We start from the raw sequence: 54877 nt of genomic DNA on the forward strand, positions 1-54877 counted from the left end.
ATGTGATTCCTCCCTCCGTGCCGGGTTGCGGCCGGAGGAGACGTGGCGGCGTGCGCCACGTCGTTCGCATTACAATCGAAGTCCGAGTGAACATATAAGGCCGTCGTCTCGAGCGGCCACTGCGCCACGTTGTACAGTCACGAGGTGGGTCGAGCGACCGAGTGCCCTCGACCGGATACTTCGTCGACTACCGCCGATCCGGCGGATTCGAACTCGAGGCGTCGGGTTCTCGCCCGATAATCGACCGGACGAGTCCCACTCCGGCCAGCAGACACTCGCGAAGGACCGGTGCGCCGTCGACGAGCCACACCACCAGCGCCGCCCCGGCGAGTCCGAGCTGCGCCCACAGATACGTCGAGATATCGCCGGCGAGCATATCGCTCGAGTAGCGACCGAACAGGTCGAAGAATGACTCGAGAAACCCCGGTCCGGGAGAGTGGCCCTCGACCGTTGCGACCGGCCACAGCATGAGTTCCGGCTGCAGGACATCCTGGCGGAACACCGAGTCCACGACGTCGCCGAATGGATGCGACAGGTAGCCGAGTCCGAACGCGAGGCCGGCCCGCGGCCGTGCCGCCGCGTGCGCGATCGTGCCGACGAAAATCGCCAGCGGCACCGCGAAGAAAAGCGAGTGGCCGATGGCGTAGCCGTTTTCGAACACGCCGTACTCCCAGGCGAGTGGTTTGTCGATCAGGTCCGGGAGAACCGACGCGAGGACGACGACGAACGCCTCGAGACCGGTGGGCGAGTCACGAAAAGCAACGTGACAGCACAGTGAGTATGCGAGATAGCCGACGATCGCGTGTTCCCACGGCCACATGGCTGGATGGTCCGTTGTCCAACGAATAGTTATGGTTCGCTTGTCGTGGCGCTCGCGGCTGAGCCGGATCTAGAGGACTGTGACGGTCGATACAATACTCCATAAGCCCGTCTTACGAGACAACGAATGCGATTGACAACGTTGCTGTCACGTATTGACGAGACACCGGCCATCGGAACGGAGATCGATTCCGTTTGACGGCCCTCGTGAGACGGTACTGACCGATACGAGGCTATAGCGGCGTGTGGCTGGTCGTATAACTATATCCCCGTGGTTGCCATAGCACGACTGTGACCGACTACGCTATCGAAGCGCGCGACGTGGCGGTGACGTACGCGGACGGAACCGAGGCGGTCCGCGACGTCGATCTCCTCGTCGAACGCGGCGAGTTTGTCGGCTTTCTGGGACCGAACGGTGCGGGTAAGACGACGATGATCAAGACGCTGGTAACGCTCCTGCGACCGACCGACGGCTCCATCGTCGTCAACGGATTCGACGCCATCGAGGAGCCCCGACAGGTGCGGTCGACGGTCGGGTATATGGCTCAGGAGACGAGTATCGATCCCGAGTTAACCGCTCGAGAGAACCTTCGGTTCGCGTGTGACGCCTACGGCGTGCCGCGAGCGCAGCGTGACGACCGAATCGACGAGCTGCTCGAGCTCGTGGAGCTAACCGACGTCGCGAACAAAGTCGCGGACGACTTCTCCGGCGGGATGAAAAAGCGCCTCGACGCGGCGACGGCGCTCGTCCACCGGCCGCCGCTGGTGTTCCTCGACGAGCCGACGACCGGACTCGATCCGGCGGCGCGAAATCGACTCTGGGAGTACTTCCGGCGGATCAACGACGAGGGAACGACCGTCTTCCTGACGACCCAGTACCTCGAGGAGGCCGACCAGTTGTGCGAGCGGCTGTCGGTCATTCAGGACGGAACGGTCGTCGCGGAGGGGACGCCCGGAGAGCTGAAACGTCGCGTCGGCGGCGAGATACTCGCGGTCGAACTGGCCGACCCCGACGAGAACGAGGTCGCGGTAGCGGTCGCCCGCGATGAGGCGCTGTTCGCGGACGGGGCGACGATCGAGGCGACGGAGTCGGGGCTCGCGGTGACGGCTCGCGACGCGCGAACGCGCGGAACGGAGTTACTGGTCGCACTGCGAGACGCCGGAATCGATGTGGTCGGGTTCGACGTCCGCGCACCGACGCTCGACGACGTGTTCCTCGCGGTGACGGGTGAGGGAGCCGAGGACGACCCGTCACCGGGACGCGGGTCGGACGCGACCGATGCCGTACGATCCGGAACGATGGGGAACGGCGGCCGTGACTCGAGGGAGCCGGCGGTGAGCGACGAGGGTGAAAACGGGAACAGTATCGATCGAGACGAGGTGAACCGATGAGTACGCCCGATGTCGACCGTCACGGCGGGGGCTTCGCGAGCGACGTGTGGGTCACGTTCGTCCGGTGGACGATCAAGTCGGTTCGGAACCCGTTCGTGCTCGTCGTTTCGCTCGTCCAGCCGATCATCTTTCTCGTGCTCTTCACGCAGGTGTTCGGCGGCGTCGCGACGGCCGCCCTCGAGGGCGTCAGCTACGAAACGTATCTCGTGCCGGCGATCGTGATCCAGGTGGCGCTGGTGGCGGCCGCGACGTCTGGAATCGGGCTGGTCAACGACATCGAGACCGGGATGTTCGAGAAGGTACTGGTCAGTCCGATGAACCGGACCGCCGTCTTCCTGGGGAAGACGCTCGCCGAGGTCGTCCGCATCGTCGTACAGGTCGTAATCGTGCTCGGATTGGGCGTGTTGCTCGGTGCCGAAATCGCGACCGGAATCGCGGGCGCGGTCGCGATCGCGGCCATCTGCGTCGTGTTCTCGGTCTGGTTCACCGCGTTCTCGAACGTGCTGGCCGTGGTGACCCGCGACGAGGAGTCGACGATCATCGGGGCGAACCTGCTCCAGTTGCCCCTGCTGTTCGTCTCGAGTGCGTTTCTCCCGTTGCCGGCGCTTCCGGATTGGATTCGGACGGTCGCGACGTTCAACCCGATTACCTACGGCGTCGACGCCGCTCGCGCGGTGATGCTCGGCGAGGATACGATGACCGTGATCGACGTTACCCGCTTTGGCGGGATGTGGGACACGCTCGTGCCGGCACTCGCCGTTCTCGTCGGACTCGCGCTCGCGTTCGGATCGGTCGCCGTCTACGCGATCGGCCGCGCCGCCAGCGCCGACGTTCGCTGAGACGGTCTGCTGTAACGATGTACCGGTGCGACCGCAGGACGGTTCGCGGTCGAAACGGAACTGACTGACAGCAGTCCGTATGAGGCCCTCGGCTGTCGGAAATACGAGAATATCCGAGATCATTTAGCGACGGTAGTCGTACGGATCCTTATGGACCAGTCGGGATTCGTCAAACTCGCGGTCATCGGGTTCGGGATCGTCATCGCGAGCTTCTTCGTGCGCGGGATCAGCCGAATCGTGCTCGACGTGGAAACCGCGAATCTCCTGCAGGCACCGCTTGCGCTCGTCGGCTTCGGACTCCTCCTCTATCTGTTCGTCAGGGCGACCCTCGACTTCGTCGGAATCTGGGAGGTCGAGAACCCCGATTCGTGAGACGGCCGGCCGTCGCTGTGCCGCTGTCTATCGAAACGCCCTGATGCGATCGATCCGGTACCCGAGCCGGCCACCGGAAGGAAACCGTTTTTCGGCCGCCGTTCGAAGTGAAGGCATGACAATCGACGTTCAGGCGGTCGCGGATCTCGGGCCGGACGACCGCGCGGCCTTCTTCGAGCGCGACGCCGGCATCGAAGCGGTCAGGGGAGACGTTCGCGAGATCGTCGAGCGCGTCCACGCGGAGGGGGACGTCGCCGTCCGCGAGTTCACGAGCGAGTTCGACGGTATCGAAGTCGGCAATCTCGAGATCACGGACGAGTGCGAGCGGGCCGCCGACGAGATCGACGACGGAGTCCGGAACGCGATCGAGACGGCCGCGGCGAACGTCCGCGAGTTTCACGAAGCGCAACTGCCCGACGACTGGCAACGAGAGTTCAGCGAAGGTCGGACGCTGGGACGACGGTTTCGACCGATAGAGCGAGTCGGCGTCTACGTTCCCGGCGGCTCGGCGGCCTACCCCTCGAGTGCGGTCATGGGAATCGTCCCGGCGACAGTAGCCGGCGTCGGTCACGTCTCGGTGGTGACGCCACCGGCCGACGAACTGAACCCGGTGACGCTTGCGGCGATCCACATTGCGGGGGCGGACGCGGTCTACCGCGTCGGCGGCGCGCAGGCGATCGCGGGGCTGGCGTACGGGACGGAGTCGATCACTCGCGTTCAGAAGATCGTCGGCCCCGGCAACAAGTGGGTGACGGCGGCGAAGGCCGAAGTCCGGGGCGACGTGGAGATCGACTTCCTCGCGGGGCCGAGCGAAGTGGTCGTGGTAGCGGACGAGACCGGGGACCCGGAACTCGTCGCCGCGGAACTCGTCGCCCAGGCCGAACACGACGCCAACGCCTCGGTCGTGGCCGTCACCGACGACGAGGACACCGCCGACGCCGTGGCCGCAGCCGTCGACGACCAGACCAACGCGCGCGAGCGCGAGGACGTGATTCGGGAGGCGCTCGCGAACGACGCGAGCGGGATTCTCCACGCCCGGTCGATGAGCGAGGCGATCCTCTTTACCGAGGCGTACGCACCCGAGCACCTCTCGATCATCGCCGACGACGACGAGTCGATCCTCGAGCGGATCGAGAGCGCGGGGAGCGTCTTCCTCGGGCCGAACACGCCCGTCGCGGCCGGCGACTACGCCAGCGGCACGAACCACGTCCTGCCGACCAACGGCGGCGCGCGAGTCACCGGCGGCCTCTCCGTGGAGACGTTCCTCCGGTCGACGACGGTCCAGCGACTCTCCAGGGAGGGGCTCGCCGAACTGGGGGAGACGATCACGACGCTCGCGGACGCCGAGGGGCTCGAGGCCCACGCCGAGAGCGTTCGAACCCGACTCGACGAAGAGACGGATCGGTAGGGACCGGTGAAATACTGCCGATCGATGATGTTTCAATTCTCTGAACTGCAAGCTGGTTTTACGTGGCTGGAGAACGGACGGGGAAGTGAGATGGAACCGCGTGTCGATCCGACGGACAGGCGCGTCCTCGAGCGCAACTACGATTACGCACAGAAGAACGTGCGGCTCCTCTCGATGTGGTACGACTGCGAGCTCGAACGGATGCTCGAACTCCTGGCGGAACACGACATCGAGCTCTCGCGCAACGACAAACGACAGTTCGGCACCTACTATCGTTCGTTTCGGCGGCGCTCGAACTGGTGAGCGAACGCGAGACAGCACGGAACGCACCCGCTCGAGCGGAGACGTAACTCGATCCGGCTAGTCCCGGAGTGAATGGCGTCACAGTTAACATCGTTGCGCCGGAATGGAGAGGTATGAGCACGGACAGTATGGACGGCGGGGAGGCGGAGACGCGTCCGAAAATCGAAGTGACCGAGGACGCGGCCGAACAGGCCCTCTCCCTGCTCGAGGGGGAGGACCTCGACGTGACGGAAGCCGGACTTCGGCTGTTCGTCCAGCAGGGCGGCTGTGCCGGTCTTTCCTACGGGATGCGATTCGACGACGCACCGGACGACGACGACACGATTTACGAGCACCACCAGCTGCGCGTGTTCGTCGATCCGGCGAGCCTGAAGTACATCGAAGGCAGCGTCCTCGACTACGAGGACGGCCTGCAGGCCGAAGGGTTCCACGTGGACAATCCGAACGTCGTCAGCGAGTGCGGCTGTGGCGAATCGTTCCGCACGTAGTTGACCGTCCGGACAGCGGGTTCTGCCCCTCTCCCGTCCGCCGTTTTGACCAGTCGATCGAACGCCGACAGCGGCGGGAGTAGACAGTGGGGAACTCGAAGTAAAAAACGAGAGCTGCTCGAGACGGGACTCGAGGCGGGGCTTACTCCTCGAGTTCGAAGGCGACGGTGACTTCGGCCTGGTACTCCCGGTCGTCGGCGCTGGCGACCTCGACGCCCAGTTCGTCGATCTCGATCCACTGCACGTTCTGGAGTGTCGCTTCCGCGCGGTCGATCGCGTCGTCTGCTGCGGCGTCGAAGCTCTCCGGACTGGTGCCGATGAGCGTGATTTTTTTGAATACCATCGCCTCACCACCTACGAGCCATATCGACGTAAAACTGCTGTCGGCTTCGCGGAGAGAAGTCCGCCGATGACGGTAACGGCGACGGCGAGCGGGTCACTCGGCCCGCGACTCGAGACGCTCGCGGATCGCACCGGAGACGTCGGTGAGGTAGGCACCGCCCCACAGCGCGACGAGGATCGCGCCGATCGAGTTGAAGATGAAATCGAGCATCGTGTCCTCGAGGCCGTACTGCGTGAGCACGGCTTTGACGCCGAGTGCGTCGGCCGAGAGCGCGATCGCGAACTCCAGGATCTCCCAGAGAACGCCGAACGCAAGGACGAAGAGGAGAATGAACACCGCGACGAACCGGCGAGGAAAGTAAATGCCGTCCGCGTGTTCGTGGAGTGCGCGAACGGTGGCGTAGCCCACGCCCGCGACCAGCGACGCCGACAGGGCGTGGGTCATGTGGTCCCACCACCAGACCTGACTGTAGAGCGTCGTGGTGGCACCGGGCAGTCCGACGGTACCGAACGCGTGGAGGAAGACGGCGGTGGTGATCCACAAGGTGAGGCGCGGATCCATCGGAATCTCGTAGTCGCGCTCGAGCAGCGGCGGGAGCTGGGTCACGGCAAGCGCCACACCCGTATTGATCACGATCCCGCCGTTGCCCCGCTCGATCCCGACGAACAGCATACCGATCAGCCCGATCTCCATGAGATAGGTGAGCTGCCGCTGGCGATGCTTGGACGGGAACCAGTTCGTGAGATTACGCATCCTCCACCTCCGCGACCCCGCCGGCGGTATCGGGGAAGCGCCGCTCCGGTCGGACGACACGTCTGAAGTAGAGTTCGAAGACCACGCCCGCGCCGAGACCGGAAACGGCGGAGTAGACGAACTCCCACATCACCGCATCGTGGTCGGCGGTAAACGGGATTCCGAGCGTCTGCGACGCGCCCCACCTGAGCACCGCCCAGAGACCCGCGGCGGCCATCGTGGTGACGACGACGAAGACGACGGCGAAGCCGGGCGTCATTCGAACGGACGTAAAGGACTGGAGTTCGACGGCGAGGACCAGCGCGATGGCCGCGACGGAGAGGTACGCGGCGAAGTGACCCGTCAACCGATCCGCGTCGATAGCCATTCCGAGGACCGGCACTGCGGCGAGCAACAACACCTCCCAGGGGAGCATAACGTGAGACGATCGGAAGGAGACCGGCGGGAGCAGCGCCAGGGTCACGAGCGTCGCCGCGAACGTCGCCCACAGGAACCCGCCGGTCACAAGTTCGCTGACGCCGACGAGCGCGATCGCCGCGACCAACGCCCACGCGATCGCCGCGTTGGTTCGCCCGTCCGCGATCAATCCCTCGAGTGGAGTCTGAGACACACTAACTCGTATTAACCGTTCTCACAAAAACATATGTCGTGGTTCGTTGAGAGGAAGACCGTACGGGAGCCGACGCAGCCATCCGCTGCTAGACGAGCACGTAGACTGCAGCGTACGCGGCCAGTGCGAGCGCCACGGCCGCCAGTGACGTGAGCGCACCCTCGAGGACAGCGTCCGACGACGGGAGTCGGCGATAGGTCGCGCGCGGGAACGTCAGCGACGGGGTGTCTCGAACGACGCCACAGAGGAGGCCGACGCCGAGGATCGAGAAGACGAAGTGGTAGGACACCTCGAGGGTCGGCGGCGTCACCGCGAGCGCGGCGACGCCGTACGCCGCGCCCACCCCGGCCCGGCGGTCGACGAACCCGAGGAGCGACCGATCGGTGAGCCGGCAGATCGTCACGAGGGCGAGCGCGATCGCCGCGAGTTCGATCGCGAACGCGCCCAGTAAGTGGAGCGTCGGATCCGAATGCAAGACGACGCGCGACTCGAGCGCGGGGGAGCCAAACGGGAAGAGCAAATCCGGGGGTGAGCCGGTAACGAGGTCGCCCCACGGATGCGACCAGAGACCCCACAGCGCAGCGAGAGCGACCGTCGGCGGCGAAAGCGGCGACGCTCGCGCGGCCCAGCGAGCGACGAGGATGCCGCTCGCTGCGAACAGCCCCATCACGAGCGCGGCGAGCGGGCCGTCCCAGACGAGTGCGACGGCGACGAGAGCCACGAGGACTCCGGTCGCACCGGTCCGAATGGCTCGCGATCGAGCGGTGCGGCCGCGAACGGCGAGCAGACCGAACGCCGGCGCGGCGATCGCGCCGACGACCAGCGAGTGGGTGACCGAGCGGTGGACGACCCGACTCGCGTCCCAGAAGGCCGTCGCCGGCCCGAGCGCTCCGTCGGTCGTTTGCCACTCGAGGAGGCCGACGAGCGCGTACGCGACGTCGATATCCGGAATCGCGGCGAACGCGCCCGCGACGATTCCGACGAACAGGGCCGGCCGGCGATCCCAGCCTCGCCAGTCGGCGACCAGCGCCGCGACGGCGAACGCGAACAGGGCATGGCCGATGAACACAACGTGTCGAATACGGAATGCGTGGGCTTAAGCGACTCGCTCCAGTGCCAAGCGGTGGCAGTTATCACCCGAGTGATGGAGTGCCACCCGGGAAACGACGATCGAACTCGGGCCGTCACGGAACGGACGCTCGGCCCGTCGTCGGATCGAGCATCGATAGCTGCAGACGGCCACCGCGGGTCTGTCGTTCGCCGCTGTCGGTAAGTCTTTGCGGATGGCAAGCGAGCACACGCTCATGGCTCAGGAACCGTCGACCGAAGCGACTCGCGCGCCATCCGTTGGCGAACTCACTCCACCGAATCGGACCCTGATGGGGCCGGGGCCGAGCGACGTGAACCCGCGCGTGCTCCGGGCGATGAGCACGCCGCTCGTGGGTCACCTCGATCCCGCCTTCATCGAGATCATGAACGAGGTCCAGGAGCTGTTGCGCTATACCTTCCGAACGGACAATCAGTGGACGATTCCGGTCTCGGGGACCGGTTCCGCCGCGATGGAGGCCGCGATCGGCAACGTCGTCGAGCCCGGCGATACGATGCTCGTCCCGACGAACGGCTACTTCGGCGGCCGGATGGCCTCGATGGCGCAGCGGGCCGGCGGCGAGGTCGTCGAGGTCGACGCTCCGTGGGGCGAACCGCTCGAGCCCGACGACGTCGCGGACGCGTTGGCCGAACACGATCCCGATGTCTTCGGGTTCGTCCACGCCGAGACGAGTACTGGCGTCCTCCAGCCCGACGTACCGGAACTGACCGCCGCGGCCCACGACCACGACGCCCTGGTCATCGCCGATAGCGTCACGTCGCTGGGCGGCGTGGAACTGCGGGTCGACGAGTGGGAGATCGACGTGGCCTACTCGGGGCCACAGAAGTGTCTCTCCTGTCCGCCGGGTGCCAGCCCGCTGACCCTCTCGGACGAGGCGATGGAGAAGGTTCTCTCGCGCGAGGAAGATCCCCGCTCGTGGTACCTCGATCTCTCCTTGCTCGAGGGCTACTGGGGCGAGGAGCGCGCGTATCACCACACCGCGCCGATCACGAACGTCTACGCGCTCCGGGAGGCCCTGCGCCTCGTCGCCGAGGAAGGAATCGAAGACCGCTGGGCGCGCCACGAGCGACTGGCCGGTGCGCTGAAAGCGGGCATGGAAGCGATGGGCCTCGAGATGAACGCGCCCGACGACTACTGGCTCCCGAGCCTGAACGCCGTCCGCGTCCCCGACGGCATCGACGACGGCGCTGTCTGTGATGCGCTGATCGAGCAGTACGACCTCGAGATCGCCGGCGGGCTGGGCGATCTCGCCGGCGAGATCTTCCGGATCGGCTGCATGGGCCACTCCGCGCGACCCGAGAACGTGATCTACGTCGTGACGGCGCTCGGAGACGTCCTCGAGTCGATGGGTGCGGCCGTCGATCCGGGTGCAGGCGTGACTGCGACGCGCAACGCGCTCGAAGAATAAGGAACGTCTAACGGTCGCTCGCGGACCGTCGGTTTCTACGCTGTTACTCGCGGTCCTGGAGGCGCTCGTTCGACCTGATAGTCCTCCCCGTCGACGACGATGATGGCCCACTCGTAGTTCGGATTCGTCCGCTCGAGTCGTGCCTCGAGATCGTCTGCGTCCTCCGGTTCGGCGACGAAACAGTGGAACTGTCCCGACGAAGGAGACGGAAGCTCGTCCGCCTCGAGGACGGCGTTTACGTGGACGACTTTCCACGCGCGTTCGGCGCGAAACTCGGGGCCGTTGCCTTCGACGGTGTAGCCCAGCTCGGCGAAGATCGACCTGGCCTGCTCGACGAGTCGCATGTTAACAGGACCCATTCACTACCACCTATGCCGGCATCCACCATAAATGTTAGTACGTCACAAGAATGCGTAGTTACTTCGTCACTAGTTGGAACTACCCGGTGGTTTCGGTTCCGCTGTGTCCCGGTATCAGGAGTTTTCGTCAGTAATCGTCTATTAGGGACGTTCCGTCACGTGACTACCCGGTTTCGGTGTCTCCGGTGTGGCGACGGCGTCACTCGTGAGCGGCGTCCCACTCGGTGGGCTTCCGGAAGTTCCCACATCGATTGCATTTGATTCGGCCCATCGAATCCATCGCGTTGTCGAGAGTCTCGCAGTTCGTACAGAACCAGCCGTAGCGGCTGTCGGCAGCGCTGGATTCGTAGGCGACGAGGAACGGCCCTTTCGACCCCTTGTCGCCGTCCGTCTCCGAAATATAGACGGTTCCGTCATCGTCTGTCGACCAGGGTTGCATGTTCGCTCGTACCGTCGCTCACGGTAAATGACTGTCTGTCCGGGTCGATATCGCCTCCTCGAGCGGCCACCGCACCCGGAAAACGCCGTTCGGCCGAGGCGTTCGATCGATAGTGTGTGACAGGTTCGCAGTGTGGACTGTCCGTACTGAAAGGTTTACCCGCACGGAAATCGTTCGAACGGCTAATGTCGCTGGTCGTGGTTCCCGTTCGGTATCCGTTGTCAAAGCACTCGAGACGAACGCTCGAGCGGGCGATCGAGGTCGCTCGCGAGCGGGAGGCAGCGTTGACGATCCTCCACGTCGACCTCTACCAGAACGGGAAGAAAGTGACGCGTCTGGACCTGAAAAACGCCGTCGAGAGAGCGTTCGGACGGGTGGAAAACGCGCGCTACGTCGTTCGAACCGGCTTTCTCGTCGAGGAGAGCATCCTCGATGAAGTCGCGGCGGAGCGAGCCGACGCCGTCATCATCGGGAGCAAGCAGGCGAGTCGCCTCCGGCGCATCTTCCAGCGCTTGACGGACAACCCCGATATCGATCGGTACCTCCGGAGCCACCTCGACTGCGAAGTCATTACGGTCGAAAGCGCGAGCGCGTAGGCCCGTCGACTTCCTCGTTCGATTCTCCGACGCCGGTCCCCCGCGGACCGCCGTTATTCCTCGCCCGCGTTTCGGACGACGAACACCGGAATCGAGGCGTTGTCGACCACCCGCTCCGAGACGCTCCCGAGCGAGGTCACTTTCTCTCGCGGACTCTTCCCGCGAGTGCCGATGACGATCAGATCGATCCCCTGCTCGTCGGCGTACTCGAGGATCGTCTTCGCGGGCGTTCCCTGACGCACCTCGCTGACGGTCTCGAGACCCTGGGCCGTCGCCCGGTCCTCGACGGTGCCGACGGCCTCCCGGCCCTCGTCCTCGAGCGTCCGCTCGAGGTCCGTACTGGTGTCCTCGCCGGCGGCGGCGGTGACGCGGCTATCCACCACGTACAGCGTGTGGACCGTCGCGTCGTTGTCCGCGGCGATCGGCAGTCCGTGAGCGAGCGTTTGAGAGATCGTGTCGCTTCCGTCGGTGGGAATGAGGACGTCGTCGTACATCTGTCGGATACGTTCGGATTGGACTGGGGGGCGTATAAATCACCACCACGACGGACACCGGGAGAACGAGCGCGCAGCCTAGCGCAGTCGTTACCGGTCGGCCGGATCCGCGGGGCTCCCGCCCGGTTCGACGGGTGAATCCGCGGCCGTCTGCTCGAATCGCGAATCGTCGACGGCCAGTCGCGCGACGCCGCTGGTTTCGTCGAAGACGTGGTGGCGGTGCGGATAGGCGAACTCCACGTCGAGATCTGCCAACCGTTCGCCGATAGCGTCTTGCACCGCCGACCGGACGACGGTCTGCTTGTAGGGATGTTTCATCCAGAAGAACAGTTCGAGGGCGATCCCGTGGTCGCCGTACTCGTTGATGTAACAAGAGGGCGCTGCGGCGTATCGAGCGCTGCCGATCCGAATGTCAGGACCGCCGGAGATGACGTCGTCGACGCTTCGGGCGGCCCGCTCGGTGGCCTTTCGCGCCGCCTCGAGGTCGCTCTCGTAGGTGATGTCGAGTCTGAGCGAGACCCGCGTGCGCTCGTCTTCCGCGGAATAGTTAATCACATCGCGCGCGTGTATCTCGGAGTTCGGAATGACGATGAAGGTGTTCTGGAGGGTGAAGATCTTGGTGTACCGGATGGTGATGTCCTCGACGAACCCGCGGTGACCGGCGTCTGAGACCTCGATCATGTCGCCGATCTCGTAGGGTCGGTCGGCGAGGACGTAGAGACCGTTGATCAGGCTACCGGCCAGCGGCGCGAGGACGATCGCGATCACGGCCGAGATGACGGTCACCGAGAGGAGGATCTGCGTGTCGCCGACACCGACGATACTGGCGGCGATAGTCGCCGCCCAGAGGAGAACGGCGGCCTTGACACCGCGGAGAACGGTGCGCGTGACGCTCGGCCGTTCGATTCGGCGTGCGACCGTGCGACCGGCGATCCGAACGGCGAGTTTCGAGAGATACCAACCGATCGCCAAGACGACGGTCGCCAGAACGATTTCGACTGCCTCTAGCGGTACCGGGTCGGGGAGTTCACTCTTGATGTCCTCAGCTATCGTGAGCGGTACCTGATCGAGGAGTTCACTCTGGATGTCCTCGGCTACCGTGCTCTCGTTCGCCTGGAGGACCCTGCGCATGGCAACACTCTCAGGCCGGTAGTGGTTAAGCGTTCTGACCATCAGTTTCGGACACCGATCGTGAAACAACCCGATTTCGAAAACGCGTGCTACTCAGAATATAATAAATCATTTAGCCGCCGGGATCGTAGGGCCGGATATGGTACCAGACGAACTTCGCTCGACGGTCGAGCGCGTCGGGGATCGGTTCAACCTCGGCGAGTACGAAATCGACGCCTATCTCACCGTGTTAGAGCAGGGACAGCTCACGGCGAGCGAGATCGCGGACCGGACGGACATCCCCCAGCCCCGAGTGTACGATACCGTCCGTAGTCTCAGCGACCGCGGTCTCGTCGAACTGCGCGAATCCCGTCCCATGAAGGTCGTCGCGATCGATCCCGGGGAGGCGTTCGACGACGTCCAGACCTCATTCGAGCAGATGATCGGCGAACTCGAGGCCCGCTACACCGCGCCGGCGCGCGACACGGAGGCGGTTTCCCTCGTGAAATCGCGATCGACGATCCTGCGTTACCTCGAGGAGGTCATCGACGGCGCGGAGTTCGAACTCGCCCTCTCGCTGACACCGGACCTGTTGACCCGGTTCGAAGCGGAGTTGCGCGACGCGGTCGAGGCAGGCGTGAGCGTCGATCTGATCGTGACGCCGGCGAGCGAGGCGCCCGATCCGGCGGAGTTCGCGTACGCCGAAGTCGCGTCGACCGCCCGCGCCCGGCGGGGAATCACGACGCCGGTCGTCGCCGTCGCCGACGGCAACTATTCGGTCTACGCGACCCAGGACGCCCTGCGTGATGATCAGGATCGCTACGGCGTCATCTTCAACCGGTCGGCGCTGGGCTTTCTCGTCTCCAGTTTCTTCGGGACCGTTCTCTGGACGACCGCCGACCGAACGCTCGGCGAGGACGACACCGCCAGGTCGTATCCGCGAAAGTACGCCTCGATTCGCCGATGCGTGAAAGATCTGCTCGACGAGGGCGGGGAGTTCTATGCGACCGTCGACGGTCGCGACGTCGAGGTCGGCGGCCAGCGGATCGTCCGCGGTCGGGTCCGCGACATCTCCTTCGAGGTCAGCGAGGAAGTCGCTAGTATCACGATCGAAACCGAGGAGGGCGAGGGACTCTCCGTCGGTGGCCGCGTCGCCGCCCTCGAGGACATCGAGGCCCACGAGATCCGCATCGGTCGGAACGAACCGCCGACCCTCGAGGATCGCTGATCGCACGATGCGGTGAAACGGCTATCGAACCGAACGTCGATCCGTCGAGTGCCAATCTCTCGAGTAGCGATTCATCGGAGCCGTCGGCTCGTAGCGCCAGAAATCCGATGTATTGAGTCGGTTCGGCGGCGTTGCTCGCCGAGGGACGTGGAAACGAGAGACGGTAGCTAGCCGGGGTCAGTCGACTGTCAGTCGCCGACTGCCGGCGTGCAACGGCTGATTAGTAAGAGCGTTCTAGTTCCCTTTGCGATCGAGTCGATAGCGGTCCCGACAGCGTGTACCGATGGGTGCCCATAACTGGAAGGATATCCGAACATTCGAATATTATTACCATATTTATAGCTAACAATTAAGGCAACGAACGTGGTCGGTTTTCTCGCATGGGACGCGATACCGCCGGCAGACGTGACCGCTTCCGTCCGGGACGCCGGTCGTTCCTGAAAGCTGCATCGGTGTCGACAGCAGGAGCGGTCGCCGTCACCGGCTGCCTCGGTCGGGGTCGCAGTCCGGGACGGGTGGTGATGACCGCCGCTCAGGACGTTGCGGGGATCATGCACAGCGAGGGAGACGAGCCGTCGATCCAGCAGGCCCTCTGGGACGCCGGGCTCGACGAGGACATCCGCGTCGAGATCCAGACCGTCGTCAGCGACTCCGCGTCGCGAATGCAGACGACCCAGTCCGCCCTCGAGGCGGGTCGCGCCCCGCCCGACATCCACATGATGGACAGCGGCTGGACGGTCCCCTTCATCCTCCGGAACCAGACGGTTAACCTGACCGAGCGGTTTCCGGACGACGTGCTCGGCTACGTCAACGACACCTATCTCGAGGCGATCCTCGAGACGGCCCGCCATCCCCAGAGCGGCGATCTCCACGCCCTGCCACTGTTTCCGGATCTGGGGTTCACCCTCTATCGCGAGGATCTCATCGAGGACGCGGGCTACGATACGAGCGGTTGGGGGACGGATCCGCCCCGCTGGGAAGAGTTCGCGAACGCGGTTCGCGACGCGAGGGACCAAGCCGGGCTCAACTACGGGCTCACGACGCAGGCGGCCGCCTACGAGGGGCTGTCCTGCTGTACGTTCAACGAAGTGATGACAACGTGGGGCGGCGCGTACTACGGCGGGGTCGAGAACCTGTTTACCGCCGGCGACCGACCGATCACCGTCGACGATCAGCGGGTCATCGACGCGATCCGAATGATGCGATCGTTCATCGAGGGAGAGGAGGAGAACACCCTCGGGCGGTACCCCCAGATCTGTCCGTCGGCGATCGTCCAGTGGACGGAACAGCAGTCGCTCGCCCCGTTCTCGGCCGGCGAGGCGGTCTCGAACCGCAACTGGTCGTACGCGATCGCGGAGACCGGGACCGAGGACGCCTTCGGCGAGAATCTCGGGGTCATGACGAGACCGTACGCGGTCTCCCGGGAGGAAGCCGAGTACGCCGACGTCGGCGGTACCGCCGCGGCGCTGGGCGGCTGGAACCTCGCCGTGAGTCCGTTTTCGAACCGGGAGGAGGAGGCGCTACAGGTCCTCGAGGCCTTCGCCAACAGAGAGGTAATGCTCACGGTCTTCGAACTGGGTGGCTTCCTCCCGCCGAACCTCGAGCTGGTCTCGGAGGTCAGTCCGGACGAGGTCGGGCCCGTCGCCCGCTACGCTGACGTGGTCCAGTCGGCCAGCGAGAACGCGATCCCGCGACCGGCGACCGACCTCTGGCCGGAACAGTCGGCGCTGATCTATCAGGCGGTCAACGGGGCGTACCGCGGCGTGCAATCGCCCGAAGCCGCGATGAACGACCTCGCGGAGGAACTCGAGCAGAGCGAAGCGGAGGTGCAAACGAATGGGAACTGATTCCGACGACGAGCGGCGTCCCGACGACGCCACGGCGCCCGCCGGCGGCACGCTGACCGACGGCGGCACGCTAACCGGCGGCGAATCCGGACGGAGCCGGGACCGGGAGCGGACCGGCAACGCCGTCATGAACTGGATGGAGAACCTGAGCGAAGCGGCGTACGCGTACCTGCTGTTGCTGCCCGCGTTCGCGCTGTTGACGCTGATCGCGTTCTACCCGCTGATCCGGACGTTCGTCATCTCGCTGCGGGCCAACCAGACGCGGGGGCTGGACCCGCTGGGCGCGTTCGTCGGCATCGAAAACTACGTCGACATTCTCACCGGGAACGCGCGGCTGGCTCGACAGTTCCTCGACGTCGGACTGACGTCGTCGTTCCCCTTCGTCGAACTCGGCACCCCGTTCTTCCAGCAGGCGCTGTTCGTCACGCTCGCGTTCGCGGTCATCAGCGTCGTCCTCGAGACGGTGATCGGGTTCGGTCAGGCCTACGTCCTCGACCAGGACTTCAGGGGCCGACGCTGGGTCCGCGTCGCGATCATCCTCCCGTGGGCGGTGCCGATCGTCATTCAGGGAATGATCTTCTTCTTGCTGTTCCAGCCGACGGTCGGCTTTGGCTCCGACCTCATGCAGAGTCTCGGTATCTTCAGCGCGACGCCGCTGGCGAACAGCCGGGACGCGTTCATCATCATCCTCGTGGCCGACATCTGGAAGTCCTCGGCGTTCATGGCCCTGCTGATCCTCGCGGGACTCCAGAGCGTCGATCGGAGTTTATACGATGTCGCGCGCGTGGCCGGGGCCTCGCCGTGGCAACGGTTCAAACTGATCACGCTCCCGCTCGTGATGCCGGCCCTGTTGGTTGCGATGCTGTTCCGAACGATGGACGCGATGCGAGTCTTCGGACTGATCGAGTCGACGGCCGGCTGTACCACGGTGCCGTCGCTGAGCTGTCTCGTCGTCGAGGCGATGTTCGGCGGGACGCGCATCTACGCGACGGCCGCCGCCGTGGCGTTCGCGACGGCGCTGGTGATCGGCCTGATCATCGGCGTCTACGTACTGCTCTTCCGTGACACCGAAGGAGGGATGTACTGATGACCGATCCGAGAGATTCCACCGATCCGACGGACGCGACCGACGCACAGACGGGCGGTTCCGACGACCGGCCGCAAGACCCAACGCTCCGTCGCCCCGACGGCGGCACGAACGTCCTCGAGGACGGCCGCGAGGCGGAACTCGATCGGGGCCCGCTCCAGCAGTGGGTCGCCGACTCCATCTCCCATCCCGAGCGAGTGTACCGCGCGATGTTCTACGTCGCGGCGATCTTCTTCCTCTTTACGACCCTGTTTCCGTTCTACTGGCTGCTCATGGTCGCGCTGACGCCCGAGGGACAGCTCCAGGACATCGTCTTCACCCCCAACGGCTTCAACCCCGGCGCGTTCATCGAGGTCTTCCAGGTCGTCCCCTTCCACGTCTACATGTTCAACAGCTTCGTGATCGCGCTCGCCTCGACGATCGTCGTCCTCGTCATCGCGAGCCTCGCGGGCTACGCCTTCGGCCGCCTCGAGTTCCCCGGCCGGACGCCGCTCATGTTGCTCGTGCTGGTCATCTCCTTCTTCCCGCCGGCGGCCTTCTTCATCCCGCTGAACGACCTCTTTAACACCTCGTTTTTCTTCCTCGAACCCATCACGGGCGACGGGACGCTCTACAACACGCCCTTCGCCCTCGTGACGCCGCTGTCGGCGATCTTCATGCCGCTGGCGATCTTCATCCTCACGACGTTCTACTCGCAGATTCCGGACGGCCTCGAGGACGCGGCCCGCGTCGAGGGGACGACTCGGCTGGGCGCGCTGTTCCGCGTCATCATCCCGCTGTCGGCACCCGGCGTCGCGACCGCTGGCGTGTTGACCTTCATCGCGGTCTACAACGAGTTCTTCTTCTCGTTCCTGATGACGGACGGCCAGCCCGAAAACTGGGCCCCGATCCTCGACGGCATCCTCGCCTATCAGGGGCAGTACCAGGTGTTGTACAACCTCATGGCCGCGGCGAGCATCCTCGGGGTCATCCCCGTCGCGATCCTCGTGGTCATCGCACAGGAAAAGATCGTCAGCGGACTGACTGCCGGCGCGCTCAAAGAGTAACACAATGGCACGAGTACGACTCGAGAACATCACGAAACGGTACGGAGAGGAAACGGCGGTCGACGACGTCAGCCTCGAGGTCGAAGACGGCGAGTTCGTGACGCTCGTCGGCCCCTCGGGCTGTGGAAAATCGACGACGATGGAGACCGTCGCGGGGCTGACGACGCCCTCGGAGGGGCGGGTGTACATCGGCGACGACGACGTCACCGACCTCGCCCCGAAAGATCGCGGCGTCGCGATGGTCTTCCAGAACATCGCCTTGTTCCCCCACATGGACGTCTACGAGAACATCTCCTTCGGGCTCCGGCTCCGAAAGTACGACGACGAGGAGGTTCGGCGTCGCGTCGAGCAGGCCGCCGACATCGTCCAACTCGAGGGAATGCTCGACCGGATGCCGGCGGAGATGTCCGGCGGCCAGCAACAGCGGGTCGGCATCGCCCGCGCGATCGTTCGCAACCCGGACGTGTTCTTGATGGACGAGCCGCTGGCGAACCTCGACGCAAAGCTGCGGGTCCACATGCGGACCGAGCTCCAGCGCCTCCACCGGGAACTCGACGCGACGGTCATCTACGTCACCCACGATCAGGCCGAGGCGATGACGATGTCCAACCGGATCGCCGTCCTGAACGACGGCAAACTCCAGCAGATCGCCCCGCCGCTCGTCTGTTACAACGAACCGACGAACCTGTTCGTCGCGGGCTTCATCGGCTCGCCGTCGATGAACTTCGTCGAGGGCGAACTCGTCGAAAACGGCCTCGAGACGAACAACTTCACCGTCGATCTCGATCCGACGCGGATTCCGGACGTGACGGTCGGCGACGCCGTCACGCTGGGAGTCAGGCCGGAGGACGTCCATCTGAGCCGATACGCCGACTCGCTCTCCGCACCGACCGCACCGATCGACGCCCGGACCGACGTCCTCGAGCCGATGGGAGACGAGGTCTTCGTCTACCTGTTACTCGCCGAGGCCGAGGCGGGGTCGATGGAACAAGACGCCGCGACGTCACCGAATCAGCTGTTGATGAGCGTCACCCCAGATACGGATATCGAAGCCGGTCAGGACGTCGACGTCGTGCTGGATCGGTCGAAGATTCACCTCTTCGATACGGCCACCGGAGAGGCGCTGCTTCACGGCCTGACGGACCTCCCGGATCGCGAGCCCGGCACGACGAGGAAGGAAGCGGACAGCTAGTCCCCGGCTCATCGATGACCGAGACGGGGGACCCAATCGCTGCCAGTCCCCCCGAATCAAGGCGGAGCCATACGATCGGGCCCCTTTCGACTCGATCCCGGTCGGCTCCGCTCCGAGTACTCGGTTCGCTCTGGTCCCCTCGTTTGGCAACGGACCGAAGTCGCTCGAGCGAGAATATTCGATATAGCGCCACAGGGTGTATCAGACTGGTGCGAGACGAACGAAGGCAGTTCCAGAATCACAGGGAAATGACACCGAACCGAGCAGATATCGAAACTGGCATCGTCGGACTGGGAAACATCGGCCAGTACCACGCCGAGCGACTCGTAGAGCTCGGCGTCACGCTGGCCGGCGGAATGGACATCGCCGCCGAAGCGCGAACGCGCTTCGCCAGACGGTACGACGTCGACGTCTACGACGATCACCGCGAGTTGTACGACGCCGTCGACGCCGTCATCATCACGACGCCGAACAAGTACCACGAAGAGTACGCGGTCGACGCCCTCGAGCGGGATCTGCACGTCCTGCTCGAGAAACCGCTGGGCCACTCGATCGAAAGCGCGGAACGGATCGCGGACGCCGCCGCCGCGTCGAAGGGGTACGCGATGGTCGGCTTCAACAACCGGTTCGCTAACACCGTCCGAATCGTGAAAAACCGTATCGATCGGGGCGAGCTCGGCGACATTTCCCACGTCGAAGCGAACTACGTCCGCCGACGCGGAATTCCGGGGCGGGGTTCCTGGTTCACCCGGCGACAGATCGCCGGGGGCGGCGCGCTCATCGATCTCGGCGTCCACGCCATCGACCTCGCCCTCTACCTGCTCGGTTACCCCGACGTGACGGAGGTAAGCGGCGTCGCACGGAGCGAGTTCGGCTCCCGCGAAGAGTACGCCTATCTCGACATGTGGGCCGACGATGCGGGACCGGACGGCTTCGACGTCGACGACTCCGCAAGCGCCTTCATCCGCTGTGGGGGGAATCGAACGATTTCGCTCGAGGTCGCCTGGGCGACCAACCGTCCGGCGACCCACGAGTTCGTGGCTCGCGGAACCGAGGCGGCCGCACGGTTCGACCTCCTCGAGGGCGACCTCTCCATCTATTCGGCGAGCAAGGTCGGTCCCGACCACCTCGAGGATACGACGATCGAGACGCGCCAGAACGATACCCACACGGACGAACAGCGGGCGTTTTTCGACCGGATCGTCGGCGATGGCGGGCCCGACAACAGCGTCGAGGAGGCGCTCACGGTCCAGCGGATCATCGACGGCATCTACCGCTCGAGCGAGGAGGAACGGACGTACGCGATCGACGACGTGGACGACTCCAGCGAATAGCCGGGTTCCGCCGTTCGCCACCGAGACCAACCGATACGGGCCGACGACTGCGGTGACAGAACCGAACCGATTCGAATCGCGAACGGATCGCCACACCGACGGGGCGATTTCGTGCACGACGTTTACGGTGGGGAGTCACCAACGGTCGGATATGGAAACGCCTCCCGAACTGACGGACGTCGCCGGCGACAGGGACGAGATCACGATCGGGAACCGCGAGTACGACGACGAGAGCGTCATCGCCGTGGATTTCGGTCCGACCGGCGAGAACCCGTCGGTCGACGTCGTCGACGACACGGCGATCGTCACCGTCGGCGGGAGACAGTTCGAGTTCGACGTGCCGGCGGGAGCGAGCGACGTGATTGTCAACGGCGGGATTCTGACGATCAACGGCTGACCCTCGAAGACAGCTCCGTTCGAGTACGGCAATCGTCCGATACCCGGACGACGCACTGCGACGACCGATGCTCGCCGGCCCTCGTTTTAATGCGCCGGCAGTTGTCGCTTCCCGCATGGAGATCGGCGTTCACACCCCACCGCTGGCCGACGAACCGCTCGAGAGCGCGCTCCCCTATCTCGACGGAATCGGCGTCGAGACGATCGAGCCCGGCGTCGGCGGCCATCCCGGCCAGGACCACATTACGCGGGCCGAGTATCTCGACGACGAGACCGAACAGGCCGAACTCGAGGACTTACTCGAGGAGTACGAGATGCGGATCAGCGCGCTCGCAACCCACAACAACCCGCTCCACCCCGACGAGGGGCGAGCCGAGGAAGCCGACACCGAACTTCGGGAGGCGATCCGCCTGGCCGCCCAGCTCGAGGTCGGAACCGTCACCTGTTTCTCGGGACTCCCGGCGGGCAGTCCGACCGACGAGACCCCGAACTGGATCACCGCGCCCTGGCCGCCCCAACACGCCGAAGCCCTCGAGTACCAGTGGGAGCGAGCGATCGAGTACTGGGGCGAGATCGCCGACTACGCGGCCGACCACGACGTCGATATCGCGATCGAGATGCACCCGAACATGCTGATCTACGAGCCCCACGGGATGGCGCGACTGCGCGAGGAGACCGGCGATCGGATCGGCGCGAACTTCGATCCCTCCCATCTCTACTGGCAGGGGATCACGATCACCGACGCGATCCGGTATCTGGGCGAGCGCGAAGCGATCCACCACGTCCACGCCAAGGACACCAGAATTTACGACGCTCAGGCGCGCGAAAAGGGCGTGCTGGATACGACGCCGTACACCGACGAGCCGGATCGGTCCTGGCTCTTCCGGTCGGTCGGCTACGGCCACGGCGAAGCCCACTGGAAGGATATCGTCTCGACGCTTCGAATGGTCGGCTACGACGGCGCCCTGAGCATCGAACACGAGGACTCGCTAACCAGCTCTCGGGAGGGCCTCGAGAAGGCGGTCGACCTGCTCGAGCGGGCGATCTTCGAAACGCAACCCGGGGAAGCCCACTGGGCCGAGTGAACCGAGACGGGGCTACTCTTCGATCGGACCGTTGACGGAGTCGCCGGACGAGCGATTGCGGATCTCGACGTCGCTACCGTCGCGAACGACTATTTCGTAGCCCTCGTACTCGAGTCGGACTACCACGCTGCTGGCGGTACCGGTGGTGGTAGTGAACAGTTCGTCGAGCGCTTCCGGGTTGACGACCGCAAACAGCGGGTCGTACGCCGGCGGCTCGACGTCGGTGACGTCGACGCCTTCGCACGCTGCGATGGCCTCGATGATCGCCTGGGTCGGCGGAACCGGCCCGTCGGGCGTCGACGTATTGTCCAGAGAGGACATACCTGTCTTTTTGCTAGTCCCGCTGATAAGGGTGATGGCAAATATGTGTGTGGTTGATAGGTATTAGATATCTCTACAGTGGGAGTGATTGCGGTCTCTCGGACAGAGCGACGGCCGGCTCCATCGTTATACTTCCCCCTCACCCCGTGCTCGCTCGAACAGTTCGATCGCGCGCTCCCGGCGATCGGCGTGTTCGACGATCGGTGCCGGATACGCCGGCGCGATTCGCTCCCGCTCGGCTCGCTCGAGGTCGTGCCAGCCGTGAATCTCGTCGGCGGTCGCCTCGCCGAGTTCGGACACGTACTCGCGGACGTACTCGCCGTCGGGATCGTACTCGCGCCCCTGCGTCATCGGATTGAACACGCGGAAGTACGGCTGCGCGTCGGTCCCGGTCGAGCCGGCCCACTGCCAGCCACCGACGTCGTTCGCGGTGTCGTGGTCGGCGAGCAGCCGCCGGAACCAGTCGTATCCCGCCCGCCAGTCCGTTAACAAGTCCTTCGTCAGAAAGGAGGCGACGAGCATCCGCACGCGGTTGTGCATCCACCCCTCCGAGCGGAGCTGACGCATCCCGGCGTCGACGATCGGATACCCCGTCTCGCCGGCCTTCCACGCCTCGAGTTCGTCGGGGTCGTTGCGCCACTCGATCTCGTTCGCGTAGCCGCTGAAGTTCTCGACGACCGTCTCGGGATTGAACGCGAGCACGTGCGCGTAGAACTCGCGCCACGCGAGTTGGCGCTGGAACTCGCGGACGCTCTCGCGGTCGTCGGCCGTCTCGGCTCGCTCGCCGGCCCGTTCCGTGGCCGCGTACAGTTCCCGCGGACCGATCGTCCCCCACTTGCAGTGGGGAGAGAGCCGCGACGTCCCGTCAGTAGCCGGATAATCGCGCTCCTCGGCGTAGCGGTAAATCGGCCCGTCACAGAAGTCCGCGACCCGCTCTCGAGCGGCCGCCGTCGTTACGGTGGGCGGCGTCGCCGCGGGCTCGTCGAATCCGAGCGCCGCGAGCGACGGAATCGGCTCGCCGGAAACCGTCGCGAAATCGGTCCCGCTGGGCTCGTCCGCGGGCGCTCGCTTCTCGCGACCGCGCCACTTCTTCCAGAAGTACGAAAAGACCGAGTAGTGGTCCCCCTGGTTCGGGGTGATCGACCCCGGTTCGTGGTGGATCGCATCGCAGACCGACTCGCAGGCGACGCCCTCGTCTGCGAGCGCCGCCCGGACCGCTCGATCGCGCTCGCGCGCGAGACCGCTGTAGTCCTCGTTCCAGACGACGCTCGACGCGTCGTACTCGGCGACCACGTCGGGGACGACCCCGCTCGCCTCCCCGCGCTCGACGAGCAGATCGCTCCCGTGGTGGCGATACCGAGACCGCAGGTCGCGGAGCGCCTCGAGCAGGCACGCGACCCGCACCGGCGACGCGTGCTCGAGAACGGTCGGATCGAGGACGAAAAGCGGGACGATCGGCTCGTCGATCGACGCGGCGCGTGCGAGCCCGCGGTTGTCGATCGTCCGAAGGTCCCGCCGGTGCCAGTGAACGATCACGGTCGCCGTACGGACTCGAGGTCCGAAAGTACCGGGGTGCTGGCACCCCGCGAACGTCGGTGCGGACCGGATCGGTGCGGTCGGCGGCTAGTTCTTCGTATCGGTGGGTGCGAGAAGTCGATCGATCGCCGAGCGAAAGCCCGGGCTTTCGTGGTACCACAGCCAGCAGCCGACGCCCGCGGTGAGTAGCGAGCCGGCGATCATCCCGAGCGTTGCGGTCAGGTACGCGGTCGATCCGTCGCCGGAGACGGCGAAGACGTTCGCGGGATTGTCGTGAATGAAGAAGAAGTACACGACGAACCACGCGTTCGTGAGCAGCGTCGAGACCAGCACGGGGGCGCCGTAGGCGTAGTTGCGCGCCCAGATCAGGCCGATCGCCACCAGCGGTCCGAGCAGTCCGACGATGGCGATAAACGCCGGTTGTCCCTGCGTGAGCGGGGCGTCGACCGTCGACAGCCCCATCCCGAACAACCCACAGAGCACGAGGTAGATGAGAAACGGCGTCGTGACGATGAGTCGTTGATCCACATCGTATCCTGGTCACCTGTTCATCTTAACTGTTATTACCAGTGACTCGATCGGAGCGATAGTCGGTGATCGATCGCCTGCGAACGGGAGATCGACCGAGCTCGACAGATAGGACGGCCGACCGCGAACGGCAAAACAACCGACCGCGAGCGGTGAATCGGCCGTGCTCGAGTCCCCGACGCTGTCCCGCACCCGCGACCGAACGGGGAGACTGAGACGGTTTGCTGTACCGATGTACCGACGCGACCGCAGGTCGGATCGCGGTCGCGCCGGAACTGAGTAACAGCAGACCGTATAAGACGCCTCGAGCGAGAGGTCAGTCACGATGACAGCCGAATCCGTCACGCGCATCGACATCGGCGGAGACTCGCCGGAGGGGACCAACAGCGCGTACCTCGTCGACGACCGCGCCGTCGTCGATCCCGGGCCACCGACCGACCGCGCCTGGCGCGACCTCCGCGAGGGACTCGAGCGCGCCGATATCTCGCCCCGCGACCTCGAGGCCGTTCTCGTCACGCACTGGCACGCCGATCACGCCGGCCTCGCGCCGCGACTCGCGACGGCCGCCGACGCGAGGCTCGCGATGGGAGCAGGCGACGCCGCGCTGGTCGGCGACTACGCGGCCGAACGCGACCGCCGCCTCGAGCGCGACGCCGAGACGATGCGCCGCTGGGGCGTTCCGGAACGCGCCGTCGAACGGGTCATCGGCGGCGATACGGTCTCCGCGATGCCCGACGAGATCGCCGTCGGACGACTCCGAGACGGACAGACGATCGCGGGGCTCGAGGTCGTCGCGACGCCGGGTCACACGCTGGGCCACACCGCCTTCGCCGGCGAGGGGTTCCTGTTGGTCGGTGACGCAGTGCTGCCGACGACTACCCCCAACGTCGGGGGCAGCGATACCCGGACCATCCGATCCGGAGGGGGCCGTCCGCAGTCGGCTCCCGGCCGCGACGGTGCGATACGCGACCGCGATCCGCTCGCGGCGTTTCGACGGACGCTCGAGCGAGAGGGGCGGATCGAACGGACGACTGACGATCCGGTTCGGTACGAGTCCACCGACAAGCGCCGGTAAAACGTCAGCGCCACCCGAGAGTATAGGGACCGATTACCACGTGAACCGAACGTCGATAACGGTTCAATTTTCGTGTCGTTCACGGTACGAAGGGGATAACAAATTGTGCTATTCGCAATCGGACGGCTATGAGGTGTCAGGAACGATCGAACGGTACCGCACGGTCGACGATTCGGAACGCGCTCGAGTCGGTCTTGTTTCGCAGCGACGAGCAGACGGTTATCGAGGAGTGCCGGCGGTGTGGCACGACGGTCGAGTCGGTATCGGCGTGTCCGTCCTGTGGCGGAAGCGACATCGTCGAGTATCGAATTCGGTGACGACCGCCGGCGAAAGGCGGACGGTCGGGATCACTGCAAACTCACCGCGAGCTGACGGGAATCCCATCCGTATCGATCGCATCGCGTCGGCCGTCGAGCACCGAGAACCGCTCGTCACGGCGTGTCTCGAGCCAGTAAAGGAGGCGTTCGGCCCACTCGAGTTTGCGGGCTTTCGCGGGGTTGACCGTGGGGTCGTCGAGATCCCAACCGACGAACTCGAGGCGCGCGGCGCCGACGTGGTCGGCGAGAAACGCCGCGCGGTCGCCGTCGGTGAAGCCGCCGACGTTACGGACCGGTCCGCGGGGTTCGGCCTGCGTCGTCGGGAGGACGTACGCGCCGTCGCACTCGGGGACGACGTCGCGAATCGCGGCGAGATTGTCGCCGTGGCCGTGAACCGCGACCGGAACGCCCCGGGCTGTAAGCCGTTCGACGGTGTCGGGGTTCTTGTCGAGATCGGTCACCATGCAGTCGACGTCGATGCCGTAGCTCGCGAGCGTATCGACGGCCGTCGACGCGGCGAGGACGACGTCGGCTTCGCGCGCTCGCTCGAGGTCCCCATCGGTCTCGAGCGACGGGCCGGCTCCAGCGATAGCGGCGGTCGCTCCGGCGACGAACGAGAGGTCGGTGAGGTCGAACGACTCCTCGAGAACCGACGCGAGGAGATCGCGTCCTCGTTCGTCACCGGCACGATCGTAGCCGAGGTCGCCGCAGATCGACTCGTAGACGGGCTCCCACTCGTCGAACTCCATGCTCGGTCTCGTCGCGCTATCGGTTTGTGTGTTCGGTCTCGATCCCGCGTTTCGGCCATCCAGCGTGAGCTGTCTGGTGTGTGATGTGTGCCGATTCCCGAGCGTGGGCTAGCAGCCGGCGCGTCGGTTTCCTCGCGTGGGCGGTGAAAGACGGTACTGCGTGCCGTGAGAAACGATCGCAACACGCCGACTGGGAGTCGTCACTGGTCGGCGTAAGACCACAATAATTCCGTGTTGTGGGCCGGGGGTCGCCTCCAAAGTACCCCTACCCGGGAGGCCGCCCGGCGTCCAGTCTTCCTTTTCGAAGCATCCGGCATAAGCTTTCTCTTAACGCAGCACCCCTGACAGCTTCCGTCCGATACCACTGAGACTGTCATTTTTGGCCGTAAGATCGGTGGCAACGTCAGAAATCGCATCTGTGGATCCCACGATCACGCAGTTCCCGGCGGTCACCCGTCGGACGACCGCGCCGTGCTCGTCTGCGATCGCCGTGAGCCGGTCGATCGCGTCGGGCGCGAGGCCGTCGATCTCGAGGAGTTGGGTCTGCCAGTCGCCGGCGATCGCGGGATCGATGCCGCGTTCCCGAAGCTGCGTTCGGAACTCCCGAGTGGAGTGGACGTCCAGTTGCGAAATCGCGAGTCCGTCAGCGGTGACGCTCGCGCGCTCGGTGAACGCCTTCCCGATCAGGGCCGCGTCCCGCGTTTCGGCCACGTCGTGAGTCCGGATCACGTGCGCGCCGCGTTCGACGGCCATCGATGTCGCCGCGAGGCTGACCGGGAGTCGCTCCTCGGTCTCCCGGTCCGCGATCTCGCCGAGGAAGTTCTTCCGGTTGATCGAGATCAGCATCGGTCGCCCGAGCGCGCGGAACTCCCGGAGCCGGCGGAACGTCTCGCGGTCGTCCGCGAGCGTCTGGGCCTCGCTCCACCCCCCGAACGCGGGGTCGACGATCGTCTTGTCGGTCAACCCGTTCTGTTTCAACGCCTCGTAAACCTGATCGACGTAGTCTGACGTCGCCGCCCAGCCGGGCGGTTTTCGGGCCGCCCAGTCGGTTTCCTCGACTGCCCCCGGCCGCTCGAGATCCGGCGGGCTCGCCATCTTCGCGACGGCGACGTCGTGCTCCTCGCAGACCCGGGGCATCTCGGGGTCGGCGAAGCCGCAGATATCGTTGACCATGTCGAACCCCTTCGAGAGGGCCTCGTCGGCGACCGCGGCGTAGCGGGTCTCGATCGAGAAGATCGCGTCCCCGGAAACGCTCTCGATCGTGTCGAGCGCGACGTGGAGCCGCTCGAGTTCCTCCTCAGCGGAAAGCACGTCGAAGCGCTTGTTCGCGGACTCGAGGCCGATGTCCACGATATCGGCCCCTTCGCCGATCAGTTCCTCGTCGACGTAGCGAGCCGCCTCGCCGGAATCGTCGAAGACGCTCGGGTCGTAGGGAGACTCCGCGCTGACGTTCAGTACGCCCATGATCCGGGGAGGGTAGTCGTCTCCGATCCCCAGACCGGCGGCGTCGACGTTGTGCATACCCGGTCTCGGGAAGCGAAACAAAAAGGCACCCCGGTTCCGGCGAACTGGAGCAGTGCCGGCGGCGATCGAGGACGGCCGGAGGACGAGTCGAAGTGAGCCGAAGGTGGCCGGAGGACGAGTCGAAGTGAGCCGAAAATGGCCGGGACGAGTCGAGAACGGCGGCTGAAAGCGTCTACGCCTCGTCCTCGAGAACCGCCAGCCGTGAGTCCCGGAGGAGCACCTTCTTGACGATCGAGGGATTCTCGAGCAGGCGGTGTTTGGCGTGGGCACCGCGGCCGCGTCCGCGGCCCTCGCGCTCGGACTGGATCACGTTGAGGAAGTTCTGTTCCTGCAGGATCTCCTGGACGCGGCGCTCGGAGAGGACGTCGAAATCGAGTCGGCGAGCGATCTCCTTGTACTGGTTGTAGATGATCTTCGTCGGAAACTCCTTTTCCGGGCTGTTCTCCGTCAGCAGCGTCAGCGAGTAGAGGATCGCTTTGGCCTGCTGGGGAGAGCCCTCGATCAGTTCGTTGAACCGGTCGGCCTCGGTCTTCTCCTTGGCGTCGCGGACGTGATCCGCGGTCACTCGCGTGTCGCTTCGCTTCTTCGCGATCCGGCCCGCGTTCCGGAGGATGTCGATCGCCTTTCGGGCGTCCCCGTGTTCCTGCGCGGCGAGCGCGGCGGTGAGCGGAATGACGTCGTCGGAGAGCACGCCGTCGTGAAAGGCGTCGCGGCGCTTCTCGAGGATCTCGACGAGCTGGTTGGCGTCGTACGGCGAGAAGACGAGTTCGTCCCGCGAGAGGCTCGACTTGACGCGTTCGGAGAGGTGGTCGGGGAAGTCGATCTTGTTCGAGATGCCGATGATGCCGATGCTCGAGTCCGAGATGCGCCGGTTTTCGCCGGCCCGTGAGAGTTTTCGGAGGACCTCGTCGTCCTCGAGCATGTCGATCTCGTCCAAGATGACGATGGTGACGTCGGTGCAGTGGTCGATGGACTGCCAGAGGCGCTTGTAGTAGTCGCCGGTGCCCAACCCCCGGTCGGGGACGCTGACCCCGCTCGCCTCGGGATCGTTGACGATCTGGGCGATCGTCTTGACGATCGACGCCTCCGTGTTCTGCTCTCCGCAGTCGATAAATGCGTACTTGACGGTGATGTCGTCGTGCTGGGCCTCGGTGATCACGCGCTGGGTGACCGACCGCGAGATGAGCGATTTACCGGTGCCGGTCTTGCCGAAGATGAACAGGTGATTGGGTTCGCTCCCGAAGACTGCCGGGTTCAGGGCGTCCGCAACCCGTTGCATCTGCTCGTCGCGTCCGACGATCCGATCGGGGCCTGGGAGGTGCGTGATTTCGAGCAGGCGCTCGTCGGCGAAGACCGGATCGTCGTACCGGAAGAGCGGGTCTCGATCGTCGTTGGCGGACATTGCGGTACCGCGCTCCTTCCAACTGGATTGAAATAAAGGTGTGGGGATCGATCGCGGATGTAAATAGTACGGAAGAGCGACTCGAATGGGACCTCGCGGCCGCGTAACCGAAATCCGACCTGAACGCCGGCCTCGCGCTTCTAACCGCCGAAGACCAGCGCGGTCACCACGGACACCCCCATCGCGGATGTAAAGCTCGTGCGCTCGACGGGCTAACGACCGCGATGCACCCGGTTTCGGTGGTGAGAGTCGTTCGGCCGCCGAGGAGAGAATCCGCACGGATTCGACGAACGAGGGCTCGAGCGGCCGAACGAGCGATTCGGTACTCGGTACGCGGGGCCCACACCCCCCTCGCGTTTGTAAGAGCAATAAGGGAGGGGTGGTCGAGAATTATGTCCGATTTTCCCCATATTAGGGCGGAAACGGATCGATTTTACATCCGCGACACTGGTGTGTTCCAACGAGAGACCCCCACACCTAGATCGCCTTACAAACGCGAGGGGGGTGTGTCCCTCTCTCACCCTCTCCGAGACGAAAGGCCAGTAGCGACTCCTCCAGGACCGCCATAGTCCATACTCGAGGACTACCATAGTAGACGCTACTCGAGAACCGCCGCTGGTTCAATCGGGTACGCGCGCTCTCGCTTCCCAGAGATGCGGTATCACTGGCAGTCACGATACGGCCGCTATTGGCAATAAAAGCGCTATTCACGATAGAGCGGACAGACACGAGATGTCTATCGCCGTCGATAGCGTACCGTCCTTCTAGACTAGTCTAGACTAGAACTAGCTAGATAGTGAAGGAAAGAAGAGAAAGAGGAAGAGGAAAAAGGTGAGAAGGTGAGACTAATCCAATCGCAAACCCGAGGCGAGTAGCGGTCATCGAGACGTGAACGCGTTCTTTTTGCGTTCGCACTCGGTACCTCCGGCTATGAACGCGTCAGTCGTTACAGCGCCGGCGTCACGGCTCACACCCCTCGTCGGAACGATCCCCGAACTATCATCGGAAACGCTTCGTCCGAAATTCGCGGCACCGACACCCCAATGACCGACGAATCGATCCCGGACGGATCGCCTCGGAGTCGAACGACGCCGTCGGTTGCAGTCGTCGACGCACAGTCGCCGGGCAACGTCGGGACCATCGCTCGAGCGATGAAGAACTTCGGCTTCGAGGACCTCCTGCTCGTCGATCCGCCGGAACTGGACCCCGACGGGGAAGCGTACGGCTTCGCGGGGCACGCTCGAGAGGACGTCCTCCCGAACGCCGACGAGATCGGTTTCGATACGCTCGTCGAGAACTATCACACGATCGGGTGTACGGCCGTCACGAACGAAGACGATCACAGCCACACGCGCTTTCCCTTTTCGACGCCCGCCGAGCTGGCCGAACGGCTGCCGACCGTCGAATCGCCGACCGCGCTCGTGTTCGGTCGCGAGCGCGTCGGCTTGACGAACGCGGAACTCGCTCAGATAGACGAGATCTGCTCGATCCCCGCGAACGCAGAGTACCCCGTGCTCAATCTCGGGCAGGCGGCCACGATCACGCTCTACGAACTTCGGTCGCTGACCCTTGACGAGACGCAGTTGCCCGACCTCGAGCGCGTCCGCGCCCCCGAACCGACCCTCGATCGGTTCTACGACCAGTGGGCGGCCCTGCTCGAGGAGATCAACCGCCCCGAGGAGAAACGCGACAAGACGATGCGCATGCTCCGGCGGGTGTTCGGTCGGGCCGATCTGACCGAACGCGAGGCGAACACGCTGCTTGGACTCCTCCGTCGGGCGACCGAACGGCCTGCCGAGGACTGATTCCTCGAACGGAACACGTCAAACCAGTCACCTCAGTCGCCCTCGACGGCCAGTACAGTAATACGCACCCAATAACCACCACTACTGGATGACTGACCTTCACCGACGAAACGCGTTGAGTCTACTGGGTGGTGGGATGGCGCTTCTGGCCGGTTGTTCGGAGGCGTCAAACGGGAACGGCGACGGTACCGAGGACAGCGACGAGAGCGACTCGATCGACGGCGATCTCCCGCCGTACGCATCGATGCTCCCGACCAACGAGCGCTCGGAGTACTTTTACGGGGCGATCAACGTCGGAACGATGAACGCCCTGCTCGACGACGAGGATGCCGAGGCCGGCCGTGAACCGACGGACCCGCTCGTGGGCAATCCGGTCGTCGTCGCGCTCCTCTGTTCGTTCGGTATCCAGCAACTCGTCGACTCGGCCGGGCGAAACGCGTACACCGAGAACAACGAGACGACTGACGGCGAGGAACAGTTCGTCTACGCCGACGGCGTCTACGCGTTCGTCGGCTCGTACGACCGAGACGGCCTCGAGACGGACCTCGGGGCTGCGAGCTATACCGTCGAGAGCGAGGGGGACGCGTACGTCGTCTACACCGACAGCGAGAGCGACGAGGTCGTCGGCGTCTCTGGCGGCGTGTACGCGTACTCGTATCCGAACGGAACCGATTCCGAATTCGATCCGGTCGCGGCCGTCGAACGAACGGTCGCAACGGCGGCCGGCGATCGGGAGCCGAAACACGAAGTAGACGAGGGGTTCGACCGCCTCCTCCGCGCCGGCGAGAACGGCGGGATCGCGTGTTGTCTGTACACCGACAGTGACGAGTTCGCCGCGGAGACCCTCTCGGACGACCAAGCGGCCGACGACGACGGCCTCCAGTTCGAATTCGGGTCCGTCGAGGGATCCTACGGCGTCCACCAGCAACTCGCAGTGACCGGAAGCGACGCGACCGCGAACGCGGTCGTCACCTACGGCAGCGAGGACCGCGTCGACAAAGCCCGGCTCGAGTCGTCGCTGGGAACGGAGGCTGAAACGGTCGATTTCGTTACGAACGGCTCGAGGGTCGAAATCGAAGCCGAGTACGGCGGGGAGTTCGCTCGCGAGTAGTCACGAAGCCGCAGCCATGCAGTGTTATCAGTAGCTAGTAGATCGGTTTCGGTATTCAAGAATACGATTGAAACCGAACGAGGAAATTCGGCAACTACGCGTGCGTATTGATCGATTTCGAAAACTGAGGTCCAACCACCGTAGCGTCAGTGACCAATCGTATTGGCTCACTCCTCGACTGCGTCGTAGACGTTTTCCTCAGCCGGGAACTCCCCATCCTCGACTTCGGTCACATACGCTTCGACCGCATTGGTGATTGTCGAGTCAAGGTCGGCATACTGCTTCGAAAGGGTAAACGACTCGCCGCCGAGTCCCAACAAGTCGGTGATTACGAGCACTTGGCCGTCGACGTATCGTCCGGCACCGATACCGATGGTTGGGACGTTGACTGCGTCGGTGACGGCCTTTCCGGTTTCCTCCGTAACCGTCTCGAGAACGACCGCAAATACGCCGGCTTCTTCGAGTCGCTCGGCGGTTTCGACGAGCGCGTCCACGGCTGCCGAGCTTGAGTGATTCCGGCCCTGAATGTACCCACCACCGATCTGGTTCATCCGCTGCGGCGTCAGTCCGATGTGCCCTTGCACGGGGATTCCAAGTTCGGTCAACCGATCGATGATCTCGATCGTCGTCTCACCGTGGGGTGCCGTCTCGAGTTTCACTGCGTCGGCGCCAGCCTCCTTCATAAACCGTACCGCGTTGTCCACGGACGTTTCCATCGACTGGCCATAGCTGCCGAAGGGCATGTCGCCGATAACCATCGCGTCCTCGACAGCACGATCGACTGCCGAGGTATTCGACAGCGCCTCCTCCATCGTGACCGGAATCGTATCGTCGTATCCGAGGTGATTATCTCCCGCCGTGTCCCCAACCAGAATCATATCGATACCACCGCGATCGACCTGTCGGGCGATCGGTGCGTCATACGCAGTCAACATCGTCAGCGGCTCCCCGTCGTCGTACTTTTCGTTGAGATCGGGAATTGAGGTCCGTGACATACTATCTGCCGCGTGCCGGACCCAGTTCAAATTGATGGGGAAAAAAGACCAACGTGGGAGAAAATCTCCCGGGAATGGGTTCTACTATGCTAAACGCGTTTTTCACGCCCGTCTTTGGATAACGAAACCGTATTCCCAACTACTGTTCTCGAGACTCAGCAACCATCGACTCTCGCTCTCGTGCGGGTCGGTCCGGCCGAGTCTCGTATCGGCCGAATTCGGTGACGGTGCCGATCCACCCGCAGTCGCTACAGGCGAACAGTCCCTGGCCATCGATTAGGGAGCCGCCGCAGTCGGGGCAGGTATCCGACGTGGCCGACTCGAGGTCCGCGTCCGCATCCCTGACCGATCCGAGCGGCGTCGGAATTTCGTCCGTTCGAAGCGTGGCGATCGCCTCGTCGGTCGTATACGTCTCGTCCGTCGTCTCGTTCGAGTGAGGGAAGACGCCGATCAGATCGTCGTCCGCGTACAGCTCGAGACACAACAGCGGCGTCACGAGCCGCTGTCGCGTCGTTCCGGTCACCTGCGAGGTCGTCGTCCGCTTTCGAAACGGCGGGCGAACGCTCACCCCGCGCTCGTCGGCCCACTGGACGAAACGCTCGAAGTTCGCGAGGACTTCCTGGTGGGGGCTCTCCTCGGAGAGCGCGACTTCCTTGGGCCAGCTCCGGAGGAGCAACTCGTCGACCGCTCCCTCGGATTCGCAGGCCTGAAGCGTCTCGATCTGGGCGTCGACCGGCTCGAGCAGGAGGGGCGCGCGAACGTAGCAGACGGCCGTTATCTCGGTTGTCTTGTCAATCATGTATTCTCGTTGCGAGTTTTTCCAACGGAAGTACTGATAAAGGTTTCTGGGGGCGACTCGATATAAGTTGAAGGTGTATTATACCATACTAGGACGAGGGAGCCGCCCGAAACCGCTGTACCCGATTAGCGGTCGGTCCGAGTACCGCTGCCGGTCTCAGAATCGGTCGGTCCGCCGACTCGATGCCGTCGCTCGAGGCGTCCGTACAGTCGGACGGAGCTGTTACGCTCGCTTCTGGATTTCCTCGCGCAGAAGTTCGCTCACGAGGTCCCCGTCCGCCTTCCCTCGCAGCGCACCCATGCACTCGCCCATGAGTCCAGAAAACGCCTGCATTCCCTCCGCCTCGACCTGGTCCTCGTTTCGGTCGACGACCTCGACGACTGCCTCCCGGACTTCTTCCTCGCCCGCAGAACCGAGTCCGGCGGCCTCGGCGGCTTCCTCGGCCGATCGGTCCGGTTCCTCCGCGAGCGCCGTCAGCAGATCCGGAACGCCCTCCTGCGCGAGGTCACCGCCCTCGGCCATCGCGAAGACCGCCTCGAGGTGTTCTCGAGTCAGCTTCTCGACTGGCACGTCGTCGCGCCGGAGTTCGGTCAGCGTCGACTCGAGGGTCGTCGCCGCGAGCGTCGGATCGATCCCGTCCGCCACGACGTCCTCGAACAGCGGCATGTGCTTGCCGTAGGCGACCTGCTCGGCCAGGCCCTCTCCGAGTCCGTGCTCGTCCTGGTAGCGCTCGACTTTCGCGGTCAGCAGCTCGGGTTCCGGAACGTCGCTCGGGTCCGGTTCGACGGGCGGCACGTCCGTCTCGGGGTACATCCGCGCCGCGCCGGGCAGCGGTCGCAGGTATCGAGTCGTCCCGTCGTCGTTCGCACCGCGCGTCTCCTCGGGGACGGCCTCGAGCGCGGTTCCTGCCCGCTCCGCGACGGCGTCGATCGCCGATTCCGCGATCTCGGTGTCGGCGGCGACGATCGCCACGGCGTCTTCCGGTCCGGCACCGACTGCATTGTGAAGCGACGCGACTTCGTCCTCTGTGACCCCGTACGCGGGCAGTTCGTCGGTGTGGAAGATCCCGCCCGCGCCGTGTCGTTTCGCGTGATCGGAGAACTCGGTTCCGAGCCGGCGGTCGGGAGCGATCTCGCGACCCACGATACCGTCGAAGCCGTAGAGTGGGACCGCCATCACCGATCCGCCGCTGTTCACTGCACCGGCGATGACGCCGCTCTCGGTGTCCTCGAAGACCTCGGTCACGTCCCGAACGTCGCCGACCGACGCCTCCCGCTGTGCGAGTTCGTCTCGAATTGCGACGAGTTCGGCCTGTCGAGCGACCTCGTTGCGCACGATGTCGTCGATGTCGTCGAGGCTCTGGACGCCCTTGATCTCGACGCGAGCGCCCTCCTCGATGGAGACGTTGACGTCCTGGCGGATCGTCCCCAGTCCGCGCTTGACCTTCCCGGTCGAGCGCAGCAACATCCCGATCCGTTCGGCCGCCTCGAGGGCCTGCTCCGGGCTCGAAATGTCCGGGCTCGTCCCGATTTCGACCAGCGGAATCCCCAATCGGTCGAGGCTGTAGCGGACGCCGTCGTCGGTCTCTTCGACGCGCTGAGCGCTCTCCTCCTCGAGCAGCATGTCCTCGATGCCGACCGTCCCCTCGCTCGTGTCGATCTCGCCGTCGGTGGCGATCAGCGACGAGCGCTGAAAGCCCGACGTGTTCGAGCCGTCGACGACGATCTTGCGCATGACGTGAGCCTGATCGACGGGACTCATGTCCATCAGCTGGGCGACCTCGAGGGTCGTCTCGAGGGCCTCGTCGTCGAGTTCGTGGGGCGGCTCGTCGTCTTCCTCGACGAGACAGGTCGAGTCGTAGGCGAGGTATTCGAACTCGCGTTCGACCATGCTCTCCTCGACGGCGGCGTCGTCGAGTTCGCCCAGTTCGCTCCGGGTGGGGTGGAGGTAGCGCGTGAACCGGCGCGTCGACGCCTCGGGCTCGCGGCGGTCGGTCGGACACGGGCAGAACAGCTTCGTCGCCGTGTCGAGTTGCTGGTGGATCTCCAGCCCGGCGACGAGTCCGAGGGACTCGTAATCGTACTCGGTCATTGGCGGCCACTCGGAGGCGGAAGGGTAAAAAACCGTCCAGTTACGGCCGGATCGTCGGCGGTCCGTGTTTCCTCGGATTCGCCGTCTCGGTACACGTGTCGATCGCCAGAACAGTAATTAACCCGTGACTCGATGAACGTGTATGAACCCCCTCCGAAACAAGCGGTCCACGGCTAGCCTTCCCGAATCGAGCATCGTTTACATCGGACTCCTGCTCGTCCTCTCGGGAATCGTCCTCTCGGCCGGCACTCTCGTCGGGCTCGGAATCGGGCTGTTCGTCGCCGGAACAGTATACGTTGCGACGGACGGTCCCGAACTCGTCCGTTACGCGCTCGTGTTCGTCTCGCTCGTCGGCGCTCAGTTACTCGCCTTCAACGGCGTGACGAAGTGGATGGGCGGAATCCTGATCGGGAGCGTCATCATCGCCATCGCATATAATCGCCTCTAAAGCGCCGTCAGCACCCGTCGTAGCCGACTGTCCGTTTTTGGTACCGTTGTCACCCGTCGCTGAAAGGAACCGATTCGCGCGGATTTCCCACTGACCATCCGTTTTCCGCCACTCCTGCGTGGCGAACCCGTATCAAGCAAGCCCAACGTCTACCCGGCGTGACAGACACGTTCGAGTATGGTTCGAATCTCGACGATCGTTATCGTCCTCGCGATTGTTTTCGCAATCGGCCTCATTCCGATTCCGATTATCCCCGGCGTGGGGATTATCGTCGGCCTCTCGGGCGTCGTTCTCGGAATCGTCCTCCGACTCCTCGGGTGGTGATCTCAGTCGCTCGAGGACTCGACCGACACGCCCGAACTCGAGTCGCCGTCCGACGACGTCGATTCGGTATCCGACGACTCCGCGTCCGGAATCGAGCGTGACGCGTCACCACTGATTTCGATCGCGTCCGCGACCCCCTCGAGTACCCGCTCTACTGGCACCTCGAGGGCGGATTCCGGTCGGAATCCGTCCGCGACCTCGGATCCCCGTTCTCGCGACGCGCCGGCGTCGCTTCGCGGCGTCTCGTCTTCTCCCCGCGTTGCGATCACGACCGAGTCCGCTACCCCATCGACGACCTCGAGAAGGCGCCGCGTCCCCCCGCCGGACGATTCGAGCACGCTCTCGGCGACGACGGTCACGTCGGCCTCCCGAACGGCCGTCTCGAACGCCGTCAGATGGGCCGGTGAGAGCGACTCGAACGGCGGGATTTCGACACAGTCGACCCCGAGCGATCGGCCGGTTTCGGCCGCCGTATCGCCGTCAGTAACCGGGCCGAGACCGACCTCGAGGGCGGGGGGTTCGGCCGCACCGTCCTGGTCTCGCGTGTCGTCCTGGTCTCGCACGTTCTCGAGTCGGGCGAGCACGCGCGCAGCGATCGCTCCGGTTCCGAGGACGTGGATCCCAACGGTGCCGAGATCGGTTCCGTTCCACGCGCCGTCCGGAACGGAACGCGGGAACGCCGTCACCGTTTCCGACCCTGTGAGCGGATGGGTGGTGACCGTCGCGCTCGCGTCGAAGACGTCGCCGAGTGCGTCACCCGTGAGCACGTCCGACGGCGGACCGTTCCGATAGACGTCGCCGTCGGCGAGCATCACGAGTCGGTCGCAGTAGCGCGCGGCCAGATCGAGGTCGTGAATCGCCGCACAGACGGTCCGTCCCTCGTCGACCAGTTCGCGGACCAGTTCGAGCGTCTCGATCTGGTGATTGACATCGAGGCTCCCCGTCGGTTCGTCGAGCAGCATGACCGGCGTTTCCTGGGCGATCGCCCGAGCTAACACGACCCGCTGGCGCTGCCCGCCGCTGACCTCGTCGATCGGCCGGTCGGCCAACTCGGTCGTCCGGGTCCGCTCGAGGGCGCGCTCGACCGCGGCGCGATCCTCTGGCGTCGCCGACGAGAACCGCGAGCGGTGTGGATGCCGCCCCATCTCGATGACGTCGCGGACGGGGAACGAAAACGACAGCGTCGTGTCCTGCGGGACGACGGAGACGAGCCGACTCGAGGCCCGCGAGGAGAGCTCGTGAATATCGGTTCCGTCGATCGCGACCGTTCCGGAATCCGGCTCGAGCGCGCCGCTGATCGCGCGGAGGAGCGTCGTCTTGCCGGCCCCGTTCGGCCCGACGAAGCCGACGAACTCCCCGGGTTCGACCGCGAAGGAGACGTCCTCGAGTACCTCGAGGTCGCCGAAGGAGAGCGAGCAGTTCTCGACGGTGATCGTCGCCGGCTCGAGGTCCCGATTGGCACTCTTTCGATCGCGCTCGTGCTCGATTCCACTCATACCGAATGCACCTCCCGTCGAGTCAGCAAGAACAGGAAGAACGGGGCGCCGATCGCCGCCGTGACGATGCCGACGGGGACTTCGGTCGGGCCGGCCGGCCACCTGGCGATCGTGTCGGTCACCACGAGAAACGAGGCCCCCGCGAGGGCGCTCGTCGGAAAGAGGATCCGGTGGTCGGGACCGACGAGCAGGCGCATGATGTGCGGAACGATGAGCCCGACGAAGCCGATTACGCCGGTAACGGCGACGCCCGCAGCGGTGACGATGCTCGCCAGCGCGAGCAACAGTAGCTTGGTTCGCTCGACATCGACGCCGAGGTGGTGTGCGTCCTCTTCGCCGAGCAGGAGCACGTTGAGTTCCCGCGCGTACGCCCCGAGAACGAGGCCGCCGAGGAGGGTAACCGGAAGCGCGAACGCCACGTCGCTCCAGCCGCGGTCTCGCAGGCTCCCCATCAGCCAGACGACGGCCTCCCTGAGACCGTCGCCGCTGTGGATGAGCATGTACGAGATGACGGCTCCGAGAAACGCTTGCACGGCGACGCCGGCGAGCAGTAGCGTCGCGACCGGCGTTTTGCCGCCCTCGGTCGCGATGGCGTAGACGAGAAACGCGGTCGTGAGCGCGCCGACGAACGCGGCGAAATGGAGGTTTCCGAACGGCACGATCGCCGGGAAGGCGATCAGCGCGACCGCACCGGCCGCAGCGCCGGACGAAACGCCGATGATCGAGGGGTCCGCGAGCGGGTTTCGGAAGAACCCCTGCATCACCGTCCCCGCGGCGGCGAGCGCGAACCCCACCGTGGCCGCGAGGACGATGCGGGGCAGTCGCATCTGCGTGACGATGAACTGATGCGTTTCGGGAACGTCGAACGAGAAGACGGACGCGTACTCGAGGCCCAACACCGGAACGGACCAGCCGAGAACTGGCAGGGTTCCGGTTCCGGCCTCGATGCCCGCTGGGAGGACGACCTCGTTCAGGATCGCCATCGCGACCAGCAGGGGATCGATCCGTACCGGTCCGAGCGCGGCGCTGACGACGATAGCGGCGACGAGCAGGCCCGCGAGGCCCGTCGACCAGACCGCTGTCCGGACCGATCGCTTCATACACCTCAACCTCGGTTGCAGTAGGCAAATATTTGTTGGAGTAAGACACAGGTATTCGACGATGCGACAACAGCTAGCCGTTTTACTGGCCGTCTTGCTCACAATCTCCGCTATCGGCCCCGCCGTGGCCGGCGCGAGTATCGAACCGAAACCTGCCGTTCAGGAGTCGAATGCACAATGTGAGTATCCGCTCACGATGACCGACGCGACCGGTGAAGAGGTCACGATCGAAAGCGAACCTGAATCGGTCGTAACGCTCTATCCGGGCGACGCACAACTCGCTTACTCCATCGGAGCCGAGGGCAAGGTCGTCGGAATGCCGGTGAGTCAGTACACCGACTCGCTCGACGCCGGCGACCGAACCGACATTACCGGCGATGACGGCGTCACACCCGTCGCCGAGGAGATCGTCGCGCTCAATCCCGACGTCGTCCTTGCAGCAAACGTCGCCCTCTACAATCAGGACCTCCTCGACACGCTCGAGGAGGCCGGCATCACGGTCGTCGTCCTCGACACCGCGAAATCGCTCGAAGACGTTCGCGAGAACGTTCGCGTGACCGGTCAGGTGACCGGCGAGTGTGACAGCGCCGAGGAAACGATCGACTGGATGGACGATCGACTCGAGATTTACGAGAGCGCGCTCGAGAACGAGTCCGCGCCGCTCGCGTACTACGACGGCGGCGAAAACGGCGACACGCACGGGACGGAGACGTTCCAACACGAGGTGATGACCACGGCCGGACTCACCAACCTAGCCGCAGAAGTCGGCGAGTCGGGTTGGATGCAGATGAACTCGGAAGTCGTCGTCAACGAGGACCCCGAGTGGATCGTCTACCCTGACCGGACAGAGGAACCGCCGTCGGCAGACAGTCTCGAGGAAACCACTGCCATCAGCGAGGGCAACGTCGTCGCGGTCGACGATAACGCGATGAGCCAACCCGGCCCGAACGTCGTCTACGCGATCGAAACGATCATCGAGCAGGTCCACCCCGAAGTATACGCCGATATCGAAGCCGAGCTCGAGGCGTCCGGCGAGCCCGGTAACGAGAACGGCAACGACTCGGACGAGGACCAGAGTACCGACAGCGCCATCCCCGGATTCGGGGTTCCCGTCGCGCTCGTTGCCCTCCTGGCTACCGCCGCATTCGTCGCGCGGCGACGATAGCTCGCAGACCTCCCGTTGTTTCCGTTCTCACCGTTCGTCTCGTTGTCGTCGTCCGACGTATCGTTTTGAAAAGGGTTTACTCGCCGGGATACACAGACTACGGCATGGTCGAGAACGTCATCTGGCCCGCCTATCTCGATGCGAGCCTCTCGAGGGCCGAGGGACGGCGCGTATCCGAGGATCTGGCGGTCGAGGAACCGACGGTCGACGAGATCGCGAAGTCCGTCCAGCAGATCGGGTACGACGCCACGATCGAGCGGGACAAGTCCTACTCCCGGGAGCACTGGGCCGACCGGGGCCGGGTCGTCGTTCGCGGGGCCGACGACTCGAGCAAAAACGATCTCGTCCAAGCCGTGGCGGCGTACGTCGTCGCGATGCGGGACTGACATGCGTCGAGTAGGCGCAGTCGTCCGGACCGCCCAGGGACTGGCCGTCCTCCGAGCGGACGAGGCGGACGACGCCGGCAGCGACACGCCCGACGAGTTCCGCGACGAGATCGGCACGATGGTCCTCGACGACGACCTCGAGGGAGTCGGCCGCGTCGTCGACGTCTTCGGCCCGGTCTCGAGGCCCTATCTGGCGGTGACGCCGGACGACGGCGTCCACCTGCCGTCGCTGATCGGATCGACGCTGTACGCGCGATAGCATCTATCGCTCGCCGTCTCGTTTTCCGTTCCGGTTCGGTTTTCGGTAGATAGTGCACTATGTCGTGGTGCGACGTATTACCTCGTAGAGTTGCTCAGTGATCGGCATGCGGTGGCGCGCGCTATCGACTGTCCGAACGGTCGAACCCGATAGATAAGCTTCATGAACAGTGCACAGTGACTCGACGAACAAGCGTTCAACACTCACTCGAGCGCTACGTCAACGACTACAATGACCAGATCTGAACTGCCATCGGGGATGCCAAAGCCACCGGTCGTTGTTCGAGACTCTATTATAATATGAGAACATCCCCACTATTTGCCAAGACTTATCCCTCCTCTATAACTAGTAGTGATATACTCCAATCCCGTTTTAGTCGATATCCGGATAGTCTAGTAGTAAAACAGTGTACGGTGTAGCTGCTAACGTCTCGTTAGCGGGTGCGCTACGTAGCGTCAGAAACGCCTGTTGGGACACCCAAAACAGGTGAGCTATTTGATCCAATCATCTGATTCTGCCAGATCCACACACAACGCAGAACGTACTGTTTCGAGGAAGAACATGGGCTTGTATCGGATTCCAGTCGTTGTTGCGTATCGACCGTCGGAAAAGCAGTAGCAACATATGAATACGAAAAATTTCACTCCGTTGCAGGACGTGACCGGGTTTACACAGAAGTACGGGCTAGCGTTCGTGATGGTCGCCAGTTACTTCGGCTCTGGCTCGGTGTTTATTGCCAGCCAAGCTGGCGTCATGCACGGGTACACGCTTCTCTGGGCCGCCGTGGGTGCAGCGTTACTCGGATTTGTTGCTCAGGACATGAGCGCTCGGCTGGGCATCCACGGAACATCGCTGATGGTGTTCACCCGCGAAAAACTGGGCCGGCCACTAGCGACAACGATCGCACTTTTCCTGTCGATTGGCTGCATTGCCTGGACGCTCGGGTTGGTCGCCGCTGTCGGCGCTGGTCTCTCCTTTCTGCTTGGGGGCGCCGTCGCCTGGCAGCCCATTGCCGTGCTCACAACGTTCGCCGCGATCGGTGTCGGACTGTTGCGCTACGACACCGTTGAGAACATGATGATCGCGATGATGCTCTCGCTGATGGTCGTCTTCGTGATCGTCGCCCTGCCGAGCGGCGCTGACCCGAGCAGCGTTGCGACCGGGTTCGTACCGGGCACGGACACACTGGGTGCGCTGGCGATGGCAGCGGGACTGCTCGGTACGACCGCACTGTGGCCGAACTTCTTCCTGGAATCGATTCTCGTCCATACCAAGGGCTGGACCGACGAGAGCGACCTGCCGGAGGTCCGGACAGACTTGGCGATCGGCTACGCAGTTGGCGGGATCACGACGGTCGCGATTCTGATCGGCGCAGCGGCACTACTGCGCCCGATGGGCTACACCGAACTCGAGTCGTTCATCACGCCGGGCGAGGCGCTGGTTGAAGTACTCGGAACGTGGGCCATGGTGCTGTTCGTCGGCGGCGTGATCGCCGCGGCGTTCAACAGCATCATCCCGATCATGTGGACGCCAGCCTACATCATTCCGCAGGCTGCGGGCTACTCGGTTCAGAAAGGAGATCGACTGTTCAACGTCCTGTTCGCGGGACTGACTGGGATCGGCGTGTTCTCGCCACTGGTAAGCTGGTGGCTGGATCTGTCGGTCGTCGACATGGTGATTCTGTTTCCAATGTACAACGGAATCTTCGCACTACCGATTGCAGCCATCCTGCTGTTCTGGGCGGTCAACGACCGCGAGACGATGGGTAAACACACCAATTCCAAGCTGCTAAACGGAGTCAACGCACTGCTTGTACTACTCGCAGTTGTCCTCGCGATCCTGTCGATCCAGGACTTTACGACACTCATCACTGGCGGAGGGTTCTGACGTTGTGCCCCTTATTTGCTCTTGGTACTGATAACTCAACTGTTGAGTTGAAGTAGTGAGAACTACGAGTCCGTTCTCCACTAAAAACGGAGAATGAACGACTCATCGCCCTATAGTAGCACTGAAATGAATTACACAGTGATCACACAATTGTCGTGCAATCGGGTGGAAATTGACTTTTAGTGGCTACTATATGTTGTTCCATCGGCGCTCAGAGACTCTCAATTGGCGCCTGCACACGGTACTGCCTCCGTCTGTACTTACCGCAGAGGGTGCCAAACCTGCCAAATTCTAAGCATTTCAATGAATCTCTTCGAGAGTATCAATGCAGACTGTTTGATATGCACAGTGTACGGTGCACTATGTACGAGACACAGTGCATGGCCGCCGTTCCAAAGTAGACGCCAAATCCGAAGTGGAAAAGACGATAGGAGCGGGGTGCAAACGCCGCGACATGAACGACCGGACACGGGTCCTCGCCGCCGTCGGCACGACGGTCCTGCTCTTTCTCGGCGTCCAGCTCGGTGCGCTGGCGCTGGTCGAGCCGTTCCAGGAATCGGGCCGACAGGCCGTCGAGGATCCACAGAATCCGACGAACAGCGTCCTCTACTTCGGGGTCATGCTCGTCGCAACTGGCCTCATGCTCGCGGCGTTCAAGTACGACCTCGAGTGGCTGATCAGACTCCTGCTCGTCGGCGTCAGCGTGATGATCTCGTGGTACGTCTTCGCCGAACTCGTCCCATCGCTCGCCACGCCGTTCGTCTCCGACGGCGCGGCCGACGCACTCGCGATCGTCGCCTCGCTGGCCGTAGGCGGAGCACTCCTGTTATACCCCGAGTGGTACGTCATCGACGCCGCGGGAGTGGTGATGGGCGCCGGTGCCGCCGCCCTGTTCGGAATCAGTTTCGGTCTCCTGCCGGCGCTGCTGTTGCTCGCCGTGCTCGCGGTCTACGACGCGATCAGCGTCTACGGCACCGAACACATGCTCGATCTCGCCGAGGGCGTCATGGACCTCAAGATCCCCGTCGTGCTCGTCGTTCCGATGACCCTCTCGTACTCCTATCTCGCGGCCGGCAGCACCGACGACGTGCTCGAGGACGACCGCGAGACCGACGAGAACACCGACGCTGACGGCACCGCCACCGAAAGCGCCGATACCGAGAGCACCGCCACCGCTGCGAGCGCCGCCGACGGCGGTGAACGGGACGACGTAGCCGTCGACGGCTCCATTGCCGACGACCGCGACACCGAAGCCGATACCGAGGACGACGCGGACGTCCTCGAGCGCGACGCCCTGTTCATCGGTCTCGGCGACGCCGTTATTCCCTCGATTCTCGTCGCCAGCGCGGCGTACTTCCTCGAGGTCGGGGCGCTCTCGGTTCCCGGAATCGCGCTGAACCTGCCGGCGCTGGGCACGATGGTGGGGACGATCTCCGGACTGCTCGTGCTCATGTACATGGTCCTCGAGGGCCGACCCCACGCCGGACTGCCGCTGCTCAACGGCGGCGCGATCGGCGGCTACCTGCTCGGCGCGCTCGCGAGCGGACTCTCGCTCGCGACGGCGATCGGGTTCTGAGACGGTCTGCTGTACCGATGTACCGGTGCGATCGCAGGCCGTATCGCGGTCGCACCGGAAACGGCTTACAGCAGTCAGTATGATCGTCGCTCTCCGTCTCCGTCACCCGTCCGCTCCCTCGGTCCCGACGATATCGACCTCGAGGTCGTCGTACTGCTCGAGCCCCCGGACCAGAGTGTCGACCCGCGTTTGCTCGGACTCCTCTTCCCGGACGGCTACGGAGGGGTAGATCGCCACGACGACGAGGTGATCCCCCTCGTGTTCGTCCCGGATGCTGTCCAGGGCGATGTCGAGGTCGTACTCCCCGTTCAGCGTCGCAGTGCCCTGAACGGATTCGACGGGGAAGCGTTCGCCGAGCGTCTCGAGCGCGCGGCCCCCGACGGCCCGATCGATCGACAGACCGTCGTAGCGACGTTGCACGCGTTCGGCGAGTTCCACCGTCGACGGCCCGCCGACGGGATTGAACTCCTCGCCGCCGGCGGTGACGTGTGGCGCTGCGAGCACGCTGAACGCCCCCGCGCGCACCGGTTGGTCGCCGAAGCGCTCAGCCGGGAGTTCGATCGCCCGATCGTAGACGCTATTGTAACTCGTCAGTTCGACGTCCTCGCCGCCCACCGGATGGGTCTCGACGCGTTTTATCGTACCCTGATACTCGTAGCCGGCCTCCGCGACTGCCTCGTCCGAAACGCGTGCGGGTGCCGCCGAAACCATCGTCATATCGTCGGCGAACCCGCTGAGACACCCGGCAACCGCGCCGACGCTTCCCGCTGCAAGTGCGCCGAGAAACAGCCGTCGATTCATGTGATTCTCCGACCAGACTCGAGGAAATAAACGCCGCGGCGATCTTCAGTCGCTGATTACAATTCGAACTGCACGAACGATGCAGCGCCGGGAATAGCTGGCGCTGTCGAAATCCCCTTTGCGAATCCGAATGTGTGCTAGTTAGTAACAATGAAGTTATATCCTCATCGATCGTTCTGATCCGTATGGGTACCCCGCTCGAAGACATCCGCTTTCTCGCGGATTCGGAGAACAGATTCACCGCGCTCGAAACCCTCGCGGCGGGTCCCCGTTCGAGGGCGGAATTACAGAGCGCGACCGAGGCCTCCAAAGCCACGATCAGCCGCCTCCTCGGTGATTTCGAGAGCCGCGGTTGGGTCGCGAGGGACGGTCACCGATACGCGTTGACTCCGCTCGGAGAATACGTCGCGAGCGAGTTCATCGTCCTCCACGACCACATGACGACCGCCGGCGATCTGCGAGAACTGCTTCCCTGGTTTCCGCTGGGGGAACTGGAGATCGAATTCGACCTCGAGGTCTTGACCGAAGCGAGGATCACCGCGGCGACACCCGACGATCCGATGGCGCCGGTGGCTCGCGTGCTGGATATCGAACGCGAGTCGACCCGGACGAAGACGCTGGCGGACAAGTTCCCCGAGCCGTGTGTCGACGCGAGACACGAGGCGGTCGTCGGCGGCACGCAGACGATGAAACTGGTGACCACCCCGGCCGTGATCGAGTCGGTGATGGCGTCTCCGTGCGCCGACGAGTTCGAGGACATCGTCGCCGCCGACCGCGCCACGGTATACGTCTACGACGGCGACGTCCCGCCTGGGGGCCTCTACGACGGGACGGCCTACCGCATCGTCCTCGACGACCGGGACGTCTCCGTCGGTCTAATCGAATCCGACGACCCGGCCCTCGTCGACCGGATCTCGGAGACGTTCGACGAGTACCGGGACGCGTCGACCCGTCTCACCGCCTCGGAGTTGCGGAACGACCGGGAATTCGTGTGGGTAGAGACGTAGCAGCAGCGGGTCCGAGACGCCGGATTCGTGGCCGGCGTTTCGTGACCGCGGAGGGCACGAGTCCCGGGTAGCCGACTGCTCGAGGTGGTTTTCCGACGGACCCGCCTTCTGCCCAGCGATCGGACCCACCTTCCGCCCCGCGACCGGGTCCACCTTCCGCCCCGCGACCGAGTCCACCTTCCGCCCAGCGTCGAGAAACGGACGGGGAGCGGACGCGTTTCGCGAGGTGAAACGGTTGCAGCAAATGCCTATACCGTCGTCGCACTCGAAGTCGCTCGATGGGGACAGAGCCATGAAAACCGAGACCGAGGCGATAGATGCGGAAAGCGTAACTGCGTTCGAGGAGTCGTTCCGCGGCCGGGTCGTCCTCCCGGACGACGGTGACTACGACGAGTGCCGTCGGGTCTGGAACGAGATGATAGATCGGTATCCGGCGATGATCGCTCGGTGTGCCGGGGTCGCGGACGTGATCGCGTCCGTGAACTTCGCCCGCGAGAACGACCTCCTCCTGGCCGTCAAGGCCGGCGGGCACAACGCCGCGGGAAACGCGGTCTGTGACGACGGCCTCGTGATCGATTGCTCCCCGATGACGTCGGTCCGGGTCGATTCGGGTGCCAAAACCGTCCACGTCGAACCCGGCGCAACGATGGGTGACCTCGACCACGAAACCCAGGCGTTCGGACTCGCCACTCCGGGCGGCACCGTCTCGACCACCGGCGTCGCCGGCCTCACGCTAGGTGGCGGCTGGGGGTGGCTGAGTCGGCGGTTCGGACTCACCATCGACAACCTTCGGAGTGTGGATGTCGTCACCGCGGCGGGGGAACTCGTCCACGCCAGCGAGGACGAAAATCCGGACCTGTTCTGGGGAATCCGCGGGGGCGGCGGTAACTTCGGAGTCGTCACCTCCTTCGAGTTCGACTGCCACGAGGTGGGACCGACGGTGCTCGGTGGGATGATTATGCACCCGTTCGAGGACGCGACCGATCTCCTCCGATTCCACCGCGAGTTCACGGCCGATATGCCGGACGAATGCTGTTGCTACGCCGCGATCATGACGGCGCCGCCGGCACCGTTCCTCCCGGACGCGGTTCACGGAAGGAAGGTGGCCGCGCTCGCGCCGTTCTACTCGGGACCCATCGAGGCGGGCGATGAACTGCTCCGGCCGCTCCGGGACTTCGGCGAGCCGATCGTCGACCTGGTCCAGCCCCAGCCGTACACGGCCCTTCAACAGATGTTGGACGAGCCGCAAGCGCCGGGGTACCGGAACTACTGGAAGTCCCAGCTGGTGGATCCCCTCCCCGACGACGCGATCGACACGGTGGTCGACCGTGCTGGAACGCTTCCGTCACCGATGTCGCAGCTCGTCCTCGAGCACCTGGGCGGCGCGATCTCACGAGTCGAGCCGGACGCGACGGCGTACCGGAACCGCAACGCCGCGTTCTCGTTCAACGTCTTCTCCCGGTGGGAGGATCCCGCCGAGGACGAGACCCACGTCTCGTGGGCCCGGGAGTTCCACGCCGCGATCGGACCGTTCGCGACCGATGGCGTGGCCGTGAACTTCCTCAGCCAGGAGGGCGACGAGCGGGTCAGGGCCGCCTACGGCGACAATTACGATCGCCTGGTCGATATCAAGGACACGTACGATCCCGAGAACCGCTTCCGGATGAACCAGAACGTCACGCCGTCCGCACGGGCTGACGGCGGCACAAGTCACGAAAGCGTATGACGACGAATCGACGACGGCTACAGCACGATCGGCGGCGATTCAGTTCGGACTGACGAACGTGATGGGCGGACCGCTGAGCCCGATCGCGCAGCTATTAGATTTGCGAGCGGCGACGAGAGGTGCGATACTCACTCGCCCGACGGCAGTCGGTAGGTCGCCCCCTCGTCCGTGTCCTGCACTTCGATCCCGAGCGCCTCGAGTTCGTCGCGCAACTCGTCGGCCCGCTCGTAGTTGCCGGCCTCGCGTTCTCGCTCGCGTACGCCGAGGACGAGGTCTACCACGTCGCCGGCGAGTTCAGCAGAGCCCGTCGTCTCGCCCGTAAAGGAGAGTCCGAGGACGCCGCCGAACTCCTCGAGGGTCTCGACGGCCCGCCGAAGCCCGCGGTAATCGTAGCTGCCAGTGGCGATTTCGGTCTCGGCGTCGCCACCGGCGTCTGGGGCGGATTCCTCGAGATGTCGATTGATCGCCGTCGCGACCGACAGCAGCGCGGACTGGGCCTCTCGCGTGTTGAAGTCGTCGTTCATCGCGGTCGTAAACGCCTCTCGCGCGCCGTCGATCTCGGTGTGCAAGGACTCGTCGTCGACTTTGGAACTCGCCGCCGGGGAGTCGAGCGCCTCGACGGCCGCCTCGTAGGCTCGCTCGAGTTGGTCCCATCGCTCCTCGGCCTCGGCGATCGTCTCGTCGGAGTAGAGCTGTTTGCTGTTGTACGAGCCGGCGGTCAGGAACGTCCGCACGACGTTCGTCCCCCAGCGGTCGATCGCCTCCTCGACCGTGACGAAGTTGCCCAGGCTCGAGGACATCTTCTCCTCGTCCATCTGGAACAGTTCGCAGTGGAGCCAGTAGTTCGCGAACTGCTGGCCCGTCGCGGCTTCCGATTGGGCGATCTCGTTTTCGTGGTGGGGGAAGACCAGATCCCGGCCGCCGACGTGGACGTCGAGCGTCTCGTCGAGGTGGGTCATACTCATCGCCGAGCACTCGATGTGCCAGCCGGGACGGCCCTCGCCCCACGGCGAGTCCCAGGTCAGCCCCTCGGGTGGATTTCCGCCGTGGTCGACACCCTCGTGGCGGTGCTCCGCGACGGCGTCGGGATCGACGCCGCCGGCCTTCCAGAGCGCGAAGTCCGCCGGGTTGCGCTTCTCGGTTCGCTCGTCGGGATCCCCCTGGGACTCGATCTCGCCGAGTTCCTGATTCGAGAGCTTGCCGTACCCGTCGAAACTGCTCACGTCGAAGTAGACCGAGCCGTTGGACTCGTAGGCGTAGCCCTTCTCGATCAGCGTCTCGACGAGGTCGATGATCTCGGGGACGTGCTCGGAGACGCGGGGGTAGACCTCCGCCCGCAGGAGGTTCAGCGAGCGCATGTCGTCGATCGTCCGCTGGATGTAGGTCTCGGCCACGTCGGCCTCGCTCTCGCCCAGTTCGTCCTCGCCGACGCGGGCGACGATCTTCTCGTTCACGTCGGTGAAGTTCTCGACGTGACGCACGTCGTAGGAGAGCTGCTCGAGCCAGCGGTGCATGACGTCGACGTGGACCCACGAGCGAGCGTGGCCCAGGTGTGGCGGATCCGAGACCGTCAGGCCACAGTAGTAGAGGAGGACGTTCTCGGGGTCCCGTGGCTCGAACGGCTCTTTTTCGCCCGTCAACGTGTTCGTCACGTGCAGGGTCATTAGGCTCACTTCCGCCGGACGAAAGTTAAAGCGTGTGATGGCATCCGAACGCGGTGCTTGCTCGTCTCAAGACCGACACGCGGCGATCACGAGAGCCAGCAGAACAACTGCGATTAGTCCAGATGGTCGAGCTCTCCGAACCGCTCGCGGTTCATCGTCGTGACGACGAATCGTCGCACCGTATCGATCAGTTCCGCTTCCGTCTCGTACGTTTCGATACGGAGGTCCCATCGGGCTCGTGCCGACCGAATCATCTCACTGGTCACGTTCGCCTCGTGGACAAAGACGATCCTGTCATCGTGTGTCTCCGCGACGTTCTCTAAGATACTGCCCGTTTCCTCTCCGACACCGAAGTTGTGGCCGAGGAACGGCACGATGAACACGGTTGCATTCGCGCACCGGGCGTACTCGATGCTCTGAGTCACTGCATCGATCTCATCGGTCTCGATATCGATGTCGACCGCGAGGAATGTGTTCACCTCAGGATCCGTTCGAAGCATTCCTTGTAATCGTCGGAGCAGGGCTTCCGCCTCGTCGATTGCGTCCTCGTTCTGGAAGAGTTTCCTGAGAGGACCGGGGAGGTCCCCAACGGACACGTTCTGCCGTTCCTCGTCGGTCAGCACGTAGTTCAGATTGAACGATTTATACGGACCCATTAGATAGAGGAGAAATCGATCGTATTTCACGGTGCCAAGCCGGTCCGCGATAAGATCCCGCGTAATCTCCTGCGTCATATTCGGAATGATCTGCCGGCAGTATATAAAGAAGTGCATTTTCAGTAAATGCTGGCTTGACAAGGACTAAGAGACGAGGGCGAGTAGTCCGTGGTACGATGGGGACGAAACATACGCGGATCGCCGACGGCGATCCGACCGACCCGGACGACCTACTGCCGGAGCAGAGCGTCCTCTCCCTCGAGGAGTACCTCGAGATGCAGGCCGCGATCGGGAATCGAACCCGATTCGAGATCGTCTACCGTCTCTCTCACGCGGACGAGCTGACTCCGACGGAGCTCGATTCGGTACTGGAGATCGACGATAGCACGCTCCACTACCATCTCAATAAACTCCGAGACGTCGGGCTCATCGAGAAGCGCGTCCGAACGGAACGGGACAGCGACGGGCTTTACACGTACTACAGGGCGACGGTCCTCGGTGATGTCCTCCTCGAGCACGGCGTCGAAGAACTCCTCCGTCGCGAGTGGGATTTCAGCGAGGCGTACGATAGTAGCGAAACCTGATTTCGCTCGCCCATTTGGCCCGTCTCTCACTCCATCCGAACGTCCACACGATCGAGCGCGGCTTCGACCGCTCGCAGCGCATTGGCACCCTCGAGCCGGTCGACGACGACGACCAGCGTGCCGTCGGCAACGGCCGCCGCGCTCGGCGAACTGTCCTCGAGTGAGAGTCGCGCCAGTACCGCCGCGAGTGCGGCCGTCTCCACGTCGCCGGTCGCGACGATAGCGGTTCGGTCGCCGCCGGAGGGACCGAAGGCTGTCCCGCCGACGGTGACGAGCGCGTCGTCGCCATCGGTCGAGGTCCCGCGTTCGTCCCCACCGCCCTCGAGCGGCCCGATCCCGCTCTCCATTCGGACGCGGACGTTTCGTGACTCCGTCTCGTAGGCCGGCAATTCGTCTGCGTACCGACGGAGCGCCGTGGCGATTGCGTCGATCTCACCGTCGACCGCGAGGTACCGTGCGGCGGCGGTGTAGTTGACGACGCCGGCTCGAAGGGCGGTCCAGAGGAACGGGTGGCGGTCGACCGCCCGGCGCGTCTCGGCTGCCAGTGACATATTCGAGACGGCGTCTCGAGTCGGCATAAAGTCGCCGTCATCTCGGCACGCGCGGGCCGGCGCGCTCTCGGTTCGGCCGGCTCGAAGACAGCCGTGCCGGCTCGAGGACGCGAGGCGTAACCGGTTCGCCCGACAGTATATATCTCTCCAGTTGCTTGGTCCACGTATGAGTGAGTCCGAGACGGAGCAATCCCCCGAGGACGCCGTTCGCGAAGACGTATCGCTATTCCTCCGCCGGAACTTCCCCCAGATCGAGATGCACGGTGGCGATTCCTCGATCACCGACGTCGATCTGGACGAGCGCCGCGTCTCGATCAATCTCAGCGGCGCGTGCAGCGGCTGCGGGGTCAGTCCGATGACCACCCAGGCGATTCAACAGCGTCTCCCGGCCGAAATAGACGAAATCGACCACGTCTCCGTGAGTACCGGACTCGACGGACTGGCCGAACAGGGCTCCTCGGGTCGCGACGTCCCGCCCGATACACCCTTCTGATACCGTTTACTGTACCGATGTATCGGCGCGACCGCGACCCTGCCTGCGGTCGCGCCGGAACCGACTGACAGCGGACCGTCTGAATTCGAGCGAGCGGCCCGTTCCCTTCGATCCAGCGACGACGCCGCGTCCCACTGGCCGCGACCGAGGCGCTTTTGCCTCGAGCAACTCATTTTCCCAGTATGAAGCCAGCTGCGGTCGAGGAGCTCATCGAATCGAATCTCGAGGATTGCGAAGCGACGGTCACCCACGCGCGCGACGAACACGACGAGGACCACCTCGCCGCGACGGTCGTCTCCCCCGTCTTCGATGGCCTGCCGCTCGTCCAGCAACACCAGCGAGTGTACGACGCGCTCGGCGACCACATGACGACCGACATCCACGCCCTCGAGCTCTCGACGTACACCCCCGAGGAGTACGCGGAGCTCGAGACGCAACAGTAGCAGTTTAGCCGGGTTCCGGGATGGTGTGGACACGTATTCGGTGTACAGGGCCGTTTTGAACGGCGAGTTCCGTGGAGATCGGATGGGAAGAAGCGCCCTGCTACCGTGGCGACAGGAAATCGCCTCTCCCTCCCCAGCCGATCGCTGTTCACGGGCGTTGCGAGGCGGTGAAACCGCCTCGACGGTCGCGGCGCGTAGCGCCGCGCTCCGCCCGTCTGCTCACGGCGGCGGAGCCGCCGTTCGCATGGTATGCGAGATCTTCGATCTCGCACTACTCGCGACGACCTCGAACGACGTTGCGACGCGGCTCACACGGCTCACGGTTCCCTGCGGTCCCAGTCTCGCTTTTCGAGGCGCTCACTTCGTTCACGCCTCGCCTCCGTTCGCCGCGACCCAGTGCGTGCCACCGCACACCAGCTAGACGGTCTGGAGCAAAACGTAGCTCCCCGTTACTGAGTAGGGGTCCTTTCTCTCGAGGCCCGTCGTTCGCTCGGAACCGTAGCTTTATCCACCGGTCCTGACACGTTATACGTATGGAATCCCTCCACCCCCGCATCAGGTTGCTCTGGATCGCCCGCGGGGCGATCGCTGCGATCGTCCTCGGCGGGATCCTCTTCGGCCTCGATCAGTGGCAATTCAGCGTTCCGGTGGCGGCAATCGCCGGCGTCGTCGCGATCGGGCTCGCTCTCGGAACCGTCTACGCGCTCCGCCTGTATCAGTGCTGGCGGTTCGAGCTCCAGGACGACGCCCTCTACCTCGAGCGCGGCGTCGTCACGTTCGTCGAAACGGCCGTTCCCTTCGTCCGCGTCCAGCACGTCGACACCCAGTTCGGCCCCGTCGAGCGGGTGCTCGGCCTCTCGAGCGTCGTGGTCTACACGGCCGGCTCCCGGAACGCGGACGTTCGGATCCCGGGGCTGACCCCCGACCGCGCGCGGAGTCTCCAGGACACCCTTCGCGAACTGGCCGTCGAGAGCGAGGCCGAGGACGCCGTCTAATATGAACCGGCTACACCCGCTCAGCGCGGTAACGCTCGCCCTCCAGCGGGGACTGACCGGATTCTCGATTCCGGTGTTCCTCGTGGGGATGGGATCCAGCTTCTTCGACGTCGATATCGACCTGTTATTCGTGCTGGCTCCGATCGGCCTCGTCGCCGGCATCAGCTACGGTATCGCGTACTACTACCGGTTCGCCTACGAAGCGACGCCCGATACCTTCGACGTCACCTCCGGCGTCTTCTCCCGGCGGGCCCGAGAAATACCGTACCGCCGTATCCAGAACGTCGACATCTCGCAGGGCGTGTTCCACCGAGTTCTCGGACTCGCCGTCGTCTCGATCGAGACCGCCGGCGGCGGCGAAACCGAGGCGACGCTGAACTACGTCAGCGAGGGCGAGGCTGAACGCCTCCGGGCCGAAATACGCCGACTGACGGGTAAAACGGACGACGAAGCGGATACCGACGAGCGCGCGGCCCCGGCCGACGGCGACGATTCGGCTACCGATGTCGGCGAAGGGGTACGACGAAAGCGCTCCCGCGACGAGGGGAAACCGACCCTCCTGTTCGACCTCGAATTCCGCGAACTCCTGCTCTACGCCCTGACCTCGTTTCGGTGGGGTGCGGCGGTCTTCCCGATCGCGATACTGTTCTTCTTCGGCGGTGCCAGTTCCGGTTCGGGTCTCGTCCCGTCGTTCGTCCTCGACATCGCTCGGCCGTTCGGAGGCCCGGAAGCGCTCGACGGTGCCGGCATGGGACCCCTCCTCGTGTTGATCGGGATCTCCCTCATCCAGTGGTCGCTCGCCACGTACGTCGCGAGCGCGGTCTACACGGTCGCGAACTACTACGGGTTCCGCCTCGGGCGGGCCGGCGACGATTTCGTCTACGAGCGCGGCCTGATTCAGCGCTACAGCGGCTCGATCCCCGTGGAGAAGGTCCAGTCGGTCACCGTCACCGAGAACCCGCTCCAGCGACTGGTCGGTTACGCCGGTCTCTGGGTCGAAACCGCGG

At 64.3% G+C, this 54877-nt stretch carries 58 protein-coding genes (1 of these 58 cut by a window edge); 34 read left to right on the plus strand and 24 right to left on the minus strand.

The window, feature by feature from the left end; all coding sequences use genetic code 11:
* Window positions 1–187: 187 nt before the first annotated feature.
* Entirely contained in the window at window positions 188–820 is a 633-nt protein-coding gene (locus AC0QDI_RS23735) for a metal-dependent hydrolase (protein ID WP_474672432.1), read from the minus strand.
* A gap of 290 nt (window positions 821–1110) precedes the next feature.
* Here AC0QDI_RS23735 and AC0QDI_RS23740 point away from each other — a divergent pair, with 290 nt between their 5' ends.
* The 6 genes from AC0QDI_RS23740 (at window position 1111) to AC0QDI_RS23765 (ending at window position 5621) form a co-directional block, all read left to right on the plus strand.
* On the plus strand, window positions 1111–2211 hold the full coding sequence (locus AC0QDI_RS23740) for an ABC transporter ATP-binding protein (RefSeq protein ID WP_474672434.1): 1101 nt from the start codon (window positions 1111–1113) through the stop codon (window positions 2209–2211).
* The gene (locus AC0QDI_RS23745; RefSeq protein WP_474672436.1) at window positions 2208–3050 is read left to right on the plus strand and encodes an ABC transporter permease; all 843 of its coding nucleotides are present in this window, start codon (window positions 2208–2210) and stop codon (window positions 3048–3050) included. The genes AC0QDI_RS23740 and AC0QDI_RS23745 overlap by 4 nt, the downstream gene beginning before the upstream one ends.
* A 150-nt stretch (window positions 3051–3200) precedes the next feature.
* Complete coding sequence (locus AC0QDI_RS23750; protein WP_474672438.1) at window positions 3201–3422, plus strand: hypothetical protein; 222 nt, start codon at window positions 3201–3203, stop codon at window positions 3420–3422.
* A 115-nt stretch (window positions 3423–3537) separates the two neighbouring features.
* Window positions 3538–4830, plus strand: coding sequence for a histidinol dehydrogenase (gene hisD / locus AC0QDI_RS23755; RefSeq protein ID WP_474672440.1), 1293 nt, complete (start codon window positions 3538–3540; stop codon window positions 4828–4830).
* Between the two features lie 90 nt (window positions 4831–4920).
* Complete coding sequence (locus AC0QDI_RS23760) at window positions 4921–5133, plus strand: hypothetical protein (protein ID WP_474672442.1); 213 nt, start codon at window positions 4921–4923, stop codon at window positions 5131–5133.
* Between the two features lie 113 nt (window positions 5134–5246).
* Window positions 5247–5621 (plus strand): HesB/IscA family protein, encoded by a 375-nt coding sequence (locus AC0QDI_RS23765; protein WP_474672444.1) that lies wholly within the window; start codon window positions 5247–5249, stop codon window positions 5619–5621.
* Between the two features lie 142 nt (window positions 5622–5763).
* Here the strand turns inward: AC0QDI_RS23765 and AC0QDI_RS23770 are convergent, their stop codons facing one another.
* The 4 genes from AC0QDI_RS23770 to AC0QDI_RS23785 all read right to left on the minus strand — a co-directional run bounded on the left by AC0QDI_RS23770 (window position 5764) and on the right by AC0QDI_RS23785 (window position 8396).
* Window positions 5764–5964, minus strand: coding sequence for a dodecin (locus tag AC0QDI_RS23770; protein WP_474672446.1), 201 nt, complete (start codon window positions 5962–5964; stop codon window positions 5764–5766).
* 93 nt (window positions 5965–6057) lie between these two features.
* Complete coding sequence (locus tag AC0QDI_RS23775; RefSeq protein WP_474672448.1) at window positions 6058–6717, minus strand: DUF2238 domain-containing protein; 660 nt, start codon at window positions 6715–6717, stop codon at window positions 6058–6060.
* A complete protein-coding gene (locus AC0QDI_RS23780) occupies window positions 6710–7327 on the minus strand; it encodes a hypothetical protein (RefSeq protein WP_474672450.1) in 618 nt (205 codons plus the stop codon). The genes AC0QDI_RS23775 and AC0QDI_RS23780 overlap by 8 nt, the downstream gene beginning before the upstream one ends.
* Window positions 7328–7415: 88 nt before the next feature.
* Window positions 7416–8396, minus strand: coding sequence for a metal-dependent hydrolase (locus AC0QDI_RS23785; protein WP_474672452.1), 981 nt, complete (start codon window positions 8394–8396; stop codon window positions 7416–7418).
* 235 nt (window positions 8397–8631) lie between these two features.
* Between AC0QDI_RS23785 and AC0QDI_RS23790 the strand changes: the two genes are divergently transcribed.
* A complete protein-coding gene (locus tag AC0QDI_RS23790; protein WP_474672454.1) occupies window positions 8632–9843 on the plus strand; it encodes a pyridoxal-phosphate-dependent aminotransferase family protein in 1212 nt (403 codons plus the stop codon).
* Window positions 9844–9878: 35 nt separating this feature from the next.
* Here AC0QDI_RS23790 and AC0QDI_RS23795 read toward each other — a convergent pair whose 3' ends face one another.
* Entirely contained in the window at window positions 9879–10187 is a 309-nt protein-coding gene (locus AC0QDI_RS23795) for a DUF7116 family protein (RefSeq protein ID WP_474672641.1), read from the minus strand.
* A 214-nt stretch (window positions 10188–10401) separates the two neighbouring features.
* Window positions 10402–10641, minus strand: coding sequence for a DUF5816 domain-containing protein (locus AC0QDI_RS23800; protein WP_474672456.1), 240 nt, complete (start codon window positions 10639–10641; stop codon window positions 10402–10404).
* A 185-nt stretch (window positions 10642–10826) separates the two neighbouring features.
* Between AC0QDI_RS23800 and AC0QDI_RS23805 the strand changes: the two genes are divergently transcribed.
* The gene (locus AC0QDI_RS23805) at window positions 10827–11237 is read left to right on the plus strand and encodes a universal stress protein (protein ID WP_474672458.1); all 411 of its coding nucleotides are present in this window, start codon (window positions 10827–10829) and stop codon (window positions 11235–11237) included.
* A gap of 53 nt (window positions 11238–11290) precedes the next feature.
* On the opposite strand, the gene AC0QDI_RS23810 is transcribed toward AC0QDI_RS23805, so the two are convergent.
* Together AC0QDI_RS23810 and AC0QDI_RS23815 are read right to left on the minus strand one after the other, a co-directional pair.
* Window positions 11291–11731, minus strand: a complete 441-nt coding sequence (locus tag AC0QDI_RS23810) for a universal stress protein (RefSeq protein WP_474672460.1) — start codon at window positions 11729–11731, stop codon at window positions 11291–11293.
* 90 nt (window positions 11732–11821) lie between these two features.
* Window positions 11822–12862, minus strand: coding sequence for a mechanosensitive ion channel family protein (locus tag AC0QDI_RS23815; RefSeq protein WP_474672462.1), 1041 nt, complete (start codon window positions 12860–12862; stop codon window positions 11822–11824).
* 139 nt (window positions 12863–13001) lie between these two features.
* Here AC0QDI_RS23815 and trmB point away from each other — a divergent pair, with 139 nt between their 5' ends.
* The 8 genes from trmB (at window position 13002) to AC0QDI_RS23855 (ending at window position 22056) form a co-directional block, all read left to right on the plus strand.
* Window positions 13002–14069, plus strand: coding sequence for an HTH-type sugar sensing transcriptional regulator TrmB (gene trmB / locus AC0QDI_RS23820; RefSeq protein ID WP_474672464.1), 1068 nt, complete (start codon window positions 13002–13004; stop codon window positions 14067–14069).
* Between the two features lie 380 nt (window positions 14070–14449).
* Complete coding sequence (locus tag AC0QDI_RS23825) at window positions 14450–15916, plus strand: extracellular solute-binding protein (protein WP_474672466.1); 1467 nt, start codon at window positions 14450–14452, stop codon at window positions 15914–15916.
* A gap of 136 nt (window positions 15917–16052) precedes the next feature.
* Entirely contained in the window at window positions 16053–17003 is a 951-nt protein-coding gene (locus tag AC0QDI_RS23830) for a carbohydrate ABC transporter permease (RefSeq protein WP_474672643.1), read from the plus strand.
* The gene (locus AC0QDI_RS23835; protein ID WP_474672468.1) at window positions 17003–18049 is read left to right on the plus strand and encodes a carbohydrate ABC transporter permease; all 1047 of its coding nucleotides are present in this window, start codon (window positions 17003–17005) and stop codon (window positions 18047–18049) included. Before AC0QDI_RS23830 ends, AC0QDI_RS23835 begins: the two co-directional genes overlap by 1 nt.
* 4 nt (window positions 18050–18053) lie before the next feature.
* The gene (locus AC0QDI_RS23840) at window positions 18054–19241 is read left to right on the plus strand and encodes an ABC transporter ATP-binding protein (protein ID WP_474672470.1); all 1188 of its coding nucleotides are present in this window, start codon (window positions 18054–18056) and stop codon (window positions 19239–19241) included.
* A gap of 248 nt (window positions 19242–19489) precedes the next feature.
* Window positions 19490–20575 carry a Gfo/Idh/MocA family protein gene (locus AC0QDI_RS23845; protein WP_474672472.1) on the plus strand — a complete coding sequence of 362 codons (1086 nt, stop codon included), beginning with the start codon at window positions 19490–19492 and terminating at the stop codon, window positions 20573–20575.
* A 151-nt stretch (window positions 20576–20726) separates the two neighbouring features.
* Entirely contained in the window at window positions 20727–20972 is a 246-nt protein-coding gene (locus AC0QDI_RS23850) for a DUF7127 family protein (protein ID WP_474672474.1), read from the plus strand.
* 115 nt (window positions 20973–21087) lie between these two features.
* Window positions 21088–22056 (plus strand): sugar phosphate isomerase/epimerase family protein, encoded by a 969-nt coding sequence (locus tag AC0QDI_RS23855; RefSeq protein ID WP_474672476.1) that lies wholly within the window; start codon window positions 21088–21090, stop codon window positions 22054–22056.
* Window positions 22057–22068: 12 nt separating this feature from the next.
* Here the strand turns inward: AC0QDI_RS23855 and AC0QDI_RS23860 are convergent, their stop codons facing one another.
* From AC0QDI_RS23860 to AC0QDI_RS23870, 3 genes are all read right to left on the minus strand, one after another.
* Entirely contained in the window at window positions 22069–22377 is a 309-nt protein-coding gene (locus tag AC0QDI_RS23860; protein WP_474672478.1) for a HalOD1 output domain-containing protein, read from the minus strand.
* Window positions 22378–22503: 126 nt separating this feature from the next.
* Window positions 22504–23913 carry a cryptochrome/photolyase family protein gene (locus AC0QDI_RS23865; RefSeq protein WP_474672480.1) on the minus strand — a complete coding sequence of 470 codons (1410 nt, stop codon included), beginning with the start codon at window positions 23911–23913 and terminating at the stop codon, window positions 22504–22506.
* An 87-nt stretch (window positions 23914–24000) separates the two neighbouring features.
* Window positions 24001–24441 (minus strand): hypothetical protein, encoded by a 441-nt coding sequence (locus AC0QDI_RS23870; protein ID WP_474672482.1) that lies wholly within the window; start codon window positions 24439–24441, stop codon window positions 24001–24003.
* A 325-nt stretch (window positions 24442–24766) separates the two neighbouring features.
* Here AC0QDI_RS23870 and AC0QDI_RS23875 point away from each other — a divergent pair, with 325 nt between their 5' ends.
* Together AC0QDI_RS23875 and AC0QDI_RS23880 are read left to right on the plus strand one after the other, a co-directional pair.
* Window positions 24767–25516: an MBL fold metallo-hydrolase gene (locus AC0QDI_RS23875; protein WP_474672484.1), complete on the plus strand. Its 750-nt coding sequence runs from the start codon at window positions 24767–24769 to the stop codon at window positions 25514–25516.
* Window positions 25517–25644: 128 nt separating this feature from the next.
* A complete protein-coding gene (locus AC0QDI_RS23880; RefSeq protein WP_474672486.1) occupies window positions 25645–25833 on the plus strand; it encodes a hypothetical protein in 189 nt (62 codons plus the stop codon).
* Window positions 25834–25874: 41 nt separating this feature from the next.
* Here AC0QDI_RS23880 and AC0QDI_RS23885 read toward each other — a convergent pair whose 3' ends face one another.
* The 3 genes from AC0QDI_RS23885 to AC0QDI_RS23895 all read right to left on the minus strand — a co-directional run bounded on the left by AC0QDI_RS23885 (window position 25875) and on the right by AC0QDI_RS23895 (window position 29508).
* Complete coding sequence (locus tag AC0QDI_RS23885) at window positions 25875–26582, minus strand: 6-hydroxymethylpterin diphosphokinase MptE-like protein (protein WP_474672488.1); 708 nt, start codon at window positions 26580–26582, stop codon at window positions 25875–25877.
* A gap of 327 nt (window positions 26583–26909) precedes the next feature.
* Entirely contained in the window at window positions 26910–28103 is a 1194-nt protein-coding gene (folP, locus tag AC0QDI_RS23890; RefSeq protein ID WP_474672490.1) for a dihydropteroate synthase, read from the minus strand.
* 175 nt (window positions 28104–28278) lie between these two features.
* Complete coding sequence (locus AC0QDI_RS23895) at window positions 28279–29508, minus strand: Cdc6/Cdc18 family protein (protein ID WP_474672492.1); 1230 nt, start codon at window positions 29506–29508, stop codon at window positions 28279–28281.
* 1043 nt (window positions 29509–30551) lie between these two features.
* Between AC0QDI_RS23895 and AC0QDI_RS23900 the strand changes: the two genes are divergently transcribed.
* Both AC0QDI_RS23900 and AC0QDI_RS23905 read left to right on the plus strand, forming a co-directional pair.
* Window positions 30552–31313, plus strand: coding sequence for an RNA methyltransferase (locus AC0QDI_RS23900; protein WP_474672494.1), 762 nt, complete (start codon window positions 30552–30554; stop codon window positions 31311–31313).
* Window positions 31314–31401: 88 nt separating this feature from the next.
* Complete coding sequence (locus AC0QDI_RS23905) at window positions 31402–32424, plus strand: hypothetical protein (RefSeq protein ID WP_474672496.1); 1023 nt, start codon at window positions 31402–31404, stop codon at window positions 32422–32424.
* A gap of 167 nt (window positions 32425–32591) precedes the next feature.
* On the opposite strand, the gene panB is transcribed toward AC0QDI_RS23905, so the two are convergent.
* From panB to gatE, 3 genes are all read right to left on the minus strand, one after another.
* A complete protein-coding gene (gene panB, locus AC0QDI_RS23910) occupies window positions 32592–33419 on the minus strand; it encodes a 3-methyl-2-oxobutanoate hydroxymethyltransferase (protein ID WP_474672498.1) in 828 nt (275 codons plus the stop codon).
* 139 nt (window positions 33420–33558) lie between these two features.
* Window positions 33559–34218: an HTH domain-containing protein gene (locus tag AC0QDI_RS23915; protein WP_474672500.1), complete on the minus strand. Its 660-nt coding sequence runs from the start codon at window positions 34216–34218 to the stop codon at window positions 33559–33561.
* A gap of 222 nt (window positions 34219–34440) precedes the next feature.
* Entirely contained in the window at window positions 34441–36309 is a 1869-nt protein-coding gene (gatE, locus tag AC0QDI_RS23920; protein ID WP_474672502.1) for a Glu-tRNA(Gln) amidotransferase subunit GatE, read from the minus strand.
* A 142-nt stretch (window positions 36310–36451) separates the two neighbouring features.
* Here gatE and AC0QDI_RS23925 point away from each other — a divergent pair, with 142 nt between their 5' ends.
* Window positions 36452–36757, plus strand: a complete 306-nt coding sequence (locus tag AC0QDI_RS23925; RefSeq protein ID WP_474672504.1) for a hypothetical protein — start codon at window positions 36452–36454, stop codon at window positions 36755–36757.
* A gap of 177 nt (window positions 36758–36934) precedes the next feature.
* A complete protein-coding gene (locus AC0QDI_RS23930; protein WP_474672506.1) occupies window positions 36935–37081 on the plus strand; it encodes a hypothetical protein in 147 nt (48 codons plus the stop codon).
* A 2-nt stretch (window positions 37082–37083) separates the two neighbouring features.
* Here the strand turns inward: AC0QDI_RS23930 and AC0QDI_RS23935 are convergent, their stop codons facing one another.
* Entirely contained in the window at window positions 37084–38577 is a 1494-nt protein-coding gene (locus AC0QDI_RS23935; protein ID WP_474672508.1) for a heme ABC transporter ATP-binding protein, read from the minus strand.
* Window positions 38574–39677 carry a vitamin B12 ABC transporter permease BtuC gene (gene btuC / locus AC0QDI_RS23940; RefSeq protein WP_474672510.1) on the minus strand — a complete coding sequence of 368 codons (1104 nt, stop codon included), beginning with the start codon at window positions 39675–39677 and terminating at the stop codon, window positions 38574–38576. Before btuC ends, AC0QDI_RS23935 begins: the two co-directional genes overlap by 4 nt.
* A 61-nt stretch (window positions 39678–39738) precedes the next feature.
* Here btuC and AC0QDI_RS23945 point away from each other — a divergent pair, with 61 nt between their 5' ends.
* The 5 genes from AC0QDI_RS23945 (at window position 39739) to AC0QDI_RS23965 (ending at window position 44950) form a co-directional block, all read left to right on the plus strand.
* On the plus strand, window positions 39739–40842 hold the full coding sequence (locus AC0QDI_RS23945) for a PGF-CTERM-anchored ABC transporter substrate-binding protein (RefSeq protein WP_474672512.1): 1104 nt from the start codon (window positions 39739–39741) through the stop codon (window positions 40840–40842).
* A gap of 104 nt (window positions 40843–40946) precedes the next feature.
* Window positions 40947–41228 carry a signal recognition particle subunit SRP19 gene (gene srp19 / locus AC0QDI_RS23950; protein WP_273741954.1) on the plus strand — a complete coding sequence of 94 codons (282 nt, stop codon included), beginning with the start codon at window positions 40947–40949 and terminating at the stop codon, window positions 41226–41228.
* Window position 41229: 1 nt separating this feature from the next.
* Window positions 41230–41487, plus strand: coding sequence for an H/ACA ribonucleoprotein complex subunit GAR1 (locus tag AC0QDI_RS23955; RefSeq protein ID WP_098727113.1), 258 nt, complete (start codon window positions 41230–41232; stop codon window positions 41485–41487).
* Between the two features lie 624 nt (window positions 41488–42111).
* Window positions 42112–43374, plus strand: coding sequence for an Nramp family divalent metal transporter (locus tag AC0QDI_RS23960; protein WP_474672514.1), 1263 nt, complete (start codon window positions 42112–42114; stop codon window positions 43372–43374).
* Window positions 43375–43828: 454 nt separating this feature from the next.
* The gene (locus AC0QDI_RS23965; protein WP_474672516.1) at window positions 43829–44950 is read left to right on the plus strand and encodes a presenilin family intramembrane aspartyl protease PSH; all 1122 of its coding nucleotides are present in this window, start codon (window positions 43829–43831) and stop codon (window positions 44948–44950) included.
* Window positions 44951–45052: 102 nt separating this feature from the next.
* Here the strand turns inward: AC0QDI_RS23965 and AC0QDI_RS23970 are convergent, their stop codons facing one another.
* Window positions 45053–45751: a DUF6517 family protein gene (locus AC0QDI_RS23970; protein ID WP_474672518.1), complete on the minus strand. Its 699-nt coding sequence runs from the start codon at window positions 45749–45751 to the stop codon at window positions 45053–45055.
* 185 nt (window positions 45752–45936) lie between these two features.
* Between AC0QDI_RS23970 and AC0QDI_RS23975 the strand changes: the two genes are divergently transcribed.
* Entirely contained in the window at window positions 45937–46758 is an 822-nt protein-coding gene (locus AC0QDI_RS23975) for a helix-turn-helix transcriptional regulator (protein ID WP_474672520.1), read from the plus strand.
* A 292-nt stretch (window positions 46759–47050) separates the two neighbouring features.
* The gene (locus AC0QDI_RS23980; protein WP_474672522.1) at window positions 47051–48484 is read left to right on the plus strand and encodes an FAD-binding oxidoreductase; all 1434 of its coding nucleotides are present in this window, start codon (window positions 47051–47053) and stop codon (window positions 48482–48484) included.
* Window positions 48485–48612: 128 nt separating this feature from the next.
* On the opposite strand, the gene cysS is transcribed toward AC0QDI_RS23980, so the two are convergent.
* Both cysS and AC0QDI_RS23990 read right to left on the minus strand, forming a co-directional pair.
* Complete coding sequence (cysS, locus tag AC0QDI_RS23985) at window positions 48613–50148, minus strand: cysteine--tRNA ligase (RefSeq protein ID WP_474672524.1); 1536 nt, start codon at window positions 50146–50148, stop codon at window positions 48613–48615.
* Between the two features lie 113 nt (window positions 50149–50261).
* The gene (locus AC0QDI_RS23990; protein WP_474672645.1) at window positions 50262–50882 is read right to left on the minus strand and encodes a DUF7509 family protein; all 621 of its coding nucleotides are present in this window, start codon (window positions 50880–50882) and stop codon (window positions 50262–50264) included.
* Window positions 50883–50980: 98 nt separating this feature from the next.
* Between AC0QDI_RS23990 and AC0QDI_RS23995 the strand changes: the two genes are divergently transcribed.
* Complete coding sequence (locus AC0QDI_RS23995; RefSeq protein ID WP_474672526.1) at window positions 50981–51388, plus strand: helix-turn-helix domain-containing protein; 408 nt, start codon at window positions 50981–50983, stop codon at window positions 51386–51388.
* 26 nt (window positions 51389–51414) lie between these two features.
* On the opposite strand, the gene AC0QDI_RS24000 is transcribed toward AC0QDI_RS23995, so the two are convergent.
* Window positions 51415–51939 (minus strand): DUF7523 family protein, encoded by a 525-nt coding sequence (locus AC0QDI_RS24000; RefSeq protein ID WP_474672528.1) that lies wholly within the window; start codon window positions 51937–51939, stop codon window positions 51415–51417.
* A 166-nt stretch (window positions 51940–52105) separates the two neighbouring features.
* On the opposite strand from AC0QDI_RS24000, the gene AC0QDI_RS24005 reads away from it, so the two are divergent.
* The 4 genes from AC0QDI_RS24005 to AC0QDI_RS24020 all read left to right on the plus strand — a co-directional run.
* A complete protein-coding gene (locus AC0QDI_RS24005) occupies window positions 52106–52432 on the plus strand; it encodes a NifU family protein (protein WP_474672530.1) in 327 nt (108 codons plus the stop codon).
* A gap of 182 nt (window positions 52433–52614) precedes the next feature.
* Window positions 52615–52875, plus strand: coding sequence for a BolA family protein (locus tag AC0QDI_RS24010; protein ID WP_474672532.1), 261 nt, complete (start codon window positions 52615–52617; stop codon window positions 52873–52875).
* Between the two features lie 533 nt (window positions 52876–53408).
* On the plus strand, window positions 53409–53870 hold the full coding sequence (locus AC0QDI_RS24015; RefSeq protein ID WP_474672534.1) for a PH domain-containing protein: 462 nt from the start codon (window positions 53409–53411) through the stop codon (window positions 53868–53870).
* 1 nt (window position 53871) lies between these two features.
* Window positions 53872–54877 carry the 5' portion of a PH domain-containing protein gene (locus AC0QDI_RS24020; protein ID WP_474672536.1) on the plus strand. The gene runs 599 nt beyond the window's last position, so the window shows 1006 of its 1605 coding nt (coding positions 1–1006); it begins with the start codon at window positions 53872–53874; its stop codon lies beyond the right edge, outside the window.

The sequence above is a fragment of the Natrinema sp. LJW11 genome (assembly GCF_056135975.1).

Coding starts and splice junctions, on each gene's coding strand:
- AC0QDI_RS23735 (WP_474672432.1), bottom strand. CDS start 820: ATGTGGCCGTGGGAACACGCGATCGTCGGCTATCTCGCATACTCACTG.
- AC0QDI_RS23745 (WP_474672436.1), top strand. CDS start 2,208: ATGAGTACGCCCGATGTCGACCGTCACGGCGGGGGCTTCGCGAGCGAC.
- AC0QDI_RS23750 (WP_474672438.1), top strand. CDS start 3,201: ATGGACCAGTCGGGATTCGTCAAACTCGCGGTCATCGGGTTCGGGATC.
- hisD (WP_474672440.1), top strand. CDS start 3,538: ATGACAATCGACGTTCAGGCGGTCGCGGATCTCGGGCCGGACGACCGC.
- AC0QDI_RS23760 (WP_474672442.1), top strand. CDS start 4,921: ATGGAACCGCGTGTCGATCCGACGGACAGGCGCGTCCTCGAGCGCAAC.
- AC0QDI_RS23765 (WP_474672444.1), top strand. CDS start 5,247: ATGAGCACGGACAGTATGGACGGCGGGGAGGCGGAGACGCGTCCGAAA.
- AC0QDI_RS23770 (WP_474672446.1), bottom strand. CDS start 5,964: ATGGTATTCAAAAAAATCACGCTCATCGGCACCAGTCCGGAGAGCTTC.
- AC0QDI_RS23775 (WP_474672448.1), bottom strand. CDS start 6,717: ATGCGTAATCTCACGAACTGGTTCCCGTCCAAGCATCGCCAGCGGCAG.
- AC0QDI_RS23790 (WP_474672454.1), top strand. CDS start 8,632: ATGGCTCAGGAACCGTCGACCGAAGCGACTCGCGCGCCATCCGTTGGC.
- AC0QDI_RS23795 (WP_474672641.1), bottom strand. CDS start 10,187: ATGCGACTCGTCGAGCAGGCCAGGTCGATCTTCGCCGAGCTGGGCTAC.
- AC0QDI_RS23800 (WP_474672456.1), bottom strand. CDS start 10,641: ATGCAACCCTGGTCGACAGACGATGACGGAACCGTCTATATTTCGGAG.
- AC0QDI_RS23805 (WP_474672458.1), top strand. CDS start 10,827: ATGTCGCTGGTCGTGGTTCCCGTTCGGTATCCGTTGTCAAAGCACTCG.
- AC0QDI_RS23810 (WP_474672460.1), bottom strand. CDS start 11,731: ATGTACGACGACGTCCTCATTCCCACCGACGGAAGCGACACGATCTCT.
- AC0QDI_RS23815 (WP_474672462.1), bottom strand. CDS start 12,862: ATGCGCAGGGTCCTCCAGGCGAACGAGAGCACGGTAGCCGAGGACATC.
- trmB (WP_474672464.1), top strand. CDS start 13,002: ATGGTACCAGACGAACTTCGCTCGACGGTCGAGCGCGTCGGGGATCGG.
- AC0QDI_RS23825 (WP_474672466.1), top strand. CDS start 14,450: ATGGGACGCGATACCGCCGGCAGACGTGACCGCTTCCGTCCGGGACGC.
- AC0QDI_RS23830 (WP_474672643.1), top strand. CDS start 16,053: ATGGAGAACCTGAGCGAAGCGGCGTACGCGTACCTGCTGTTGCTGCCC.
- AC0QDI_RS23835 (WP_474672468.1), top strand. CDS start 17,003: ATGACCGATCCGAGAGATTCCACCGATCCGACGGACGCGACCGACGCA.
- AC0QDI_RS23840 (WP_474672470.1), top strand. CDS start 18,054: ATGGCACGAGTACGACTCGAGAACATCACGAAACGGTACGGAGAGGAA.
- AC0QDI_RS23845 (WP_474672472.1), top strand. CDS start 19,490: ATGACACCGAACCGAGCAGATATCGAAACTGGCATCGTCGGACTGGGA.
- AC0QDI_RS23850 (WP_474672474.1), top strand. CDS start 20,727: ATGGAAACGCCTCCCGAACTGACGGACGTCGCCGGCGACAGGGACGAG.
- AC0QDI_RS23855 (WP_474672476.1), top strand. CDS start 21,088: ATGGAGATCGGCGTTCACACCCCACCGCTGGCCGACGAACCGCTCGAG.
- AC0QDI_RS23860 (WP_474672478.1), bottom strand. CDS start 22,377: ATGTCCTCTCTGGACAATACGTCGACGCCCGACGGGCCGGTTCCGCCG.
- AC0QDI_RS23875 (WP_474672484.1), top strand. CDS start 24,767: ATGACAGCCGAATCCGTCACGCGCATCGACATCGGCGGAGACTCGCCG.
- AC0QDI_RS23880 (WP_474672486.1), top strand. CDS start 25,645: ATGAGGTGTCAGGAACGATCGAACGGTACCGCACGGTCGACGATTCGG.
- AC0QDI_RS23885 (WP_474672488.1), bottom strand. CDS start 26,582: ATGGAGTTCGACGAGTGGGAGCCCGTCTACGAGTCGATCTGCGGCGAC.
- folP (WP_474672490.1), bottom strand. CDS start 28,103: ATGCACAACGTCGACGCCGCCGGTCTGGGGATCGGAGACGACTACCCT.
- AC0QDI_RS23895 (WP_474672492.1), bottom strand. CDS start 29,508: ATGTCCGCCAACGACGATCGAGACCCGCTCTTCCGGTACGACGATCCG.
- AC0QDI_RS23900 (WP_474672494.1), top strand. CDS start 30,552: ATGACCGACGAATCGATCCCGGACGGATCGCCTCGGAGTCGAACGACG.
- AC0QDI_RS23905 (WP_474672496.1), top strand. CDS start 31,402: ATGACTGACCTTCACCGACGAAACGCGTTGAGTCTACTGGGTGGTGGG.
- panB (WP_474672498.1), bottom strand. CDS start 33,419: ATGTCACGGACCTCAATTCCCGATCTCAACGAAAAGTACGACGACGGG.
- AC0QDI_RS23915 (WP_474672500.1), bottom strand. CDS start 34,218: ATGATTGACAAGACAACCGAGATAACGGCCGTCTGCTACGTTCGCGCG.
- gatE (WP_474672502.1), bottom strand. CDS start 36,309: ATGACCGAGTACGATTACGAGTCCCTCGGACTCGTCGCCGGGCTGGAG.
- AC0QDI_RS23925 (WP_474672504.1), top strand. CDS start 36,452: ATGAACCCCCTCCGAAACAAGCGGTCCACGGCTAGCCTTCCCGAATCG.
- AC0QDI_RS23930 (WP_474672506.1), top strand. CDS start 36,935: ATGGTTCGAATCTCGACGATCGTTATCGTCCTCGCGATTGTTTTCGCA.
- AC0QDI_RS23935 (WP_474672508.1), bottom strand. CDS start 38,577: ATGAGTGGAATCGAGCACGAGCGCGATCGAAAGAGTGCCAATCGGGAC.
- btuC (WP_474672510.1), bottom strand. CDS start 39,677: ATGAAGCGATCGGTCCGGACAGCGGTCTGGTCGACGGGCCTCGCGGGC.
- AC0QDI_RS23945 (WP_474672512.1), top strand. CDS start 39,739: ATGCGACAACAGCTAGCCGTTTTACTGGCCGTCTTGCTCACAATCTCC.
- srp19 (WP_273741954.1), top strand. CDS start 40,947: ATGGTCGAGAACGTCATCTGGCCCGCCTATCTCGATGCGAGCCTCTCG.
- AC0QDI_RS23955 (WP_098727113.1), top strand. CDS start 41,230: ATGCGTCGAGTAGGCGCAGTCGTCCGGACCGCCCAGGGACTGGCCGTC.
- AC0QDI_RS23960 (WP_474672514.1), top strand. CDS start 42,112: ATGAATACGAAAAATTTCACTCCGTTGCAGGACGTGACCGGGTTTACA.
- AC0QDI_RS23965 (WP_474672516.1), top strand. CDS start 43,829: ATGAACGACCGGACACGGGTCCTCGCCGCCGTCGGCACGACGGTCCTG.
- AC0QDI_RS23970 (WP_474672518.1), bottom strand. CDS start 45,751: ATGAATCGACGGCTGTTTCTCGGCGCACTTGCAGCGGGAAGCGTCGGC.
- AC0QDI_RS23975 (WP_474672520.1), top strand. CDS start 45,937: ATGGGTACCCCGCTCGAAGACATCCGCTTTCTCGCGGATTCGGAGAAC.
- AC0QDI_RS23980 (WP_474672522.1), top strand. CDS start 47,051: ATGAAAACCGAGACCGAGGCGATAGATGCGGAAAGCGTAACTGCGTTC.
- cysS (WP_474672524.1), bottom strand. CDS start 50,148: ATGACCCTGCACGTGACGAACACGTTGACGGGCGAAAAAGAGCCGTTC.
- AC0QDI_RS23990 (WP_474672645.1), bottom strand. CDS start 50,882: ATGACGCAGGAGATTACGCGGGATCTTATCGCGGACCGGCTTGGCACC.
- AC0QDI_RS23995 (WP_474672526.1), top strand. CDS start 50,981: ATGGGGACGAAACATACGCGGATCGCCGACGGCGATCCGACCGACCCG.
- AC0QDI_RS24000 (WP_474672528.1), bottom strand. CDS start 51,939: ATGTCACTGGCAGCCGAGACGCGCCGGGCGGTCGACCGCCACCCGTTC.
- AC0QDI_RS24005 (WP_474672530.1), top strand. CDS start 52,106: ATGAGTGAGTCCGAGACGGAGCAATCCCCCGAGGACGCCGTTCGCGAA.
- AC0QDI_RS24010 (WP_474672532.1), top strand. CDS start 52,615: ATGAAGCCAGCTGCGGTCGAGGAGCTCATCGAATCGAATCTCGAGGAT.
- AC0QDI_RS24015 (WP_474672534.1), top strand. CDS start 53,409: ATGGAATCCCTCCACCCCCGCATCAGGTTGCTCTGGATCGCCCGCGGG.